General features: G+C 41.7%; 53 protein-coding genes, 1 pseudogene and 1 riboswitch (1 of these 55 running past the window's edge). Of the genes and pseudogenes, 37 read left to right on the top strand and 17 right to left on the bottom strand.

What is annotated here, in order from left to right:
- A protein-coding gene (locus tag AN394_RS11460; RefSeq protein ID WP_054551075.1) for a YjaG family protein crosses the window boundary here: on the top strand, nucleotides 1–480 show its 3' portion. It extends 111 nt beyond the left edge of the window; only the last 480 of its 591 coding nucleotides appear in the window; the start codon falls outside the window, past its left edge; the stop codon is at nucleotides 478–480.
- A 62-nt stretch (nucleotides 481–542) separates the two neighbouring features.
- On the top strand, nucleotides 543–1,556 hold the full coding sequence (gene tsaD / locus AN394_RS11455) for a tRNA (adenosine(37)-N6)-threonylcarbamoyltransferase complex transferase subunit TsaD (RefSeq protein ID WP_055021571.1): 1,014 nt from the start codon (nucleotides 543–545) through the stop codon (nucleotides 1,554–1,556).
- Between the two features lie 9 nt (nucleotides 1,557–1,565).
- Here tsaD and plsY read toward each other — a convergent pair whose 3' ends face one another.
- Nucleotides 1,566–2,168: a glycerol-3-phosphate 1-O-acyltransferase PlsY gene (gene plsY / locus AN394_RS11450; protein ID WP_082401545.1), complete on the bottom strand. Its 603-nt coding sequence runs from the start codon at nucleotides 2,166–2,168 to the stop codon at nucleotides 1,566–1,568.
- Nucleotides 2,169–2,396: 228 nt separating this feature from the next.
- Here plsY and folB point away from each other — a divergent pair, with 228 nt between their 5' ends.
- From folB to AN394_RS11410, 8 genes are all read left to right on the top strand, one after another.
- Nucleotides 2,397–2,753: a dihydroneopterin aldolase gene (gene folB, locus AN394_RS11445; protein WP_055021570.1), complete on the top strand. Its 357-nt coding sequence runs from the start codon at nucleotides 2,397–2,399 to the stop codon at nucleotides 2,751–2,753.
- Nucleotides 2,754–2,755: 2 nt separating this feature from the next.
- Entirely contained in the window at nucleotides 2,756–3,244 is a 489-nt protein-coding gene (gene folK / locus AN394_RS11440; RefSeq protein WP_054560952.1) for a 2-amino-4-hydroxy-6-hydroxymethyldihydropteridine diphosphokinase, read from the top strand.
- Complete coding sequence (locus tag AN394_RS11435) at nucleotides 3,241–4,044, top strand: undecaprenyl-diphosphate phosphatase (protein WP_054560951.1); 804 nt, start codon at nucleotides 3,241–3,243, stop codon at nucleotides 4,042–4,044. Before folK ends, AN394_RS11435 begins: the two co-directional genes overlap by 4 nt.
- A gap of 160 nt (nucleotides 4,045–4,204) precedes the next feature.
- Nucleotides 4,205–5,548 carry a UDP-N-acetylmuramate:L-alanyl-gamma-D-glutamyl-meso-diaminopimelate ligase gene (gene mpl, locus AN394_RS11430; protein ID WP_055021569.1) on the top strand — a complete coding sequence of 448 codons (1,344 nt, stop codon included), beginning with the start codon at nucleotides 4,205–4,207 and terminating at the stop codon, nucleotides 5,546–5,548.
- A 22-nt stretch (nucleotides 5,549–5,570) separates the two neighbouring features.
- Nucleotides 5,571–6,194, top strand: a complete 624-nt coding sequence (locus AN394_RS11425) for a flavin prenyltransferase UbiX (protein WP_054551081.1) — start codon at nucleotides 5,571–5,573, stop codon at nucleotides 6,192–6,194.
- Nucleotides 6,191–7,120, top strand: a complete 930-nt coding sequence (locus tag AN394_RS11420; protein ID WP_055021568.1) for an ABC transporter ATP-binding protein — start codon at nucleotides 6,191–6,193, stop codon at nucleotides 7,118–7,120. The genes AN394_RS11425 and AN394_RS11420 overlap by 4 nt, the downstream gene beginning before the upstream one ends.
- Nucleotides 7,120–7,887 (top strand): ABC transporter permease, encoded by a 768-nt coding sequence (locus AN394_RS11415; RefSeq protein WP_054560948.1) that lies wholly within the window; start codon nucleotides 7,120–7,122, stop codon nucleotides 7,885–7,887. The genes AN394_RS11420 and AN394_RS11415 overlap by 1 nt, the downstream gene beginning before the upstream one ends.
- Complete coding sequence (locus tag AN394_RS11410; protein ID WP_055021567.1) at nucleotides 7,887–8,552, top strand: tRNA (guanosine(46)-N(7))-methyltransferase TrmB; 666 nt, start codon at nucleotides 7,887–7,889, stop codon at nucleotides 8,550–8,552. The genes AN394_RS11415 and AN394_RS11410 overlap by 1 nt, the downstream gene beginning before the upstream one ends.
- On the opposite strand, the gene AN394_RS11405 is transcribed toward AN394_RS11410, so the two are convergent.
- Nucleotides 8,549–10,399, bottom strand: a complete 1,851-nt coding sequence (locus tag AN394_RS11405) for a GGDEF domain-containing protein (RefSeq protein ID WP_055021566.1) — start codon at nucleotides 10,397–10,399, stop codon at nucleotides 8,549–8,551. The two genes, AN394_RS11410 and AN394_RS11405, sit on opposite strands and share 4 nt — an antisense overlap.
- A gap of 248 nt (nucleotides 10,400–10,647) precedes the next feature.
- On the opposite strand from AN394_RS11405, the gene panP reads away from it, so the two are divergent.
- Complete coding sequence (gene panP / locus AN394_RS11400) at nucleotides 10,648–12,276, top strand: pyridoxal-dependent aspartate 1-decarboxylase PanP (RefSeq protein ID WP_055021565.1); 1,629 nt, start codon at nucleotides 10,648–10,650, stop codon at nucleotides 12,274–12,276.
- A gap of 249 nt (nucleotides 12,277–12,525) precedes the next feature.
- Here the strand turns inward: panP and argE are convergent, their stop codons facing one another.
- Nucleotides 12,526–13,716 (bottom strand): acetylornithine deacetylase, encoded by a 1,191-nt coding sequence (argE, locus tag AN394_RS11395; RefSeq protein WP_055021564.1) that lies wholly within the window; start codon nucleotides 13,714–13,716, stop codon nucleotides 12,526–12,528.
- A gap of 221 nt (nucleotides 13,717–13,937) precedes the next feature.
- Between argE and argC the strand changes: the two genes are divergently transcribed.
- The 8 genes and pseudogenes from argC to AN394_RS11345 all read left to right on the top strand — a co-directional run bounded on the left by argC (nucleotide 13,938) and on the right by AN394_RS11345 (nucleotide 21,883).
- On the top strand, nucleotides 13,938–14,948 hold the full coding sequence (argC, locus tag AN394_RS11390; protein WP_055021563.1) for an N-acetyl-gamma-glutamyl-phosphate reductase: 1,011 nt from the start codon (nucleotides 13,938–13,940) through the stop codon (nucleotides 14,946–14,948).
- Nucleotides 14,948–15,709 (top strand): acetylglutamate kinase, encoded by a 762-nt coding sequence (argB, locus tag AN394_RS11385; RefSeq protein WP_055021562.1) that lies wholly within the window; start codon nucleotides 14,948–14,950, stop codon nucleotides 15,707–15,709. The genes argC and argB overlap by 1 nt, the downstream gene beginning before the upstream one ends.
- Nucleotides 15,710–15,716: 7 nt before the next feature.
- Nucleotides 15,717–16,637 carry an ornithine carbamoyltransferase gene (locus AN394_RS11380; RefSeq protein ID WP_054560941.1) on the top strand — a complete coding sequence of 307 codons (921 nt, stop codon included), beginning with the start codon at nucleotides 15,717–15,719 and terminating at the stop codon, nucleotides 16,635–16,637.
- A 9-nt stretch (nucleotides 16,638–16,646) separates the two neighbouring features.
- The gene (locus AN394_RS11375) at nucleotides 16,647–17,849 is read left to right on the top strand and encodes an argininosuccinate synthase (RefSeq protein ID WP_054551091.1); all 1,203 of its coding nucleotides are present in this window, start codon (nucleotides 16,647–16,649) and stop codon (nucleotides 17,847–17,849) included.
- A 53-nt stretch (nucleotides 17,850–17,902) separates the two neighbouring features.
- Nucleotides 17,903–19,767 (top strand): annotated as a pseudogene (gene argH, locus AN394_RS11370) (argininosuccinate lyase).
- Between the two features lie 251 nt (nucleotides 19,768–20,018).
- Nucleotides 20,019–20,225 carry a hypothetical protein gene (locus tag AN394_RS11360; RefSeq protein WP_055021560.1) on the top strand — a complete coding sequence of 69 codons (207 nt, stop codon included), beginning with the start codon at nucleotides 20,019–20,021 and terminating at the stop codon, nucleotides 20,223–20,225.
- Nucleotides 20,226–20,232: 7 nt separating this feature from the next.
- Nucleotides 20,233–20,760, top strand: a complete 528-nt coding sequence (locus AN394_RS11355; protein ID WP_055021559.1) for a hypothetical protein — start codon at nucleotides 20,233–20,235, stop codon at nucleotides 20,758–20,760.
- 589 nt (nucleotides 20,761–21,349) lie between these two features.
- Nucleotides 21,350–21,883, top strand: a complete 534-nt coding sequence (locus tag AN394_RS11345) for a hypothetical protein (RefSeq protein ID WP_055021557.1) — start codon at nucleotides 21,350–21,352, stop codon at nucleotides 21,881–21,883.
- Nucleotides 21,884–21,893: 10 nt separating this feature from the next.
- Here the strand turns inward: AN394_RS11345 and AN394_RS11340 are convergent, their stop codons facing one another.
- On the bottom strand, nucleotides 21,894–23,270 hold the full coding sequence (locus AN394_RS11340; protein WP_055021556.1) for a capsule assembly Wzi family protein: 1,377 nt from the start codon (nucleotides 23,268–23,270) through the stop codon (nucleotides 21,894–21,896).
- Nucleotides 23,267–23,749: a pantetheine-phosphate adenylyltransferase gene (coaD, locus tag AN394_RS11335; RefSeq protein ID WP_054551099.1), complete on the bottom strand. Its 483-nt coding sequence runs from the start codon at nucleotides 23,747–23,749 to the stop codon at nucleotides 23,267–23,269. The genes AN394_RS11340 and coaD overlap by 4 nt, the downstream gene beginning before the upstream one ends.
- Before the next feature lie 218 nt (nucleotides 23,750–23,967).
- Here coaD and AN394_RS11330 point away from each other — a divergent pair, with 218 nt between their 5' ends.
- Together AN394_RS11330 and thiI are read left to right on the top strand one after the other, a co-directional pair.
- Entirely contained in the window at nucleotides 23,968–24,621 is a 654-nt protein-coding gene (locus AN394_RS11330) for a TetR/AcrR family transcriptional regulator (protein ID WP_054560933.1), read from the top strand.
- Nucleotides 24,622–24,729: 108 nt separating this feature from the next.
- Entirely contained in the window at nucleotides 24,730–26,187 is a 1,458-nt protein-coding gene (gene thiI, locus AN394_RS11325) for a tRNA uracil 4-sulfurtransferase ThiI (RefSeq protein ID WP_054560932.1), read from the top strand.
- A gap of 143 nt (nucleotides 26,188–26,330) precedes the next feature.
- Here the strand turns inward: thiI and AN394_RS11320 are convergent, their stop codons facing one another.
- Nucleotides 26,331–27,224: a ketopantoate reductase family protein gene (locus tag AN394_RS11320; protein ID WP_055021555.1), complete on the bottom strand. Its 894-nt coding sequence runs from the start codon at nucleotides 27,222–27,224 to the stop codon at nucleotides 26,331–26,333.
- A complete protein-coding gene (locus AN394_RS11315) occupies nucleotides 27,217–27,567 on the bottom strand; it encodes a VanZ family protein (protein WP_055021578.1) in 351 nt (116 codons plus the stop codon). Before AN394_RS11315 ends, AN394_RS11320 begins: the two co-directional genes overlap by 8 nt.
- A gap of 158 nt (nucleotides 27,568–27,725) precedes the next feature.
- On the opposite strand from AN394_RS11315, the gene AN394_RS11310 reads away from it, so the two are divergent.
- The 3 genes from AN394_RS11310 (at nucleotide 27,726) to AN394_RS11300 (ending at nucleotide 30,797) form a co-directional block, all read left to right on the top strand.
- Nucleotides 27,726–28,208, top strand: a complete 483-nt coding sequence (locus tag AN394_RS11310; protein ID WP_054551104.1) for a YajQ family cyclic di-GMP-binding protein — start codon at nucleotides 27,726–27,728, stop codon at nucleotides 28,206–28,208.
- A gap of 143 nt (nucleotides 28,209–28,351) precedes the next feature.
- On the top strand, nucleotides 28,352–28,591 hold the full coding sequence (locus tag AN394_RS11305; protein ID WP_054551105.1) for a hypothetical protein: 240 nt from the start codon (nucleotides 28,352–28,354) through the stop codon (nucleotides 28,589–28,591).
- 164 nt (nucleotides 28,592–28,755) lie between these two features.
- Nucleotides 28,756–28,910: riboswitch (cobalamin riboswitch) on the top strand.
- A 33-nt stretch (nucleotides 28,911–28,943) separates the two neighbouring features.
- Entirely contained in the window at nucleotides 28,944–30,797 is a 1,854-nt protein-coding gene (locus AN394_RS11300; protein ID WP_055021554.1) for a TonB-dependent receptor domain-containing protein, read from the top strand.
- Between the two features lie 148 nt (nucleotides 30,798–30,945).
- Here the strand turns inward: AN394_RS11300 and msrA are convergent, their stop codons facing one another.
- From msrA to AN394_RS11285, 3 genes are all read right to left on the bottom strand, one after another.
- Nucleotides 30,946–31,479 (bottom strand): peptide-methionine (S)-S-oxide reductase MsrA, encoded by a 534-nt coding sequence (gene msrA, locus AN394_RS11295; protein WP_054560929.1) that lies wholly within the window; start codon nucleotides 31,477–31,479, stop codon nucleotides 30,946–30,948.
- Nucleotides 31,480–31,563: 84 nt separating this feature from the next.
- On the bottom strand, nucleotides 31,564–34,662 hold the full coding sequence (locus AN394_RS11290; RefSeq protein ID WP_055021553.1) for an efflux RND transporter permease subunit: 3,099 nt from the start codon (nucleotides 34,660–34,662) through the stop codon (nucleotides 31,564–31,566).
- Between the two features lie 2 nt (nucleotides 34,663–34,664).
- The gene (locus AN394_RS11285; protein ID WP_054561193.1) at nucleotides 34,665–35,717 is read right to left on the bottom strand and encodes an efflux RND transporter periplasmic adaptor subunit; all 1,053 of its coding nucleotides are present in this window, start codon (nucleotides 35,715–35,717) and stop codon (nucleotides 34,665–34,667) included.
- A gap of 241 nt (nucleotides 35,718–35,958) precedes the next feature.
- Here AN394_RS11285 and AN394_RS11280 point away from each other — a divergent pair, with 241 nt between their 5' ends.
- From AN394_RS11280 to AN394_RS11265, 4 genes are all read left to right on the top strand, one after another.
- A complete protein-coding gene (locus AN394_RS11280; protein ID WP_055021552.1) occupies nucleotides 35,959–36,666 on the top strand; it encodes a DUF2982 domain-containing protein in 708 nt (235 codons plus the stop codon).
- A gap of 33 nt (nucleotides 36,667–36,699) precedes the next feature.
- Nucleotides 36,700–37,032 (top strand): hypothetical protein, encoded by a 333-nt coding sequence (locus AN394_RS11275; protein ID WP_054560926.1) that lies wholly within the window; start codon nucleotides 36,700–36,702, stop codon nucleotides 37,030–37,032.
- Between the two features lie 83 nt (nucleotides 37,033–37,115).
- A complete protein-coding gene (locus AN394_RS11270) occupies nucleotides 37,116–38,792 on the top strand; it encodes a DUF1566 domain-containing protein (RefSeq protein WP_054560925.1) in 1,677 nt (558 codons plus the stop codon).
- A 1-nt stretch (nucleotide 38,793) separates the two neighbouring features.
- On the top strand, nucleotides 38,794–39,315 hold the full coding sequence (locus tag AN394_RS11265) for a DUF1566 domain-containing protein (protein ID WP_054560924.1): 522 nt from the start codon (nucleotides 38,794–38,796) through the stop codon (nucleotides 39,313–39,315).
- Here AN394_RS11265 and AN394_RS11260 read toward each other — a convergent pair.
- Complete coding sequence (locus tag AN394_RS11260; RefSeq protein ID WP_054560923.1) at nucleotides 39,303–40,412, bottom strand: tRNA nucleotidyltransferase; 1,110 nt, start codon at nucleotides 40,410–40,412, stop codon at nucleotides 39,303–39,305. The genes AN394_RS11265 and AN394_RS11260 overlap by 13 nt on opposite strands.
- Before the next feature lie 125 nt (nucleotides 40,413–40,537).
- Here AN394_RS11260 and AN394_RS11255 point away from each other — a divergent pair, with 125 nt between their 5' ends.
- Nucleotides 40,538–41,455 (top strand): ExeA family protein, encoded by a 918-nt coding sequence (locus AN394_RS11255; RefSeq protein WP_054560922.1) that lies wholly within the window; start codon nucleotides 40,538–40,540, stop codon nucleotides 41,453–41,455.
- Nucleotides 41,456–41,468: 13 nt separating this feature from the next.
- Nucleotides 41,469–42,521 carry a general secretion pathway protein GspB gene (locus AN394_RS11250; RefSeq protein ID WP_054560921.1) on the top strand — a complete coding sequence of 351 codons (1,053 nt, stop codon included), beginning with the start codon at nucleotides 41,469–41,471 and terminating at the stop codon, nucleotides 42,519–42,521.
- Between the two features lie 19 nt (nucleotides 42,522–42,540).
- On the opposite strand, the gene AN394_RS11245 is transcribed toward AN394_RS11250, so the two are convergent.
- Together AN394_RS11245 and putA are read right to left on the bottom strand one after the other, a co-directional pair.
- Complete coding sequence (locus AN394_RS11245) at nucleotides 42,541–43,749, bottom strand: HD-GYP domain-containing protein (protein ID WP_055021551.1); 1,209 nt, start codon at nucleotides 43,747–43,749, stop codon at nucleotides 42,541–42,543.
- Nucleotides 43,750–43,910: 161 nt separating this feature from the next.
- Nucleotides 43,911–47,714 carry a bifunctional proline dehydrogenase/L-glutamate gamma-semialdehyde dehydrogenase PutA gene (putA, locus tag AN394_RS11240; RefSeq protein WP_055021550.1) on the bottom strand — a complete coding sequence of 1,268 codons (3,804 nt, stop codon included), beginning with the start codon at nucleotides 47,712–47,714 and terminating at the stop codon, nucleotides 43,911–43,913.
- A gap of 167 nt (nucleotides 47,715–47,881) precedes the next feature.
- Here putA and AN394_RS11235 point away from each other — a divergent pair, with 167 nt between their 5' ends.
- Nucleotides 47,882–48,364 carry a winged helix-turn-helix transcriptional regulator gene (locus AN394_RS11235; protein ID WP_054551119.1) on the top strand — a complete coding sequence of 161 codons (483 nt, stop codon included), beginning with the start codon at nucleotides 47,882–47,884 and terminating at the stop codon, nucleotides 48,362–48,364.
- Between the two features lie 48 nt (nucleotides 48,365–48,412).
- Here the strand turns inward: AN394_RS11235 and AN394_RS11230 are convergent, their stop codons facing one another.
- Nucleotides 48,413–49,012 (bottom strand): TIGR04211 family SH3 domain-containing protein, encoded by a 600-nt coding sequence (locus tag AN394_RS11230; RefSeq protein WP_054560918.1) that lies wholly within the window; start codon nucleotides 49,010–49,012, stop codon nucleotides 48,413–48,415.
- Between the two features lie 213 nt (nucleotides 49,013–49,225).
- Between AN394_RS11230 and AN394_RS11225 the strand changes: the two genes are divergently transcribed.
- The 3 genes from AN394_RS11225 to AN394_RS11215 all read left to right on the top strand — a co-directional run bounded on the left by AN394_RS11225 (nucleotide 49,226) and on the right by AN394_RS11215 (nucleotide 51,876).
- Complete coding sequence (locus AN394_RS11225) at nucleotides 49,226–50,746, top strand: CYTH and CHAD domain-containing protein (RefSeq protein WP_055021549.1); 1,521 nt, start codon at nucleotides 49,226–49,228, stop codon at nucleotides 50,744–50,746.
- 37 nt (nucleotides 50,747–50,783) lie between these two features.
- The gene (locus AN394_RS11220; RefSeq protein WP_055021548.1) at nucleotides 50,784–51,392 is read left to right on the top strand and encodes an START domain-containing protein; all 609 of its coding nucleotides are present in this window, start codon (nucleotides 50,784–50,786) and stop codon (nucleotides 51,390–51,392) included.
- 79 nt (nucleotides 51,393–51,471) lie between these two features.
- Nucleotides 51,472–51,876 (top strand): diacylglycerol kinase, encoded by a 405-nt coding sequence (locus tag AN394_RS11215; protein WP_054560915.1) that lies wholly within the window; start codon nucleotides 51,472–51,474, stop codon nucleotides 51,874–51,876.
- A 52-nt stretch (nucleotides 51,877–51,928) separates the two neighbouring features.
- Here AN394_RS11215 and metK read toward each other — a convergent pair whose 3' ends face one another.
- Complete coding sequence (metK, locus tag AN394_RS11210; RefSeq protein WP_055021547.1) at nucleotides 51,929–53,080, bottom strand: methionine adenosyltransferase; 1,152 nt, start codon at nucleotides 53,078–53,080, stop codon at nucleotides 51,929–51,931.
- 266 nt (nucleotides 53,081–53,346) lie between these two features.
- Between metK and tkt the strand changes: the two genes are divergently transcribed.
- Entirely contained in the window at nucleotides 53,347–55,338 is a 1,992-nt protein-coding gene (tkt, locus tag AN394_RS11205) for a transketolase (protein WP_054560913.1), read from the top strand.
- Between the two features lie 232 nt (nucleotides 55,339–55,570).
- On the opposite strand, the gene AN394_RS11200 is transcribed toward tkt, so the two are convergent.
- Nucleotides 55,571–55,870, bottom strand: a complete 300-nt coding sequence (locus tag AN394_RS11200; protein ID WP_054560912.1) for a type II toxin-antitoxin system RelE/ParE family toxin — start codon at nucleotides 55,868–55,870, stop codon at nucleotides 55,571–55,573.
- Nucleotides 55,867–56,109 (bottom strand): type II toxin-antitoxin system ParD family antitoxin, encoded by a 243-nt coding sequence (locus AN394_RS11195; protein ID WP_054560911.1) that lies wholly within the window; start codon nucleotides 56,107–56,109, stop codon nucleotides 55,867–55,869. The genes AN394_RS11200 and AN394_RS11195 overlap by 4 nt, the downstream gene beginning before the upstream one ends.
- Nucleotides 56,110–56,400: 291 nt before the next feature.
- Between AN394_RS11195 and AN394_RS11190 the strand changes: the two genes are divergently transcribed.
- Both AN394_RS11190 and hpf read left to right on the top strand, forming a co-directional pair.
- Entirely contained in the window at nucleotides 56,401–56,712 is a 312-nt protein-coding gene (locus tag AN394_RS11190) for a pyrimidine/purine nucleoside phosphorylase (protein WP_054551131.1), read from the top strand.
- 182 nt (nucleotides 56,713–56,894) lie between these two features.
- Nucleotides 56,895–57,251, top strand: coding sequence for a ribosome hibernation-promoting factor, HPF/YfiA family (gene hpf / locus AN394_RS11185; protein WP_054551132.1), 357 nt, complete (start codon nucleotides 56,895–56,897; stop codon nucleotides 57,249–57,251).
- Nucleotides 57,252–57,671 lie beyond the last annotated feature (420 nt).

Genomic DNA, 57,671 nt, shown 5'->3' with positions numbered 1-57,671 from the left:
GAAGCAACAGGGTTTGGTGACGCTGCGGTTTTTCGTAGCGCATTAAGTGTCTGCTGGGAAAAAATCTTACTACCAAAAAGTAAAATCAGCCTTGAAAAGCAAATTGAAAAAATAGAGCCGAATGTGCCTGAGTTAACTGACTTTGACATGTTCGGGACTTATCCCGCAATCGATACAGCAACTGCTTTGCTTGGCATGTTGCACGGTTTGATAGCTAAAGATGAACAAGAGTTTTTAAATATTAGTAAAATTTCACAAGCTTCAGTGGCTCGTTTCATTGAATATCAACTAACAGTGGATGGTGAAATTGCTGATAACAAAGCTGTTCGTGAACACCCTTTAATGCAGTATGAAATTGATGTGCTTGCAGAGCTTATTGATTTTGTAGAGCAAATGGGCCGAATTACCTCAGAGAACGTAAAAGAGCTTAAGCAACTTGCTGTATCTGACGGCCAAACCAACATCGGTATTGCAATTTAATATTCAGTAATGCGTATTTTCACTGTAAAATACGCATTTGTTTTTTCTTGGCGGAGTAATTGATGCGAATTTTAGGTATTGAATCATCATGTGATGAAACGGGTATTGCCATTTATGATGATGAACAAGGCTTATTAGCACATCAACTGTATAGCCAAGTAAAAGTGCATGCCGATTACGGCGGTGTGGTACCTGAGCTTGCGTCACGCGATCACGTACGTAAAACCTTACCTTTAATTGATGCCGCACTTGCACAAGCTGGCTGTGGCCCAGAAGACTTAGATGGTATTGCTTACACCGCAGGTCCTGGACTTGTTGGTGCACTCCTTGTGGGAACTTCTATTGGTCGCTCATTGGCTTATGGTTGGAATATTCCAGCCGTTGCTGTACATCATATGGAAGGTCACCTTCTTGCGCCAATGCTAGAAGAAGATAAACCGGAATTTCCGTTTATCGCACTATTGGTGTCTGGCGGTCATACTATGATGGTTAAAGTATCTGGCATTGGTGAATACGAAGTGCTGGGAGAGTCAGTTGATGACGCTGCCGGTGAAGCATTCGATAAAACCGCGAAGTTATTAGGTCTTGATTACCCTGGTGGTCCACGTTTAGCAAAACTTGCGGAGCAAGGTACGCCTGAGCGTTTTGTATTTCCACGTCCGATGACTGATAAACCAGGCTTAGATTTTAGCTTTAGTGGCTTAAAAACAGCGGCATCGCTTGCGATTCGTGATAGCGATGATGACGAGCAAACCAAAGCTGATATTGCTCATGCATTCCAAACAGCGGTAATAGATACCCTAATCATTAAATGTAAGCGTGCATTAAAGCAAACAGGTATCAAACGTTTAGTGATTGCCGGTGGTGTAAGTGCAAACGTGCAATTGCGTGCTCAACTTGAGCGAGTAATGCAAGGCATGAAAGGGCGCGTGTATTACCCGCGCACAGAGTTTTGTACAGATAACGGCGCTATGATTGCTTATGCTGGTATGCAGCGTTTGAAAGCAGGTCAGTTTGCTAGCCTCGATATGAAAACTAAGCCGCGCTGGCCTATTGATTCACTCGAAGCACTTTAATTTATAGCACTATTCCTGCTCTGGGGCTTTTTTCTTAGCCCCTACTTTAGGTTCTTCCCCCGCCATCAAACGAGTAATATTTGCTCTGTGACGGAAAATTATTAACACGGTCAAAAAGGTAACTGGCAAGGTATACAAAGGTTTTATCCACCATGTATAAAGAGGCGCTAAAGAAACCGTAACCAGTGCCGCAAGCGATGAATAACGTGTGATAGCAACAATTAAGATCCAAGTTGCAATCAACATCCCACCTAGCGATAAACCAATGGGTAATAACGTGCCAAAAGCGGTCGCGACGGCCTTACCACCTTTAAAGCTAAAAAACAGCGGATACATATGCCCTAAACAGGCTGCCACACCAATTAAACCTAGCATTAGTGGGTCTATTTTTAAAAAGTAGGCACCCCAAACAGGGATGGTTCCTTTTAAAATATCAAAGACAAGAACTAAAACAGCGGGGACTTTACCACCTAGGCGATAAACATTTGTAGCACCCGGGTTATTCGATCCATGACTGCGTGGGTCTGGTAGTTTAAACAGCCGTGATACAAGGATAGCGGAAGAGACCGATCCCAGTATGTAAGCTAAAACTAACATTAAAACTTCTAACACGCGCTTCCTTATTTTTTAATCTGCACTTTTGGGCTATCATTGGCGGCAAAACCATCTGCCGCTCTCATCGAGTAGAATGTAAGCACCTTATTGCAATGCATCTATCCGTTATTGTAGGGGTAATTTTTATATATTAAAACAGTATGACAGCTTATATAGCGCATTATTGTTATCAATAAGCGTTTAGTATGAGGAGTTGTTTTAATATTCATGTCACTTGGAGTATCAATGGACAAGGTATATATATCACAACTACATGTAGACACCATTATTGGCGTGTATGATTTTGAAAAAGAAAGTAAACAAAGCCTGTATTTTGATATCGAAATGTTATGTGATATTTCTGCCGCAGCGGCAACTGATGATATAAATTTAGCACTTGATTACGCCAAAGTGAGTGAGCGAGTGATTGAACACACAACGGCAAAACCAGTTGAGTTACTTGAAACTTTAGTTGAGCAATTAGCTGCCATTATTTTAGCTGAGTTTGCTACTAACCAAGTCACTATACGTGTTAGTAAACCAGCCGCAGTGCCACAAGCGCAAACTGTGGGAGTTGAGATCACCCGTCGTAAGGCAAACTAACCATGGCGCAAATTTTTATAAGCTTAGGCTCTAATGTCAATAAAGAGCATTATCTTCGACAAGCGCTTATTGCCTTAAAGCCTCACTTTCCAGACTTTATACATTCGTCTGTTTATGAAAGTGAAGCGGTGGGGTTTGCAGGTAGTAATTTTTATAATTCAGTGGTCGCAGCAAAAACAGATATGCCATTAGCTGAACTATGTAAACTACTGAAAAAAATTGAACTTGATAATGGCCGCACTCGTGAGGATAAAAAGTTTAGTCCTCGCACATTAGACCTTGATTTATTGTTTTATGATGACATTATCTGTGATTCGCCTGCGCAATTACCGCGGGATGAAATAACCAAAAATGCGTTTGTATTGCAGCCTCTAGCTGAAATTGCTCCTGATTTTTATCACCCCGTAGCTAAGCTAACCTTGGCTGAGTTATGGAATAATTATAACAACCCACAACAAAAACTATGGAAGGTGGAGTTTTCTAACCCATGAGTATTATTGAGATAATTGTTTTAGCCTTAATTCAAGGATTGACTGAGTTTTTACCTATTTCGAGCTCAGCACATTTAATTTTACCCTCACAAGTTTTAGGTTGGCACGACCAAGGCTTGGCATTTGATGTTGCGGTACACGTAGGTACGCTAGGTGCTGTGGTACTGTATTTTCGTAAAGAAGTGGTGGATATTCTCGGTGCGTGGTTTAAATCGTTTGGTTCACAAGGCGCAACCGATGATAGTCGTTTAGGCTGGTGGATTATTGTTGCGACCATTCCAGCATTATTAATTGGTTATTTATTTAAAGATTTTGTGGAAAGCTACTCGCGTAATGCCTGGGTTATTGCTACTTCAACCATCGTATTTGGTTTGTTACTTTGGTATGCCGATGTAAAAGCAAAGCAAGTTAAGAATATTTACCAAGTAAACTTTTTCAGTGCGCTTTTATTAGGCTTCTCGCAAGTACTCGCTATGGTATTTCCTGGCACATCCCGTTCAGGTATTACCATTACTGTGGGCTTAATGCTGGGTCTAAACAAGCAAAGCGCTGCACGTTTTTCGTTTTTAATGTCGATTCCGGTTATTGCCGCAGCTGGTTCATATTATGTATATCAATTGGCTACAGCGGGCGAGGCAATTGATTGGCATGCAATTCTATTAGGCGCAGGTTTATCATTTGTATCGGCTTATGCATGTATTTTCTTTTTCTTAAAAGTGATTGAGCGCATGGGCATGATGCCATTTGTTATCTATCGCTTACTATTAGGTGTCGGTTTGTTTGCATTCTTAATGCTGTAAAATAGGCTTTAAACTTAATTAAAAAACACCTCAAGTTGAGGTGTTTTTTTATGTTGGCAATTTGGCAATACTCTAATGCCGTGTAGTAATGGTAAGTAAAGCTTATATTTGGCATTATAACGCCTTACTTATCTCTTATTCATTTTGCTCAGGACAGTAGATGCATATTCACATTCTTGGAATTTGTGGCACCTTTATGGGTGGTATTGCCGCAATCGCTAAATCGTTAGGTCACACAGTGACAGGCTCTGATCAAAATGTGTACCCGCCGATGAGCACGCAATTAGAAGAGCTAGGAATTACACTCACCCAAGGTTATGACGTTGCCCAACTAGAACCCGCGCCAGATATGGTGGTGATTGGTAATGCTATGAGCCGAGGCAACCCTTGCGTTGAATACGTTCTTGATAAAGGCTTGCCTTATACTTCTGGTCCAGAATGGTTAAAGCATAATTTACTGCAAAACTCTTGGGTGTTGGCTGTGGCCGGAACACACGGCAAAACGACTACAGCCAGTATGCTGGCATGGTTACTAGAATACGCAGGAATGAAACCGGGCTTTTTAATTGGTGGTATCGTACAAAACTTTGGTGTGTCTGCCCGTGTAGGCGAAACGCCATTTTTTGTTATTGAAGCCGACGAATACGACACGGCGTTTTTCGATAAACGCAGTAAATTTGTTCATTACTTACCGCGCACCTTAATTCTAAATAATCTTGAATTTGATCATGCTGATATTTTTGAAGATTTAAACGCGATAAAGAAACAATTTCACCACTTGATGCGTACATTACCCTGTAGTGGCAAAGTGATTTGGCCAAGCCAAGACGAAGCACTACAAGATGTGATTGAGCGTGGCCTTTGGAGCGAAAGTGAAACACTGGAGGGTGATTGGGATTACCGTTTACTAAAAGCTGATGGTAGTGAATTTGAAGTACTACTAAATTCACAAGTGCAAGGTGTTGTCAGTTGGCAAGCTATGGGCGAGCACAATGTCAAAAATGCCATTATGGCCATTGCAGCAGCCAGACACGTAGGCATCGCGGTATCAGTCAGTATTGCAGGCTTAACTGAGTTTATCTCTCCTAAGCGCCGTATGGAGCTTAAAGCCGACGTTAACTCAATAAAAGTGTATGACGACTTTGCCCATCATCCAACGGCAATTAAAACGACCTTAGCAGGGTTACGTGCAAAAGTAGGCACTGAGAAGATAATTGCTATTTTAGAGCCTCGTTCAAACACCATGAAAATGGGCGTGCATCAACAAACCCTGATTGATTCACTCGATGCAGCAGATGATGTGTATTTATTTGAGCCAGAAAATTTAAGCTGGTCACTTAAAGGGTACGCAGACAAAGCAGGTATGCATTGCATGAAAAGCACTGAGGAAATCATTACTCAGGTTGTTGGCAACAGTGCGCCGTCACAGCATATTTTAATTATGAGTAATGGTGGTTTTGAAGGTATTCATCAGCGTTTAATCACAGCCCTTGAGCAAAACTAACCAGTATACGGAGCTTAACTGTATGCAATTTAAAGATAAAATAACGTTAGCTTTTAGCGGTGCCTCTGGGGCTCCCTATGGCTTACGGTTACTAGAGGTATTACTTGAACAGCAGTTTCAGGTGTATGTATTGATTTCAAGTGCGGCAAGAGTGGTCTTTGATACAGAATCGAATATCAAACTTTCAGGTAATGAAGACAAAGCGACAGAGCAGCTTAGTACACTTTTTAATGCCGCACCTGAACAACTTAAAGTATTTGGTAAAGACAACTGGTTTAGCCCTGTTGCATCTGGCTCAGCTGCGCCGAAAAAAATGGTGGTATGCCCGTGTAGTGCCGGTTCAGTATCTGCAATTGCGGTCGGGGCGTCAGATAACTTACTCGAACGCGCTGCTGACGTGGTCATTAAAGAGCGTGGGCAGCTGATTTTAGTCCCGCGTGAAACGCCATTTAGCGAAATCCACCTTGAAAACATGCTGAAGCTAGCACGACTAGGCGTAACTATTATGCCTGCGGCACCGGGGTTTTATCATCAACCAGAGCAGATTTCAGATTTGGTTGATTTTATGGTGGCGCGAATTTTAGATCATTTAAACATTGAACATACTTTGACGAAACGTTGGGGTTATGGAGAGGGCAAACAGTGAGCGAAAAAACGATCGCATTAAATATTGAAGGCCTAAAAAAGGTTTATAAAAATGGTGTTGAAGCCGTAAAAGGCATTGATTTACAAGTTCAGCAGGGCGATTTCTTTGCTTTACTTGGACCAAATGGTGCCGGTAAATCAACCACTATTGGTGTTATCTCATCGTTAGTGAATAAAAGTGCCGGCCGCGTACAGGTATTTGGTCACGACATTGATACAGACCTTGAAGCTGCTAAGTCTGAACTTGGCTTAGTACCGCAAGAGTTTAATTTCAGTCAGTTTGAAACACTAAATCAAATTTTGGTTAACCAAGCAGGCTATTACGGTGTACCAAGAAAGCTGGCGCATGAGCGTGCTGAAAAATACTTAAAGCAACTAGGTTTATTTGAGAAAAAAGATAAACAAGCGCGCACCCTTTCAGGCGGTATGAAACGCCGTTTAATGATTGCTCGTGCACTGATGCATGAACCTAAATTACTCATTTTAGATGAACCAACAGCGGGTGTTGATATTGAGCTACGCCGCTCTATGTGGGATTTTCTTCGCGAGATTAATAAGCAAGGTGTGACCATTATTTTGACCACCCATTATCTAGAAGAAGCTGAGCTGTTATGTAAAAACATCGCGATTATCGACAGTGGTGTGATTGTTGAAAACACCACCATTAAAGCGTTACTTGCCAAGCTTGATAAAGAAACTTTCGTACTTGATTTAAAGCAACCAGTGCAGCCAATTAGCATTGAAGGTTACCAATACACACTGACCGATGATCACACTTTAGAAGTTGAAGTGGCGAAGTCTCAGGGCTTAAACCAGGTGTTTAGTGCGCTGACTGAACAAGGTAATACTGTGCTGAGTATGCGAAATAAAGCAAACCGTTTAGAAGAGCTGTTTGTAGGGTTATTAGAACAAGGGCGAGGCGAATAATGTTTAGATATGGAGTAGCGCTAAAAAGTATTTGGATCAAAGAGTGTATTCGCTTTTTACGTATTTGGGTGCAAACCTTAGTTCCACCTGCAATCACGATGAGCCTGTACTTTGTGATTTTTGGTAATCTGATAGGTTCTCGTATCGGTGATATGGGTGGCTTTAGTTATATGGAGTTTATTGTCCCGGGTCTGATTATGATGTCGGTGATCACCAACTCTTACTCGAATGTTGCCTCGAGTTTTTATTCCACTAAATTTCAAAAAAGCATTGAAGAGCTCTTAGTTGCACCAGTGCCAAACTACATCATTGTACTTGGCTACATGGGCGGTGGTATGACACGAGGTATGCTGGTTGGTTTAATTGTTACCTGTGTCTCTTTGCTATTTGTTGATATTCAAATTCATAATATTTTTGTGATTATGGCTACGGTTATTTTAACGTCGGCTGTATTTGCGTTAGGCGGACTTATCAATGCAATTTATGCTAATAGCTTTGATGATATTAGTATTATCCCGACCTTTATTTTAACGCCGCTGACTTATCTCGGTGGGGTGTTTTACTCTATCACCTTGTTGCCAGAATTCTGGCAAGGCGTATCGCAAGTAAACCCAATTATTTATATGGTAAATGCATTTAGATATGGTTTCTTAGGTGTGTCTGATGTCGACTTATCGGTAGCATTTGGTGTACTTGGTTTATTTATTGTGGGTTTATTTACGTTAGCATTAACCCTTATTAAACGTGGTGTGGGGCTTAGACACTAATGACGGATGCAAATTCGAGAAGTATTGTATCGAATCAACATAGCTTACATGAAAAGCTAGACGAAATTGTTTTAAAGCACCTAAGTGCTGAATTTAAAAAGCCGATTGCAGAGCATACGCAAGCGGCTTTTGATCAGGTAAACGAAAAGGTGCAGGCATTTAACGGGCCTATTATTCTTGATTCGTGTTGTGGTGTGGGTGAAAGCACCGCTAACTTAGCTAAACGTCACCATGATGCATTGGTGATTGGTATTGATAAATCATCACATCGTTTAGATAAGCATGATATCGAGTACAAGCAAACAGATGCAGGGCAGTACATTTTAGTACAAGCTGATTTAAACGATTTTTGGCGCTTAGCAGTGGCTGCAAACTGGCAACCTAGTCATCATTACCTGTTGTATCCAAATCCTTGGCCAAAAGCAAAGCACTTGCAAAGACGCTGGCACGGTGCTGCAATTTTTCCGTATATCGTTAAATTAGGCGGCCGCTTAGAGCTGAGAAGCAACTGGGATATATACGTAAAAGAGTTTGCCCGCTCATTAGAGCTTGCAGGGCATAAGTGCGATGTTGAGCTGTATGAAAGCGATACTGCAATTACCCCATTCGAACGTAAATATTGGGCCAGTGGTCAACAAAGTCACCGTTTGGTGATCAACCTTTAATGAATATAGGGAGTCGGCGGTGCAAAATGACTCCCTTGCATTAAAGTAACACCTGCTCGAGCAAGCGCGTCAGCTATTTGTTCGTTCTCAACTTGCTCAGCAATTACATCTAATTTTAATTGCTGAGCATATTTCACCAAGTTTTCAATAAATAGATAGTTATCAGTATTGGTATGAATTTGGCTCACCAACCCTTTATCTAGCTTCAAGCCATCAATTTCTAGCTTCCTAATGTGGGGTAAGTTTGAAAAGCCCGCGCCGAATTCATTGATAATAACCTGAGCACCTTTATTTTTTAGGGTGTTAATAAAGGTTTTTACTTCACTAAAGTAAGCAATGGCATCACGCTCATAAAACTGAAAAATAATATTATGAGGCTGCGGATAGCGCCTAAGTTGTAACTCTAAAAACTCGCTTAAGCTTGGGTCGAGAATATCTTGTGCGGTAATGTTGATACTCCATCGCACATTGGTTTTTCTAAACTGCTCAATGCAGCGAGTAAACATGGTGCGCCTTAAAAGACCGTCCATACGTGAGCGCTTTAGCACCATCATAAAGTAATCTGGCGCATGAATACGACCCGTGGCACTGGCCATTCTGGCTAGGCATTGATAATGGTCAATGTGTTTGCTTTGGTTATTATAGACCGCTTGAAAGTAAGGTACGATACGGTTGTTATCGAAGGCTTCTTTTACTTCTTTGGCAAGCGTAACATTGCTTCTAAACTTCTCTTCAACCTGCTTAAACACATTTTCATAACGAACAATACGCTGATTATTTAGCTTTGCTTGTTGCAGCGCAACATGGGCATTTTCAATCAGCATTAATTTATTACCTGTAGCAATACCTGCATACAAGCTCACGTAGATATAAGGCTCTTTTAACGCAGGAATAGCATAGTTAAAAGCATTAATAACATCATCGATATTACGCTCATCACTATGCGTTCGTAATAGCGCAATTTTATTCGTTGCTAATCGATAGACAAATCCTTCGCTAGGCATCCTTGATTGAAAATAGCTAAGCAAGTTAGCCATTACTTTGTCGCTCACTTCAGTGCCATAAAAACTGCTAATATCTTCTAACTCATTAATGGCAATAACTGCTAGCTCCATACGGTGTTTGGTGGTTTTCTTTATGTAGTATTCCAGCGCGACATGGTTAGCAAAGCCGGTGCGGGCATCTGTTGAGAGGGAGCGTTTTAGTTGTAAAAAATACAGCCCAGCAATTAGAGCTGCAATAAAGAAAAAGAAGCAGCCTGTGATCATTGCACGGGTCACACTGTACTGCAGCTGCTGATTTAAGTCACTAATGGTTATGTCGGCACCAGTTATATAGGTGTGACCATTATCATCAACAAAAGTGACAAAGATGCTTTTAAAATAGCCCCATTGATCTTTTGATACCTCAAATACCGGCTCTGTTGAAAAAAAAGCTTCTTTGTTAAGTTCTGTCGCTTCGGGGTAGGCATCTAGAAACTGTGTTACGCGGCCATTGTTTTGATCTTTTTGCGTGTAACTCGACGCACTAAAGTAGACTTTGCCGTCGCGCAGTACCATTGCGTACACATAGGCAAGCTGCATTTGTTTTGCATATTCAGATAGGGCTCGGCTTTTGTCTTTATATATTGCCGAAGAGATTGGTAAGCCCGCATTAACTATATTGTGATAGTCATCACCTAGGATATGTTTGACACTGACCGCAGCATTAAGCAGTTTGGTATCGATATTCTCCATGATCTCACTACGCGTGGTTTCATAGGTGTAATAGATATAGCCAAATAAGCTAATAAAAAATGCGGCGAAGCCATATAGCAGCCAGCTGGTTTTTTGCATTCCTTTGGGCATAGAGGTTCCCTTTGCAGTTATCGTTTGATTATACTCAAAAAAAGCGTGTCTGATAGTATAAAATGACTGCAAATTTCATTAACTGATCACTTTTTTGTCATCGAAATTAGCGCTTTTTTGCTTTATGCGAGACATTTTCGTGATATTCCAGTAAAGTTAGCCAATTTCGTAGAAACAGTGCCGCAAAAGTGCTTACCTAGATGTCCCATCATCGGGTGCATTTTTAGCTGCTAATTATGGGTATTAGGATGGATCAAAAGCGTTGTGCCGTCGCCTCTAAAGAAAGCTTGATTCGTATTTTTACGGTGCCAGAAGCACCAGACTCGACATTAAGTAAAATCGAATCTGAAATTTCTAGCAACTTAGCAGGGTTCTTAAATGAGAACATAGCTGCTATCGAAAAGCCTTTGCACGAAATTGAAAAAGACTTTCAAACGGCTACTATTCCAGAAGAGCCGACCTTTGTATCTGACTATGCTCAAGACATTATGGAGCAGTTGGTTGCTCATTCTGTTCATACCGCTGCGCCGAGCTTTATTGGCCATATGACCTCAGCATTACCGCATTTTGTGTTACCGCTGTCTAAGTTAATGGTCGGTCTTAACCAAAACCTAGTAAAAATTGAAACTTCAAAGGCATTTACGCCTCTTGAAAGACAAGTTTTGGGCATGATGCATCACCTTGCATATGGTGAAGACGACAGCTTTTATAGTAAATGGATGCACAGTGCGAAAACGTCATTAGGCGCATTTTGTTCAGGTGGCACTGTTGCTAACATTACTGCACTATGGATTGCCCGCAACCGTTTATTAAAAGCGGATGGTGACTATAAAGGTATTGCTGCACAGGGTTTAATCGCTGGAATGCTGCATTATGGTTATAAAGGCTTAGCTGTGCTTGTTTCTGAGCGAGGCCATTACTCATTAGGCAAAACCGTTGATTTACTGGGTATTGGTCGCGATAACATTGTCGCAATTGCAACCGCCGAAAATAATAAAGTCGATGTTGATGCGATGCGTAAAAAGGCTCATGAGCTTGAAGCCTCTGGCATTAAGGTAATGGCACTCGTGGGTGTTGCTGGGACGACTGAAACAGGCAGCATAGATCCACTAAATGAAATGGCTGATTTGAGCGAAGAACTTGGCTGTCATTTTCATGTCGATGCTGCATGGGGTGGTTCAACCTTATTATCTTCAAATTACCGCCACCTATTGAGCGGTATCGAACGCGCTGATTCAATAACCATTGATGCACACAAACAAATGTATGTACCAATGGGGGCTGGTCTGGTGTTATTTAAAGACCCAGCTGCGACGGATGCTATTGAGCATCATGCGGAATATATTCTTCGTAAAGGCTCAAAAGATTTAGGCAGTCATACCCTTGAGGGCAGCCGCCCTGGTATGGCAATGTTAGTGCATGCTTGCTTACGTGTTATTGGCCGTAAAGGCTACGAGATGCTAATTGATCGCAGTATCGTGAAAGCACGCACTTTTGCCGACATGATCAAGCAGGATGAAGACTTTGAGTTAATCTCAGAGCCTGAGCTTTGCTTATTAACCTATCGTTATGTACCAAAAGAAATCCAAGCGAAGCTTAAAGATGCTGACGAAGAAACGAAATTAGATATTTACGCTTCATTGAATCGCTTTACTGCAAGCATGCAAAAACGTCAGCGTGAAGCGGGTCGTTCTTTTGTATCGCGTACACGTTTAACACCTGCAAAATATGACCATCAGCCCACCGTGGTATTTCGTGTTGTATTAGCCAACCCGTTAACCTCTAAAGCAATTCTAAAAGATATTTTAGCGGAGCAAAAAGAACTAGCGAAAACTGATCCGGTATTTAAAAAGTACTTGAGTAAGTACATGGATTAGAAAAGGGAGCGTGATGCTCCCTTTTATTATACCCAAGCCACCTCAAGATGCAGAATTCAGCGTTTCACAGGTGCTTAATATCAAGGCGTTACTTTGCAAGAATGGTAGTCCCTTTTAAGAAGTAACAACGATGAGAGTAAGTGCCTGTGAAGCGCCCGAAGGGTTGGTTTAAAAGCGATTTATACTGCGTTATTGATTTTAAAAATAGAACCACTATTACTTGCAATCAATGCCTTGTCTAAATCGCTTTTAATTCCAACTGAAACTCGCATCTTGAGGTGGTTTGGGTATATTACTAAAGCAACTTGCTTTAATCATGTCACTGATAATCGCTTGTGATGGTTTAATTTTTTCCATCGCCAAAAACTCATCTGGCTGGTGGGCTTGGTTAATTGAGCCGGGCCCCATGACGATGGTTTCACAGCCAAGCTGTTGAATGAAAGGAGCTTCTGTACAATAGTTTACAGCGACAGCTGGTTGACCTGAGACTTTTTCGGCCAGCTTTACAAGTGCTGTATCAGTGCTACCACTAAATGCTGGGATAGGTTCATGCATGTCGATAACGCTCACTGCATTTGGGTATTGGGCATTAATCTCTTCTGCGGCTGTTAGCAAAATCGCTTGTAGTTCTTGCACACTTAAACCAGGTAAAGGCCGCATATCAATGTGCATTTCACAACAACCACAAATGCGGTTGGCATTATCGCCACCATGGATATGGCCAAGGTTTAAAGTAGGGTACGGAATTTCAAAGTGCTCAACTGAATATTTATTCTTTAATTCTTCTTTGATGATTAACAACTTTGTAATCATTTTATGCATGACTTCGATGGCGTTTAAACCACGTTCAGGATCAGAGCTATGGCCTGAGCGACCAATTACTCGAATGGCTGTACTCATATGACCTTTATGAGTAAATACCGGTGTCATATCAGTTGGCTCACCAATGATGCAGCGCGCTGGTTTTAAGTCTGGGTGGCGGCAAATTTGTTGTGCACCCGCCATTGTGGTTTCTTCATCGGCTGTGGCTAAAATTAAAAGTGGCTCTGTTTGCTTTGTAGCATCGAGCTCACTAATTGCTTGCAATACAAAGGCAAAAAAGCCCTTCATATCAATACTACCTAAACCATAAAGTTTATTGTCATGCTCGCTGAGTTTAAACGGATCGTAGTTCCAGCGGCTATCATCAAATGGCACAGTATCAGTATGACCTGCAAGCATTAAACCGCCATCTCCTTCACCGCGTTTCGCTAATAAGTTGTAACGGCCTTTACCGTTTTCAAGCTCTGTGATTTCACATGTAAAACCAAGGCTTTCACACCAGTCTGCGAGCAAGGTAATAACCCCTTTATTGCTCATGCACAAAGAATCTTCAATCGCACTAATTGAAGGGGCAGCAATCAGCTGCTGATACATAGATATAAAAGAGGGTAGCGACATAAAAAAATCCAAAAATAATTATTCAATCTAATTGCATAACAATATAAAAGTATTTATGATGAATATCAATTCACTTTTTAAGCATAAATATTAGTAAAGCTGTACGATGAACACGAAACGACGATAACCTGATTTGATTACTTTAGACAGTGTTTTTATTCGCAATTGAGCGAGTAATTTTAGGCGTATCGATAAATAGATTTAATAGGTAAAAGTAAGCAATGAATGTAGTGATTATTGGCGCAAGTGGTTATAGCGGCGCAGAGCTAGCAAGTTTAGTTGCTAAGCACCCAAAACTGACCCTACAAGCATGTTATGTGTCTGAAGGGAGTTTAGATAAAGGTAAATTATTAAGCGATTTATACCCTGAGCACCTTGGATTGTTAGAGTACCCACTACAACCTCTAACTTCTGAAGCGTACAAAGATATCGAAAGCAATGCTGACTATGTATGCCTGTGTACAGATCACAAGGTCAGTGTTGATCTTGCGCCGCAATTTTTAGCCATGGGTAAAAAAGTATTCGACCTATCTGGTGGTTTCCGTTTAGCTGGGAATGAGGATTACCTGACTTATTACGGTTTCGTACATGAACACCCTGATCTTTTAGAGCAAGCAGCATATGGTTTAGCTGAATGGAATGGCGATGCGATTAGTAAAGCGAACCTTGTAGCTGTAGCGGGTTGTTACCCAACCGCAGCACTTAATTCTTTAAAACCACTTAAAGAAGCGGGTTTATTAGCTGATCAAGCCATTATTGTTAATGCGGTGTCAGGTGTTACAGGCGCTGGCAGAAAAGCCAGTGTTAACACGCACTTTTGCGAAGTGTCACTTGCTCCTTATGGCTTGTTTAACCACAGGCACACACCTGAGATTGAGCAGCACCTTGGTCACCCTGTGCTATTCACGCCACATTTGGGTAACTTCCCCCGTGGAATTTTAGAAACTATTTATGTGCAATTAAAACCAGGCGTAACTGCAGAGCAAGTGAATGCGGCTTATCAAGTATTAGCAAACGAGCCGTTAATTCGTTTACTTGGCAATAAAATTCCAAGCATTAAAGGCGTGGCTAAGCAACCATTTGTTGATATTGCATGGCAACAAAAAGGTGAGCAACTCATCGTTATATCAGCGATTGATAACCTTCTAAAAGGTGCAGCTGGGCAAGCATTACAGTGCATTAATTTAGCCATGGGTGAGCCTCACCATACTGGCTTAGTAGGAGCGCTGTAATGAAAACTTGGATCATTAAAGTCGGTGGTGCTGTGTTAAATAGCGCAGATGCCGCAAAAGCGCTTTTTGATGTTTTAGCCTCTGAGCAACAAGATAACTTTGTGATTGTTCATGGTGGTGGAGCCTTGGTTGATGCTTGGCTTAAAGACGCCGGCTTTGTAACTGCAAAACATCAAGGCTTACGTATTAGCCCAAATGAGCAAATGCCATATATTGTTGGTGCTCTTGCCGGTTGTGCCAATAAACAATTGATGAGCCAAGCAATCAGCGCTGGCCACAAACCTGTGGGTTTAAGCCTTTATGAAGCGGGTGTACTGGTATCTGAAAAACTTAAAGTATTGGCGCAAGTAGGTCAGTGCTCAGGTAGTTGTGACAGCGTGCTAGCTAGCATGCTTGAACAAGGTCGTTTACCCCTAGTGAGCTCTATTGGCTTTGGAGAAGATGGCCAATGGTACAACGTCAATGCAGATGAAGCTGCAGCGGCTATCGCTAAAGAGCTTAATGCAGAACTTATTTTTATGACAGACGTAGAAGCTGTGCTTGATGCCAATAAGCAGCCTCTACATCAACTTAATACGCAGCAAATCGAAACACTTATCCTTGAAGGAGTCATTCAGGGCGGGATGGAGGTCAAAGTAAAGACCAGCCTTCTTGCTGCCCAACATTTACGACGTGGTGTGTATATCTCAAGCTGGCTGAAGCCAGAGAACTTAGTCGCTTTATTAAAAGGCGAACATGTAGGAACGAAAATTACACCATAGGTATTTCATGTTAAAGAATTTCTTAAATGGTCTTGAATTAGACCAAAAGGGCGCACTTAAATTACTAAACTTAGCGCAAAAAATTAAAGCAAACCCAACAGACTTCAGCCAAGCATTAGCGGGCAAATCAGTGGTTACATTGTTTGAAAAGCCAAGTTTACGTACTCGTTTATCATTTGATATTGGTATTAATAAACTGGGTGGTCACGCAGTTTATTTAGATTCACAAAATGGTGCTATGGGCGCTCGTGAATCAGTTAAAGACTTTGCTCTTAATATCTCAACTTGGGCAGATGGCATTGTTGCTCGCGTGAATGCACACAAAACACTGACCACGCTTGCTGAATATTCATCGGTGCCTGTTGTTAATAGCTTATGTGACTTATATCACCCGTGCCAAGCGCTTGCTGACTTTTTAACGCTGCAAGAAGTCCATGGCGATGTTAGCAAACTAAAGCTTGCTTACTTAGGTGAAGGTAACAACGTCACACACTCTCTAATGCTATTAGCAGCCACTTTAGGTACTGATTTTGTTGCAGTTTGTCCTAAAGGTAGCTCGCCAGATTCGCAAATTCTTAAGCAAGCAGAGCAAATTGCAGCAATGAATGGTGCCTCTGTCATGGTGAGTGACAGAATTGAGGCGGCAGTTGGCGCAAATGCAGTCTATGCTGATACCTGGGTTTCAATGGGTGATAAAACACCGCTTGAGCAGGTTAAAGCTAAATATATGCCTTATCAGCTTAACCAAGCCCTACTAGAGAAAACCGGTGCGCAAACTGTACTGCATTGTCAGCCAGCGCATCGTGAGTTTGAAATTACCTCTGAGGTAATGGATGGCCCAGCATCAAAAATTATTCAACAAGCAGAGAATCGTATGCACGCGCAAAATGCTCTACTTGTCACATTATTAAATCCAAATTTTGTTTAAGGAACACCAATGAGTTCAATTAAAAAAGTCGTACTAGCCTATTCTGGTGGTCTTGATACATCGGCAATCGTGCCATGGTTAAAAGAAAACTACGGCTGTGAAGTAATCGCGTTTGTTGCTGATGTTGGCCAAGGTGCAGAAGAGCTTGAAGGCGTTGAAGAAAAAGCCATTGCTTCAGGTGCATCGGAATGTCATATCGTTGACTTAAAAGACGAAATGGTCAGTGACTATATTTACCCAACTTTAAAAACGGGTTCTATTTACGAAGGCACTTATTTACTAGGTACATCTATGGCGCGTCCAATCATTGCTAAAGCGCAGGTTGAAATTGCCCGTAAAGTAGGTGCTGATGCGCTTTCACATGGTTGTACTGGTAAAGGTAACGACCAAGTACGTTTTGAGTCATGTTTCGCAGCCCTTGCACCAGATCTAAAAGTGATTGCACCATGGCGTGAGTGGGACTTATCAAGCCGTGAGTCATTACTTGATTACTTAGCTGAGCGTAATATTCCGTGTTCTGCATCAGCAACAAAAATTTATAGCCGTGATGCGAATGCTTGGCATATTTCTCACGAAGGTGGTGAGCTTGAAGATCCATGGTGCCAACCAAGTGATCAAGTATGGACTTGGACTAACTCGCCAGAGCAAGCACCCAATGAAGCAGAATATGTAACATTAAACGTTGTTGAAGGTGAAGTGGTTGCTGTAAATGGTGAATCACTAAAACCATATGACTGCCTAGTTAAATTAAACGACATTGCTGCGCCGCATGGTGTGGGTCGTGTTGATATCGTAGAAAACCGTTTAGTGGGTATGAAGTCGCGTGGCTGTTATGAAACACCAGGGGGCACTGTGATTATGGCTGCTCTTCAAGCTATTGACGAGCTAGTGCTAGATAAATCAAGCCGTAAGTGGAAAGAAGTACTTGGTGGCGAGTTCTCTCACTTAGTCTATGACGGTCGTTGGTTTACGCCATTAAAAGACTCGATTCTTGCAGGTGCTGAATCACTGTCTAAGTTAGCAACGGGTGAAGTAGTGCTTAAGCTTTATAAAGGCCAAGTCACGGCGGTACAGAAAAAATCACCGAATAGCTTATACAGCGAAGATTTCGCAACCTTCGGCGAAGATGATGTATATGACCAATCACATGCAGAAGGCTTCATTCGTTTATTCTCGCTTTCTAGCAGAATCTCAGCACTAACGAAAAAGTAATTTAATTATTGCCCTGCAATAGCAGGGCAATAGCCGAATTTGGAGACAGTTCAATGGCACTATGGGGCGGACGTTTTTCTACGGGTCCAGATGAAGCGTTTAAACAATTCAACGATTCACTTCCTTTTGATTATCAACTTGCAGAGCAAGACATTATTGGTTCAGTTGCTTGGGCGGGGGCGTTAAAACAAGTAAACGTTTTAAACCAGCAAGAATACGATGACCTAGTTGCAGCACTTAATAAGCTGTTAGATGAAGTTAAAGCGAACCCACAAGCAGTAGCTGTAGCAGGGCATGAAGATATTCATTCTTATGTTGAATCAGCACTGATTGATAAAGTGGGTGACCTTGCTAAAAAGTTACACACTGGTCGTAGTCGTAATGACCAAGTTGCAACAGATTTCCGCTTGTGGTGTCGTGATACAGCTGAGCATATTCTTGAAGCAATCGCAGAGCTTAAAGGTGAATTTATTGCCTTAGCTGAGCGTGAGCTTGGCACTATTTTACCTGGTTACACACACTTACAGCGCGCACAACCTGTGCTATTTAGTCATTGGTGTATGGCCTATGTTGAAATGCTTGAGCGTGATGAAAGCCGCTTAACCGATGCCAAAAATCGTATGAATTATTGCCCACTTGGTAGCGGTGCATTGGCAGGAACTGCGTACCCGATTGATAGGCAAACTCTTGCCGAAGGGTTAGGTTTTACCGGTGCCACACGCAATAGCCTTGATGCTGTATCAGATCGTGATTTTGTAGTTGAGCTATTAAGCTGTGCATCGATTTCGATGATCCACTTATCACGCATGGCCGAAGATTTAATTTTCTATAACTCGGGTGAAGCAGGCTTTATTGAGCTTTCTGATGGGGTAACATCAGGCTCTTCACTAATGCCGCAAAAGAAAAACCCAGATGCACTTGAATTAATCCGTGGTAAAACAGGCCGTGTTTTTGGCGCATTCAGTGCCATGATGATGACACTTAAAGCGCTACCACTTGCTTACAATAAAGATATGCAAGAGGACAAAGAAGGCTTATTTGATGCTATGCCAACTTGGCTGGCATGTATTCATATGGCGCAAGCGTGTATCAAAGGTATTAAAGTTAATGCAGATAAAACATTAGCTGCTGCAAAAGGCGGCCACTCAAATGCGACTGAACTTGCTGACTATTTAGTGGCTAAAGGTATTCCATTTAGAGAAGGTCACCACATTGTTGGTACGCTTGTGCAAATAGCTATTGCACAAGGGAATAACTTAGAAGATTTAAGTTTAGAGCAATTTAAGTCTGTGCATAGCATTTTCGAATCAGATGTATATCCTGTATTAGAAATAGACGCCTGTATTAAAGCTAGGCAAGCACAGGGTGGCACCTCTCTTGAGCAAGTAACAAGTGCCATCAAATACGCAAAAAAAAACAGCAAATAGCGGTACGTGACGCAACCTTAAATGATGTTGAGTCCATCGCTAAGCTTATTCAGCATTGGGCTACGGTAGGTGAAAACCTACCACGCGCTAAGAGCGACATGATTCACTCAATTAATGAGTTTGCTGTCACAGAAGTTGAAAACCAAGTTGCTGGCTGTGCTTCGCTGTATATTTACGACACTGGCCTTGCTGAAATTCGCTCGCTCGGGGTGGACCCCGAATCACGAATTGCCGGGCAGGGGCGTCAACTTGTTGAACATTTGCTAAAAAAAGCCAAAAGCTTGGCGCTTAGTCGGGTAATTGTCCTGACAAGAGTGCCAGAATTTTTTGCAAGCCAAGGTTTCAGCTTTTGTAGCAAAGACAGTTTGCCAGAAAAAGTGATCAAAGATTGTGAGCTTTGCCTTCGTAAAGATAACTGCGATGAAGTGGCAATGGAATATATTTTAAAGCCAAGTAATAGCGCGGTGATCCCGTGTAAACACGTGGCTTAAATTCCCTGGATGAGAAAAACGCACGGTTACCCCTGTGCGTTTTTTTATGCCTGAAATTTAGATTTACTGACTTTTATGATCAAAAAGATCAAAACTTATAAAAGTTGGATCGTTAATTGCTTTTATTATCAGCGCGGTGGCAACGTCGCGATGAAGTATAAAAAAGCGTCAAAAAAATGAGAACGCTTAACTCAGCTTGCAAGCTATTGTAAGCTGTACTGAAAAAACAATTAACTTAAAGGAATTAACTTATGCAAGTTTCAAACAATAGCCAATTGCAAATGCAAGCTTACAGCCAAATGCAACAAACAAAGCCTGCTTTGGAACAAACTACTAGTAATAAAACCCTGCAATCTGATACAGTAACTTTATCGAGTGAAGCCTTGGCTTTATCCGGCGGGGCTGAAATCCAACGTGGTGGTGGTGCAATGCTCCCGCCTAGTAAGAAAGAGCAATAGGTACTGAATGTCTTTTATTGAGCAACTAGGTTTTTTTTCCCTATCTGCAATGAGTGCATGGGGATTTTTAATGGCATTTTTTTTTAATATTTTTGTTTATTGTATAGATGAAAATAAAAGAAAAACCACGTTGCTCATAAGCTCATTCATAATGATGTTCTCCTACTTAGCTGGAGATTACTTTTTTAATTGGATAACTTACACCGCTACCACTTTTCTAGATTGGGCACTGTATGATCTAGCAACACTTACATTTTTGGCTATTTCTTTCTATTTTGTAAGACGCACTACACCTTCATTTATTTATCTCATTGCTGGCTTGATAATCAATACAATCTTGTTCCTTTCTGTTTATGTAGACGTTGAAGTCTACCAGAACACAACTCATTGGATTTTATGGGATGTATATTCGATTGGGGTTAATATTGTTGATTTTACAATGATCATTGCTCTAATTGTTGATCGTGACTTCCTACTATTGAACAAACTAAAAAGCCTTGTATTGTCTTCTGCAAATAACCATAAGTTAGCTTAATATTAAAAGCCATGTATATAAGTGATGTTGTTGGAAGTTTGATAGGATCCTTCATTGAATGGGGGTTCTTGATGGTTTTTCTTTTTAGTTTAGTGACCCACATTAATAAACCTGATAAACGCTTGGTTATCTTGGCGTTTATAATGATGATTTCATACTTTCTAAGTGGTATTTTTAACTTATCTATCTATAGCTATCTAAACTGGTTTTATTTCGACCTGCTAACCATAACAACAATTTTAGCGTGGACTTACTATGCAAAAATAGGCGCTTTTAATGCGATCTACTACATAGTCTTGGGATTGTTTTTAAACGCAATTTTGATGATTTGCATATTTATAGATATTGTAGTTACCGAAAACAGAACACCTTGGGCACTCTGGAGTATCTATTCGTTTGGAGTAAATACCATTGATATAATGATGCTCATTGCATTGATTACAAATCGCGACTTTTTACTATTTCATAAATTTTGCAGTTATATGAAATATAAAATTAGACCGTCATTTTTAGATAAATCAGAGCACCTTACTAACGCTTAATGAAACTCGCCGTATTTTAAGAGTATCTGAATTTTAAGACTTACTTCATGCTTAAACTAATCCAAGACAATTTTGGAGTATACCTCGCAGCATTTATCATGTGGGGTTTCTTGATGTCGTTTCTTTATAACATGGTAAAGAAATCATCAGCGCCAAATGGTGACAAAACAGTAATGTGGATCTCACTTGCACTGTTTATCTCCTACATGATGAGCGCTCCATTACTTAATGTGGCGCTTGGCTACGATATCTTAGATTCAAGCTTTGCTTATGTTATTTGGGCGCTATCTGATTTAACAATACTACTCATTGTGTGGTTAATTGCTCGAAAGCGAAGTCTTACTCAGGCTCCTGCTAAACTTTATATATACACAGGGCTTTTAGTTAACTCATCACTGTTTTTAGGCATGTATTTCGATATTAACTACGCCTATACAGGAAGCTGGTGGTTTTGGGATGTCTACAGTATCACAGTGAACCTGATGGATATCATGATGCTCATCGCACTTTTCAGTAATAAAGACTTTTTAGGGCTTGTGAAGCTATACAGGAAAGTTCGAGGCCAAGCTGAACCAGCTTGACCTCAATTAGTTAGAAACGGTATTCCCAGCTGGTTCTAAGGGCTGTTTTTGTTTCTGACTCATCACCAATTTCATCCTTTGAAATAAGCCCTGTCACTTTCCACAGGCCGTTAAACACAGATTGCTGATAACCGAGTTCTAACTGCAGCTGACTCATCTCTGATGCGAGCTCAGCATGTGTGGTTTCGCTTTCAATCCAACGAAGCTTAGCATGGCCACCATAACCATTTAGAGTGTGGTAATAGGCGCCAAGGATAGCCGATTTACTTTGTAGTGGTGTTGAGCTGCCAATTAAGCGCGAGCGTTGTGTATAGCTGCCAGAGCCATATACGCAATCGCTAATTTGATCACAGCTTTGCTCTGTATTTGAGTATTCAAAGTAGCTTTTTAATAGGCTCTCTTTCGAGCCAAAATAGCTTTCTACGCCTAGCGTATAAAATGGCTCACTTGGAGCTAAGCCACTTTCATTTCGACCCATTACTTCAGCATAAAATGCCACAGGTTGCGCCGCTAAAGTGGTTGAGTACTTAACATCTAAGCTCGTTAAACGGTGTGTTGATTCACTGCTTTCGAGTGTAACAGGATCAATTTCGAGGCTAGTTAAATAATCAGAGCCAGCACTATTAATTGCAATTTCAAGGCCTGTTAATGGGGTACTTGCAAATCGGAGCGCCCAAAAGTCACCGTCATCTGAGCTATTTAGATATGGCTTTTGTTTGGCGTAAATACCCGTTAACTGCCAGTTACCGATAAATGATAACCAACTTGGGCCGACATATTGGGTATTTGCTCTGGTAAAGCGCACGCCTTTCATTGGCGCCGCATTATTTGATAGTAGTAGGGCGTTATCGTTACTTGGCCCCCACCAATGACTAACTTGCTCCGCACTAAGTGACCAATTACCCAGGAGTACGGCTAAATAGCTATCTTGGTAAGTAACATGCTGCTTATCAAGGGCGTCATCGGCATAATTTACACTCACTTTAGCGCTAACACGCTTTCCTGTGATTGAACCATAACTATTTATACCGCTTTCTTGCTGGTGGCGTTTACCAAACCCTTGCTGAGCGAGAGGTTCGCTGTTGTAGTTTAGGCGAATACCTGAGCTGCTTTTTTGTTTAGCATTATCAAGGGCATGCTTAACATGCTGGTAGGCAAATAAGCTTTGCTCATCTAGTTGGCTTGTATTGGCAACGTCTAGGTCGCGTGCGATACCTTGCCACATTAATGGGTAGCTATTAATAGGCTGTTTAATAATGCCTTGGTTAAATAGCATTTCGATTGAAGCGCGAAGTAACGGGTCGTCACTTTCTATCCATGGCCCAGCAACACTTGGTGCAGAGATCATTAGTAATGCAGTTAAGCTAATGAACTTTTTTAATTTCATCCGTGAATTTTATCCTGTAAGGCTTTAGCTACAATAGGGTCAACAAACTCGCTCACATCGCCATTGTGGCGTGCGACTTCTTTGACGAGAGTCGATGAAATAAATGAATTTTTTTCTGCCGGTGTTAAAAATACACTTTCTAGATCTGGATTCAGGCGACGATTCATATTCGCTAACTGAAATTCATAGTCGAAGTCAGACACCGCACGAATACCACGAATAAGCACTTCGGCTTTATGGTCCCGAGCTAAATCAGCTAATAAGCCTGAAAAACCAATTACACTCACATTATCAAGATGCGCCAAAATTTTATTAGCAAGCTCAACGCGCTCATCAAGAGTAAAGCAGGGTTGCTTACTTGGGTTATGCGCAATGGCAACAATTACTTTATCGAACATTTTTGCCGCGCGATGAATTAAGTCTGTATGGCCATTTGTAAGTGGGTCGAAAGTGCCCGGATAGATTGCAGTAACGTTCATAACTATCAGCGATTTATAAATTTGCCTGCTATATTAACAGTGTTTTCTCGACTATGCAGCTTAGAAAATACGCGTATCGGATTAGGAACCTTCACCTATATAAGGTACTAAGCCGATTGAGGTTAATATTTTTCAAGGTAGTATTTAATTGTCGCGCATTTGTTTATACTGCTCGGCTGGGGACCGTAATAATCATAAAAAAACAGAGTAAATAGGCTATGAGCACAAAGGACAAAATCATACACACCAGCATCGAATTATTTAATCGCCACGGTGAGCGTGCCATAACAACCAACCATATCGCTTCGCATATGGGGATAAGCCCAGGTAACTTGTATTATCACTTTAAAAATAAAGAAGATATTATTCGTCACATTTTTGCTTTGTATAGCGACCATCTACACACTCACTTTAAGCCACTGACTCCAGACGATGATGCGCTAGAAAACCTGGCGGGCTACCTAGATTCACTGTTTGAACTCATGTGGCGCTTTCAGTTTTTCTACGACAACTTAGGCGATATTTTATCTCGTGATGAAGAGCTGAAAAAAGGCTACATTGCGTTTCAAGCTGAGCTTTTAGAGCAAGTTAAAGATGTACTGTTTGCATTACGTGAAGGCGGTGTTATTTGCATTGAAGACGAAGATGTTACAGAGCTTGCGCATATGCTTAAAATGACCGTAAGCTTTTGGACGCCTTACATCAAAGCTCGCCGCTTAAGTGGTGAACTTGCCAGAGCTGATATTTATAACGGTATTTTAAAAGTATTACTGCTATTAAAAGCTCATTGCACCGAGCAACATCTAGAGCAAGTTAACCAATTAAGAGCCAAGTATTTGGCCCTTGCTGAAACAGAGCAAAGCGAACAATAATCCCGCAAAGCAGTTTATTTCCTAGACGCTATAATTTTTGTTATAATCGCGCGCCCTTGAGGTTGCTATACCTTAGGGCGTGTGAAATCCACAGTCTAAGAGTGAACTATGCTTAAATTTATCGTCAAATTACACCCTGAAATCGCGATCAAGAGTAAATCTGTTCGTAAGCGTTTTACCAAGTTATTAGAAAATAACATTAAGATCGTTTTGCGTCGTGTTGACGAAAAAGTTCAGGTAAGAAACAACTGGGACAATATCTCTGTTGTTAGCTTGCTAGAATCTGAGCAAGTTCGCTTAGATATTATCGATGGCTTAAAACGCATTCCAGGTATCGTACAGTTTATTGAAGTAACAGAAACAGACTTCGACTCAATCGACGATATTTACCAAAAAGCACTTGAACTAATCGGCCATACGATTGCGGGCAAAACCTTCTGTGTGCGTTGTAAACGTTCTGGTAAGCATGATTTCACATCGAGCGATGTAGAGCGCTACGTAGGTGGTGGTTTAAACCAGCATGTTGAAGGTGCGCGCGTTAAGTTATCTCACCCTGAAGTGACTGTTCGCTTAGAAGTACGTGATGATAAAGCATACATTGTTACTCAAACTCACTTAGGTATGGCGGGCTTCCCGCTGCCAACACAAGAAGATGTATTGTCGCTTATGTCGGGTGGTTTTGACTCTGGTGTTGCCAGCTATCAAATGATCCGTAAAGGTGCACGTACTCACTTCTTGTTCTTTAACTTAGGTGGTGCTGCGCACGAAATCGGTGTTAAGCAGGCGAGTTATTATATCTGGAAACAGTTCAGCTCTACTCATAAAGTGAAGTTTGTTACTGTTGATTTTGAACCTGTTGTAGCAGAAATCTTAGAGAACGTTGAAAACAGCCAAATGGGTGTTGTGCTTAAGCGAATGATGATGCGTGCCGGTAGCCAAGTTGCAGAAAAACTAGGTGTACAAGCACTAGTAACTGGCGAAAGTATTGGTCAGGTATCAAGCCAAACATTGGCTAATTTGAGTGTGATTGACCGTGTGACAGAAACTTTAATCATTCGCCCGTTAATCCAACACGACAAGCAAGATATAATCAATATTGCGCGTCAAATCGGCACGGCTGAGATGGCAGAAAGCATGCCTGAATACTGTGGCGTAATTTCTAAAAAGCCAACAGTTAAAGCTAAAATCAAAACTATTCTTGCTGAAGAAGCTAAGTTTGACTTCGACGTGCTAAATACAGTTGTTGAAAATGCGCGTGTGATGGATATTCGTGATATCGACACCGAAGCAAAAGAAGAAGTGAAAGAAGCTGAGTCTGTATCTGATTTACCTGAAGGGGCGGTTGTTGTTGATATTCGCTCACCTGATGAAGAAGATGCAAACCCACTAGAGCTTGAAGGTATTGAAGTTGTGCATTTACCTTTCTTCCGCTTAGCGACTAAATTTGGTGACTTACCAAAAGATAAAGAATATTACTTATACTGCGCTAAAGGTGTGATGAGTCAGCTTCAAGCGCTGATCTTGCACGAAGAAGGCTTTAGCAACGTAAAAGTGTATCGCCCGTAAGGGATGCTAATAAAAGCGCGACATGTTCGCGCTTTTTTAATGTCTGAAATAATTACGAGAAACGAGAAGCTAGTAACTTTACTCTTTCTCCTTTCCCCTTGTAGCTTAACTTTTTACTCTTTCCCCTAGTAACTAGCAGCTAATTAACTTTTTATTTTTATCATGCTCAGCATGGCCTGATTATAGGGAGTTTTTACCCCTAACTTAGCGCCTTGCTCGCACACATAACCACAAATTGCATCAATTTCAGATTCTCGATTATGGCTGATGTCTTGCTGCATAGAAGAAAAGTTTTCAGCGGTGGCTGTCATCACAGAATAGGCTTGATCCAGCGCCTCGCTGAGTTTTACTTTAACCCCTTGTTTATTGGCGACTAGGCACGCTTCATTAAGTAAATTAATAATGCGCGTGCTAAATTGCGGTGCACGTAGCTGGCCATTTTTTACGTTATGAATCGCTGTTAACGGGTTAATAGCAATATTCACTAACAGTTTTTGCCATCGCAATGAGTGAATATCATCGCTCACAGAAAAGTGTGGTAAGTAACTAAACTGCTGCTTAAGTTCACCGAGGTTTTCGCTTGCAGCTGCATTACATGCACCTAACACGCTTTCACCATTACCTGTATGGCTCACACTATAAGGCGTTGTTTTAAAAGCAGCTAAACGCGTTGTTAAAAAAGCTAAACCTTGCGTTTTTAAAAGCTGAGCATTCAGTTCATCAACATTCCCCATGCCATTGTGAGAAAGAACGATTTGGCATGTTTTACTGAGGTAAGGTTTTACTTGTTCAAAGGCAGTTTGCACCTGAAATGCTTTTACTGTTATTAACACCAAGTCAAAGGGGTCCGATTGACTTAGCTCTTTGTGGTGAATAAGGCGAGCTTTAATTGGGTGTGATTTACCATTACTCGTTTGATAAAAACGCGTGGTCAGGGTTGGCTTACGGGTCAGCAATGTAATGTCATGTTGTGCTGATAAAAAATGACTAAACAATAGGCCAATTGCACCGTCGCCAACAATTAAAATGTTAGCCATTACGTTGCTTACTACCTAAATGAAAACCAAGTTTAATGATAAAGTAGCTAACTGCACCGATAAAATCAGCGACAAAATCCCCAACCGAAGCTTGACGATAAGGCAGCATATCTTGCATAAACTCTATGGCTGCACCATATCCGGCTAACAGTAAAATTTGCACCATAAGTGGCAATTTAAAGGCTTTATCCATCACCATGGCCAGTACAAAGAAAATACCAAAATGCGCTACCTTATCAACGTGTGGAAAGAGGTTGCTCACCCCTTTAATTTCTTTGGCAAATAAAATTGTAAAGCCAATAATACTGGCTAAAAAGATAACTTGGTAAACACGCCTTGTCACAATAAACCCTAAAAAATGCCGAAATTGAATGGCCAGTATATCAAACAATTTTTGCATCGCACCTGAACAAGTCGGATAAAAATAGAAAGAATCGACAAATAAGCGTTATAATTGCCAACCATAAATGAATTTAAAAAAGACTATGTTAGGAGAACCCCATGCCTTCATTTGATATTGTTTCTGAAGTAGAAATGAACGAAGCGCAGAATGCAGTAGATAATGCAAAGCGTGAACTGGAGACGCGTTTTGATTTTCGTGGTGTTGATGCATCAATCGAACTAAGTGACAAAGTAATCAAGTTAAAAGCAGAAGCACCACAACAAGTTATGCAACTTTTTGACATTCTTGCTGCGAAAATTTCAAAGCGTGGCTTAGATGTATCTAGCCTTGAGCTTAAAGATGAGTCGCGTAGCGGTAAATACGTAATGCGTGACGTTGCTCTTAAGCAAGGTATCGAAAAAGACGTAGCGAAGAAAATCGTTAAGCTAATCAAAGATTCAAAGATCAAAGTACAAGCTGCCATTCAAGGTGAAGAATTACGTGTAACTGGTAAAAAGCGTGATGATTTACAAGAAGCAATGCAAGTTGTTCGTACTGCTGATTTAGGTCAACCATTCCAGTTCAAAAACTTCCGCGATTAATACTCTATGTTTTTAGCTTTAAGCTGTAAGTTTTAAGCTATAAGCCTACAAGTTTCTGAACTTTACAAGGAGCGTATTTTGAGACAAATATTAGGTTACAGAGAAAAAGATATCTTCTAGCTATTTTCAGCTAGAGGATATTTATGTCAGTAAAAAACAAAGCAATAGATCGTAATAAACACGGTAAAATAAACAGAAAATACACAGGCCCACACAGTACTTATTTTTACCAACAAACACCAAGTTGGTGGGTGAAAATGACGATGACCAAGCCAAGAAGACGTTTAAATAAAGCTCTTTGTAAGCTTGTGCTGAATGGTGCTGACCCAGAAGGAATTGTTTTTCCGTTAGGAAACTCGAAACCTCATGAGTATTTCTGGTAATCATTGTTTTAAAAAGCCAATCAGCCATGCTGATTGGCTTTTTTACTTTCGGCTTACAGCTTAAAGCTTAAAATTTCATTTTGGCAGTATAGCCGTCCATTGACTTTCTTCCCCAAAATCATCACAATAACGGCCTATTTTCGAGGTGCTTGCTGTATCTTCAGATACGTTTTATTTCAAAGGGTGAAATAGTCGCAAGATAATCGGGAAGTCGGTGCGTTTTCAGGGAGAAAACAATGCCAACACTGCCCCCGCAACGGTAATGTATATGCCATGCATTTACAGAGTCCGGAGACCGGCCTTGAAGTAACTTACTATTCGCGTGTGCGGTGGGCACAGGCTAGGGGATATCATGCTAAATAAATCTGCGTTAGGCGTAGCGGTTGCTGCTGCGTTGTCTTTTTCTGTATCTGCTGACGAGCAATCGATCGAGCACATCACAGTTACTGCCAATAAATTCGAACAATCAATTAATGATGTATTAGCCAGCGTTACTGTTATAGACCGTGCTGATATTGAAGCAAGCTATGTTCGTGACTTACCAAGCTTACTGGCCACTCAGGCAGGCTTTCAAATTAATGCCAATGGTGGTTTTGGGCAAAGCTCAGGTGTGTCATTACGTGGTGCAAGTTCTCGTCATACGCTAATTTTAATTGATGGTGTACGCACCGGCTCTGCAACACTTGGCTACAAAAGTATTAGCAATATTCCTTTAAACAGTATTGAGCGTGTTGAAGTAATTAAAGGCTCACGTGCTGCTGTATATGGTTCTGATGCGCTAGCTGGTGTGATTAATATCATTACGCGTAAAGCACAAAATACGACCTTAGATGTTACTTTTGGCTCAGACTCTTACCAAGAGTACCAAGTAGCGACAGGTGGTCAGTTTGCGGGTGTTGATATTGCCGTTAATGCCGGTTATGAAAAAACAGATGGGTTTGATGTCCTACAAGGCTTAGCGCCAGATGAAGACGGCTACGAGAACAAAAACCTTGGCTTTAATCTAGGTTATCAAAATGAGCAGTTAGGTGAGTTTTTAGCACAAGCACAATACTCAGAAGGCGAAGCAAAATACGACAGCGCTTATAGCCCTGCAGAGAGCACTGTAGAAAAAGGCGAGTTCGAAAATTACCAAGCTTCATTAGGTTGGAAAAAGGCTTTCGAAAAACACAGCCATGCCATTGATATTGCTATATCAAGTGACAGTTCAGATGACTCACGCATTGATTACACGGGCGCAACGGTGGTTGATAAGTTTGAAACTGAGCGTGAACAAATCGATTACAATGGCCAATACTTTTTCAATCAAGCGCTGACTCTTAGTGGCGGTTTGAATTGGTATAAAGATGAAGTGAACACTAACTCAGGTACTTACTTAAAAGATAGCCGTGAAGTATTCGCTGCGTTTGTTGGCGCTTATTATGACGACGAACACGTGCTGGCAAACCTAACCGTTCGCCAAGATGATGATCAGCAGTTTGGTGATGAAACAACTTACACCGCAGCTGTTGGTTATCACTTAAATGACATCGCGACATTCCGCGTAAGTCAAAGTACGGGTTTTAAATCTCCAACATTTAATGACCTATATTACCCTGGCTCAGGTAACCCAGAGTTAAATCCTGAAACATCAGATAACCAAGAGCTTGGTTTATCACTCAATGTGAATGATATCAGCTTAGATATTGCGATTTTCCGCAGCGAAATCGACAACAAAATCGCTTGGGCACCAAATGCATCAGGGCAGTGGATCCCAACCAATATAAACGAAGCTCGCCACGAAGGTGTTGAGTTTAGCTTTAAAAACCAAGTGTTTGGCTTTGATCACAGCTTTAACTTTACCTATCTTTCAGCGGAAGATACTGAGACAGGTCAGTCACTAACCTATGTGTCAAATCACAGTGTGAATTGGTCATTAAACAAAGCATGGGGGGATTTTGATGCCGGTATCGATATGCAATACCGTGGTGACCGTGATGGCAAGTTAACGCACTTACCTTCGTATACGTTATGGAATTTAGTAGGTCACTACGAAGCAACTGACAACTTAACTGTGTCACTACGTGTAGAAAACCTATTCGATAAAGAGTACAACGCCGTTGACGCCTATGGTACAGACCTAGATGGTGATTACATCAACGACGAATTTTATTACTACAACACGGCCGAGCGTCGCCTGTTTGTAGGTGCCCGCTATCAGTTCTAATAACTCTTAAAGTCAGCTGAGTTGTTTACTTATAGCTAGTAATTGACATTAATTTGCCCGTTGATGTCATTAGTCTTAAGTTAAAACAAGCTCAGCGTTATTATTAGTTCTGCGTCTAAAAGCTCGCTACCTACTTAGCGGGCTTTTTTCATTTTAGTTTATCTGCGTAATACTGTTCGAACTTAGCAAGCTTAGGGGCAATCAGAATACTGCAATAACCTTGATTTGGGTTTTCATTGTAATAGTCTTGATGGTACTGCTCTGCAGGGTAAAAGTTTGTAAGCGGGCTAAGCTCGGTGACAATCGGCTCACGAATTTGCTTTTGTAAGGCATCAATCATGGCTTGAGATTCTGCTTTTTGCTTTTCATCATGATAGTAAATAACACTTCGATACTGGGTGCCGACATCATTACCTTGGCGGTTTAACTGTGTGGCATCGTGTAAAGTGAAGAACATTTCAAGTAGGGTGTTATAGCTTACAATACTGCTGTCAAAATCGAGCTGAACCACTTCAGCGTGACCCGTTAAGCCAGTACAAATTTGCTGATAACTTGGGTTTTCAATCTCACCGCCGGCATAGCCAGAGCTGACATTAAGCACGCCTTTTACACGTCTAAATGCAGCATCAATACACCAAAAGCAGCCGCCGCCAAAAGTAGCGATTTGTATGTTGTTATCCATATTTCACTCCCTTACCGTTTTGCTGACTATAGCCGAAAAAACAAAACGCCGTAAAGACGGCGTTTTGTTAAAGCTTAAGCTCGTTTAAATTTCTTCTAACGGCTTGTCTTTTGCTTGTTGTTCTAACTTGCTCTGCAAGTACTCAGGCGACTGGGTATTTCGAGCAAGTGCGCTGTATGCTGCAGGTACTACGAATAAGGTCAGTAAGGTTGCAACAATAACACCTGTAAATACCACCACACCAATTACCATGCGACTTTCTGCACCTGGGCCACTTGCAAGAACTAGCGGTACCGAGCTCATCACTGTGGTTAGTGAGGTCATAATAATTGGGCGTAAACGTTGTGTCGCAGCTTGGCTAATCGCTTCGTTAAACTCAACGCCTTTATCGCGCAGCTGGTTTGCAAACTCAACAATCAAGATACCGTTTTTCGCACTTAAACCTATCAGCATTACGATACCAATTTGGCTGTAAATATTTAGAGTAAGTCCGGTGTACCACAAGCCAAATAACGCACCCACTAAACCAAGTGGCACAGTAAGCATGATCACAAATGGGTGAATAAAGCTTTCAAACTGGGCTGCAAGTACTAAGAAGGTGACTGTCAGTGCTAGTATGAATACATAGGTCATTGCAGATGCGCCTTCATAGAACAGCTGCGATTCACCCTTGTAGTCAATTGCACCGTCGATGTCGTTTTCTTCTGCTGCCACTTGATTTAAGAAGTTAAGCGCTTCTTCTAGGGTATAACCATCTGCTAAGTTCGCACTTAACGTAATTGCGCGCATACGGTTATAACGGTTTAAACGCGATGCAGTGGCTTCTTCTTTTAAGCTAATTAAGCTATCTAGCGGCACTAATTCACCACTGCGTGATTTTAAATAGATATTTGAGATATCAGTCGGATTAGCAAAGTCTTCTTTGGTGCCTTTTAAAATCACATCGTATTCTTCACCACGATCGATAAATGTTGTTACGCGGCGTTGGCCTAACATGGTTTCGAGTGTGCGGCCCACATCCGATACAGAAACCCCTAAATCAGCGGCTTTGTTTTTATCAATGTTGATTAAAAACTGCGGGAATGTTTCTTTGTAATCATGATCGATTCTTACCAAGCCTGGGTTTTTCTCAGCACGCTTAATAATACGGTCTCGCCAATCGGCTAGCTGGTCGTAATCGTTACCTTGCAGTACAAATTCAATCGGGCGAGATGAACCACCGCCACCAATACCACGGCGCATAATGGCAAACGCACGAACATCGGTCACTTCAGTCATTTTACCGCTGATTTCATCCATTACTTCCCATGTAGAGCGCTTACGCTTATCCCAGTCGGCCATACCAATGATAGCAACACCACCTTGGCCGCCCCATCCAGGTACACGAACAAGCACTCGGCTCAATTCACCAGACTCAGAGTAAGGCATTAAACGTTCTTCAATTTTTGCCATGTTTGCAGCGTTATTTTCATAACTCGCGCCCTCAGGGCCACTCATCATGATAAAGAAAGTACCGCGGTCTTCTTTTGGCGTAAGCTCTGAAGGCACTTTCTGAAACAGCATAAAGCTGGCAACACCAGCCAAAATCATAGTCAGTAGTAAGCTCCACTTACGGCCCATATTTGAAGCCAGAGAGTTACGATAGGCATTTTCGATTTTGTTAAAGGTTCTATCCATCCACTGGCTAAACTTGCTTTCTTTTTCTGAAGCTTTTAATACTTTAGAACAAAGCGCCGGAGAAAGGGTTAATGCCGTAATACTAGAAAAGAACACCGCGGCACTTACTGCCATCGCAAATTCTGTGAATAGGGCACCAATACGGCCATCCATAAACACCAGCGGTACGAACACCGCAATCAATACGAGGGTAGTGGCAATAATTGCAAAGCCAACTTCACGGGCACCACGAAACGCAGCAAGCAGTGGTGGTTCACCCAGTTCTATACGGCGGTGAATATTCTCAAGCATTACAATCGCATCATCTACCACTAAACCGATAGCAAGCACGAGTGCCAGAAGAGTTAACAAGTTGATTGAGTAACCCATAGCGAGCAAGAACATAAAGCTGCCTACTAACGCCACTGGTACGGTTACAGCAGGTACTAGGGTTGCGCGGATATTGCCTAAAAATAGGTAAATAACCAAGACAACTAGCGCCATTGAAATCCCAAGGGTTCTATACACTTCATCAATAGACTCTTTGATGAAAATTGATGAGTCATAGCTGTCTTGAATGGTGGTGCCTTCTGGCAGGTTACGCTTAATTTTTTCAAGCTCTGCGCGGGCATTATCAACCACCGTTAGGGTATTGGCTTTGGCTTGTTTTACAATACCCAAACCAATCATATTACGGCCATTGCCACGGAATAAGCTTTCGTCGTCAGCAGCTTCTAAGTGAACATCAGCCACTTCACCTAAACGTACTAAATAGCCATCATCGCCACGTTTGATTACTAGGTTTCGAAAGTCTCGCTGATCTTTATAACTACGCGCGGTACGTACTGTAAAATCACGGTCGATAGATTCGATTTCACCGGCAGGTAATTCAACGTTTTCAGTGCGTAAGGTGTTTTCAATATCGCTACTGGTAATACCGCGTGCTGCCATCGCTTTACGGTTTAACCAGATTTTCATTGCGTATTTACGCTCGCCACCAACGCGTACGTTAGAGACACCATCAACAACGGCTAATCGGTCAACAATAAAGCGCTGTGCATAATCAGATAACTGCAATGAATCCATAGTGGTACTGTTTAGTACAAACCAGGCAATTGGGCTTTCATCACTATTTGACTTAGAGACCTCTGGTGGGCGAACTTGCTCAGGTAAGCTATCAAGGGCACGGGCTACACGTTCGCGTACATCGTTTGATGCGGCATCGATATCGCGGCTGATATTAAACTCAATGGTGATATTTGAGCGACCATTTCGGCTTGATGAGTTAATACTTTTAATGCCTTCGATACCCGAAATGCGGTTTTCGAGTACTTGGGTGATTTTCGTTTCAATAATCTCTGCGCTGGCACCTGTGTAATCAGTGCTAACGCTGACAATCGGTGTTTCAATATCTGGGTATTCGCGAAGTGGTAGCATAGAAAATGCCACCAAACCAAAGGTAAGTAACAACAGGTTTATTACGATCGCAAAGACCGGGCGTTTAACGCTAGTATCAGTAATTTTCATGTTTAGCCCTTGATACTTACTTTGCTGCCAGTACGGATCTTAATGATGCCTTCAGTCACTACTTGCTGACCATTTTCAAGGCCTTTATCAATAGCTACCCAGCCATTGTGACGACCCGCCACATGTACTTCGACTTTGTTAGCAACGCCATCTTCAATTTGGAACACGTAGTGTTTGTCTTGCTGAGGAATGACGGCTTTTTCTGGCACCATTAGCGCTTGGTTTGAGCTTAACTCTAGTGCGGTGTTTAACAGCATACCTGGGCGTAAAAGGCCTTTTTCATTGATAAAGCTTGCAGTCACTTCAACGCTACGAGTGACTGAATCGATACGCGAGCTAATATGCGTCACTTTACCGTTAAAGGTTTTATCTGGGTAAGCATCGTTTTGTGTCATCACTTTCATTCCTAGCTGTAACTGCGCTAGGTATTTTTCAGGTACTTTAAAGTCGACTTTAATGATGCTGATATCATCAAGGGTGGTGATGTTTGTAGTATTGCTAACATAAGTACCAATTGAAATTTCACGCTTACCAAGTAAGCCAGAAAAGGGTGCTTTAATCGTCATTTCGGCAAGTTTTGTTTTAGCGCTTTCAAGTTGTGCTTCGGTTGCGTCTACGCGTGATAGCTGCTCTTCTAGTAACGATTTAGCCGTAGCCTGTGAGCGAGATAGCTCAGTAAGGCGTTCAAGTTGACGGCGTTCTTCACGTAAATTAATGCTTAGCTCTTTCACTGCTAACTCTTCTTCTTGAGATTGCAATTGAACCAGTTTTTGACCTTTACTTACTAAGTCGCCATCATTGAAAAAGATATCGGTAACATAATCGCTTTGTGCACTGCGAATATAAATAGCTTGGTTAGCACGAGCACTACCAATTGCTTCTATTAGCACAGCATTTTCTTCGGCTGTAACAGTGTGCGCTGTCACTTGAGTTGCACGGTCGCCAAAGTTGCTTTGCTCACCTTGGCTTGAAGGTAAATACAAATAAATACATAACCCTAGTAAAAGGGTAATAATAAAAGGAAAAAGTGCTTTACCAGATTGTGTAGAATACATCATCGTGTTACCAGAAAATTAGTTGAGTGTAGTGTACAAAATTAGTACGTGCCCCGTATGTCAGGTATCTCATAAATTTGTGCATTTGGCGTAAAAGTTAAAAGTTCGGCTAGTTTGTTCCTTTATTGTGACTAAAAGAGAGGTTTTAGTATGGGTAAAGAGCCAAAATGTAATTATTGTTTAACGCTTAGAAAGATAGTTTTGGTCACAATTGTGATGTTTATTTTTTACTTTTCTGTTTATGGATAAGAAACCTCCTGCACTTAGAGTGCGCGCACAAGCATCCCGCCATGGCAGTGAGTTTTTAATTGTTGGTGGTATTGGGTTAATCATTATTATGCTAGTTAACCTATTGAGGCCCGGTGAAATTAGCATTGTTGAGATTTTTATAGCCACAACCTGCATAGCGGCAATTTTTGTTGGCTTTTTAAAAACTCAAGAACCATACTTTAGCCTAACATTTACTCAGAATTTACTTATTTATCATCACAAAGTTGGGAATTGGCAGCTAAATCATGCTAATTTTCATCATAGTGGTATACCAAAAGTGGAACAGGGCTTAGAATACCTTGAGTTAAATGCAGTTGGTATTAAACTCAATAACATAGATGAATTTTTAACACAGATTCACCCAAGAATTGCCGGACGATTACTAATAGAGCAGCGTCATCTATTTATGCAAGTTATTCAAAAACATTGCAAAAATGGTGATTGCCCATCAAAATGGTTAATAGAAGAGACGGACTACACTGCCCCAAGTGGTCAGCTTTACAAAGGATTGATTGCCATGTTTGCCAATCGTACGCAGCATTTAAGGCAGTTGACAGGATACGATTTATTATTGCCTGCCAATGTACTTGATGTTGATATTTGGCAATTTAGTGCTGATTTGAATCGTTGGAAACTGAATCCTAGTGAGTTTATAGAGACTCGCTTACTGAAAAAGTAAGCTATAGGTGGCAGTAAGTAGTAGGAAAAGGCTATGAGTCAAGAACGTTCTTTTATTAAAAGCGGTCGAAACACAATTATACATAAAGATAAAAAACTCGACTTAGTGGTTGTGAATGGTGAGAACCATCCACGAATTAAAGTTACTCAAAACGGTTTAGAGCCGTTTAAAGAAGATCTGCCAAAAAACCGTCGTGAAGCCAAAGAACGCTACTTAGAGATGGTGTATGTATCAAGCCCAGATGTATTTGCAGAAGAAAAACGTTTGTTGTTTATTCAAGCCCTTGATGGCAGAGAGTACAAAGTTGATTACAGTAAAATAGGCACTAAGCTCTTCGTACGTATTCACCAAGATAGTTATTTATAATTCCTAGTCTGGCACTTTAATTGCTTGTTATTAGCTTATTTGGCAGTCGGCCATGACCGACTTTGCATTTTAAGGTGGTAAACATGAGATTAGTGCCTCTTACCCTAGTTGCATTAACGACATTAACAGCCTGTGGCGGCGGTGGTGGTTCGAGTGATTCGAACCCAGTCGCAGCAACAGTTAATGCAGGCTCAGATCAGCAAATTATTGAAAAAAGTGAATTTACTGTCTCTGCCCAAGGCTCCCCAGCTGATGGCACCTTTACTTGGGAGCGAGTCAGTGGCCCCGCACTAGAAGGTTTTCCTGCAGAGGGCGCAGAACAAACCATTACCGCGCCTGATATTAAACTCGACTCTGAACTTGTTTTAAAAGTGAATTATCAAACCGATGGGCAACTTGTTTCCGATCAGGTCAGTATTTTTATTACATCAAATAATCAACTGCCTGTTGCAGTGATCACGCAAACAGCTCCAGAAGAATTGCCATCACAATATAATGATGTGATCACATTAAGTGGCGAGGAGTCTGCTGATATTGATGAAAATGGCTCAGTTGACAGTTACTTGTGGACTCAACTTGATGGCCCAGATTTAACGGCTGACAGTTACAACAATCAAACCATTAGCTTTACTCACCCACTACTTGAATCAAATACAGCGATGACATGGCGTTTAACTGTAACGGATGATGAAGGTGGCTCAGCAAGCACTGAAGCATCGTTTACCTTAAACAAAACCGTTGAGGTAATTATTGCGGATGCAGGTGAAGATCAGCAGGTTATTGAGTTTGATACCGTAACCCTTGATGCCAGCAATAGTGAAATTGTGACGGCAACAAAGTCATGTTTTTGGGAGCAATTAACAGGCGAAACTGTGACCTTGGCAAACCAGAACCAGTGTATCACGACGTTTGTAGCCCCAGATGTTGATACCGATTCAGAGCTGAGTTTTGAAGTTACCGTGACTGACAGTAAATCGCGAAGCGACACAGATACTGTGATAATTGATATTAGCCCAAAACCACTTGGTTTAATTAACGATACAGGCATGAGTGATTGCTATAACAACTCACAAAAAATTAATTGTGACAGCGAAGACTTCCCAAGCCAAGACGCCGATGTAGGTCGTGATAGTGTCGCAAACCAACTAGATAAAGTAGGTCAGGGCGACTTAGCGTTTGATTTTACTAAAATGAATGAATTTGCCGACGAACTCCCTGATGATGCTACCAGCTTTAGTTGTGTTCGAGATAATGTGACGGGCCTTATTTGGGAAGTAAAAGAAGCCAGTTCAACATTACCACCGTCGACAGCTGATCGTGCAGCAACAAACCATTATAGCTGGTATTTAAATGGTTCAAGTGGTGTGCAAACGGGTAGTGTGCAAGGGGCTGCCGGCTCTACTTGCCCAAGCACCAGTGACTGTGGCCTGCAAACTTACATTAATGATGTGAACAGCAGCGATTTTTGCGGTGGTACAAATTGGCGTGTGCCAACTTACACCGAATTATTAGGGTTATTAGATTATGCCAAGCAAGGTGAGCCTACATTGCTTAATAGTGATTTCTTCCCTAATCAACCAAGTGATACTCAGCTAAGCAGTGATAGTAGCTCATTCATGCCTTATTGGACTTCACAAACAGCGGCAGATGGTACGAGTTTATCGCAAGCTTATATTATCGATATGAGTAGTGCTAATGACTTAGCATATCCAAAAAGTAATACCGCCTTTGTGCGCTTAGTTAGAACGCCGGGAGAGTAATATGCGAAAGTTACCTTTAATCACAGTAATTACCGGTATTGCTCTGCAATCGGGTTTTGCTGCTGCGCAAGTATGTTACAGTGCCGTCAATGAGACGACCCCTGACAGCCGTTTTGTAATTAACGAAGATGGCACTGTGAGTGATAGCGAAACGGGTCTTATGTGGCAACGTTGTACGTTTGGTCAAAGTTATGATAGTGACACGGATACTTGCGAGGGCACGAGCCAGCAGCTTACATGGGGCGAAGCTTTACGCGGGGCTGAAAATGCAACCTTTGCTGATTACAGTGATTGGCATGTGCCAAATGTTAAAGAATTAGCAAGTATTTTAGAGCATAGTTGTGTGCAGCCTAGTATTAACGAAAACGCATTTTTATCGACTAAGCTGCAAAACTACTGGAGTAGCACTTCAGGGATCAGTCGCACTGATCTAGCTTGGGTGTATCAATTTGATAAAGGCATCAACAGCCTTCACGCAAAAACGTCCGATGTTTATTTGCGTTTAGTGCGCTACGAAAAGTAGCCTTTAATAATCTCTAACCGCGCTTGCTCAAGCGCGGTTTTTATTTCTGCGCCTTTAATACCTTGTGCAATAAACTGTTGCGGGTTGACAGCTCGTGCTTGCGTGGCTGCATTTACTAAAGAGTCATAGCTGGCTACTGGCTGTTGCTGGCTTATCTCTAACACCTTTAATACTTGCTCAAAACGTTCAGGACGACGCCATAAATCAAGTTGGTTAAAGCAAGCAAAAACGGCCTCGCTAGATGGTTTTTCTGCACTTAACGTTGTTTGATGTGTTTGGCTAAATAGCGCTAAATCGCGCACTTCATTAGGTATGCGTATCTTGCTAGCCATCGCTTTTATCTCGTCGCTTGAAAGCGCTAAGGTAACTTGGCTAAATAATAACGCAGTGTCACTAACTTGCAGTTTATTCGCATAGGCAAAGCGAGATTGTAAAGTATGGTAAAGCTCATCACACCATTTACTTTTAAGCTCAGAGCTAATTACATGCAGGCCGCCAATGCTGGCAAGTACATTTAAAAACTCGCAAAATGCGCCATCACTTAGAGATTTTTCGCATTCTAACCAAACGCGTTCAGCTGTTAGTGTGTTTAGCTCTTTGGCTTTGACCATATCAATTAAAAGCGCCTTGGTTTCTGGCGCAATAGTAAAGCCGAGGTAATGGTAACGAGCAGCAAAACGGGCTACGCGTAATATGCGTAGAGGGTCTTCACTAAAGGCATCGGAGACATGACGTAACACACGATTCTCAAGGTCTTGTTGGCCAGAAAAAGGGTCAACTAAGCTGCCATCTTGAGCTTGAGCAATGGCATTTACGGTGAGATCTCGACGAATTAAGTCTTGCTCTAATGTGACATCTGGCGTGAAATCACAAATGAAGCCGGTGTAACCTTGGCCCTGTTTTCGCTCGGTGCGCGCTAGCGCATATTCTTCTTTACTTTGTGGGTGTAAAAATACCGGAAAATCTTTACCAACTTGTTGATAGCCTTGGCTGATCAGTTGCTCAGGCGTTGCACCAACCACCACATAGTCGCGCTCTTTAACGTCACGACCAAGTAGGGCGTCTCTGACTGCGCCACCGACTAAATAAACCTGCATAAAACACCTATAATTTTGCCTTTTCGCTATTTTACGTTATTTAGCCAATAAAATGTAAACAAGGTTTTAAGTAGCGATGTTTTTTGCCATTATAGACCGTGATTTTAAACGCAAGGAATAACACGGTGTATTTAAGCTATTTTGGCTTGTCAGAAAAACCCTTTTCGATTGCCCCAAATCCTGAGTATTTATTTCTTAGTGAGCGCCATAAAGAGGCGTTAGCGCACCTTACCTATGGATTAGGTGAAGCGGGTGGCTTCGTTTTGTTAACAGGCGAAGTGGGTACAGGTAAAACAACACTAACAAGAAGTCTGCAAGAGCAGTTACCTGAAAACACCCAAGTGGCACAAATTCATAATCCGGCTTTGTCACAGCTTGAACTGCTTGCCAGTATTTGTGATGAATTAAAGATTGAGTACGACGGTACTAATGCGACTTTGAAGACCCTAACTGATGTGATTAAAAAGCACCTTGAGGCAAACAATCAAGCGGGCGGTCACACCATCTTAATTATTGATGAAGCACAATTACTCGCACCTGATGTGCTAGAGCAGCTGCGCTTGTTAACCAATATCGAAACAGATCATAAAAAGCTGCTGCAAATTGTATTAGTAGGGCAACCTGAGCTTCAAGAACTACTAAAACGCACTGAATTAAGACAACTTGCCCAGCGTATTACTGCGCGTTATCACTTATTACCACTCACTGAAGGACAAGTGTTTGCCTATGTTAAGCACCGTTTATTTAAAGCGGGCACAGAGCAAGCATTGTTCTCAGGGGATGCGTTAAAAGCGATTTATCAGGTTACTCAAGGCGTACCAAGATTGATCAATTTATTATGTGAGCGCTGTTTAGTGGGAGCTTTTTCACAGCAAAAATTGAGTATCGACAGCGAGCTTGTGATGCGCTCAGCCGCAGAAGCACTGCCGCCAACCAGCACTCCTGTTGCTGTAGCAAATAAAGAGCCGAGTTATGTTTGGCTTTACCCAGTTTCATTTTTAGCCGTATTAGGAATGGGTATTGGTTTATCCTACCTAATATAACGAGTGTTCATTTATGTCATTATTACTAGATGCAATTAAACAATCTGATCAGCACGCACAAACTGCCGTTGATCATGACCAAGCCGCACTTGCGCTCAAACAACAGCAAGAATTAACACGGTATCGACGCTTAGCTTTTTCATTTGGGCTATTACTGGCGGCAATATTGACGCTTATGGCAGGATTTTCGATTGGTAAATGGTTACAACAAACTAAACCTGCTGCTGAGCAGCCAAAGCTTGTTAATAACAGCAATGAAACCACAGAAAGCGTTGCCACTGAGGCTCAGGCAAGTCCTGAAACACAGCAACCCGCTAAGCAACAGCAAGTAGCGCAAAGCCAAAACCCGCAAGCGACCAATAACCCAGCCCAAGTAACAACGATGCAACAAGGGCAAGTGCAACAATCTGTACCGCAACAAATGATGCAGCAGGTGCCAGTGCAAGGTCAGCAATATCAGTGGGTACAAGTTCCGGTAAATTCAGCCCCTATGTATGCAAATCAAGGTTATCAAGTACAACCTCAGTACCAGCAACAAGCTGTGTATCAAAATCAGCCAGTGTATCAATCACAGCCACAGTTTTCGCAGCCAATGCAACAAATCAACCCGCAGCAAATGAGCAGTAATGGCATTGATTTAAGTAAATACAAGGTGCTAGGCAAGCCACTTAATGGTCAGCCAACTCAACCAGCTTCTCAATCATCAACAAATGATGAGCTCAAAGATGTACCAGATACATTGAAAGATGCTTTTGCTAAAGCGGTTGAAGATGTTGATAACAAACATAGTGTTGATATTACCCGTAGCACTAAAAATACGTCTTATGCAGAGCCAATTGAGCTCTTGCCTGATGCATTACAAAGTCTCATTCCTACCATTAAATACCAAGCGCATATTTATGCTTCAGAAACATCGAAGCGTTGGATAAAGTTAAATGGTCGTGAGTTATACGAAGGCGATAACATAGGTGTGTTATCAGTCATTGAAATCACTCCAGAGCAGAGCTTATTAAGCTACGATGGGTATGAGTTTACTTTAAAAGCATTACAAGACTGGCCTGAGTAGCCAGTCTTTAGTTTAAGGGCTAAGGTAGAATAGCACTTTTAAAAAAGCGGATCAGGTCGATGTTAAAGTCTCTCGGCCTGACTGCTGATTCTAAGCTATCGTGACAACGGCTGTTAGCCAAATCAATATCTTGCACTTCGGTATAGCGTGCATGTTTAGCGTTATAAAACACTTTCACTTGAGGTTTTAAAGGACTTGTAGGGTTACTGTGTGTGACCAAACCTAATTTTTGGCTTTCAAGTTTAACTAAGGTGCCGACTGGGTGAACACCGATGCACTGAATAAACTTAGTGACCAGGTCTCCATCAAAGCTATCTGGGCAGCCATCTTTAAGTATCTTAAACGCTTTAATTGGTTCCATGCCTGCTTTATAGACCCGCTCTGCGGTTAATGCATCATACACATCAACAATTGAAGCCATACGTACGTACAAGCTGATTTCTTCACCACTTTTACCAAATGGGTAGCCACTGCCGTCTAAGCGCTCGTGATGGAAGCCTGCTATATCAACTGCAATCCCACTCAAGCCTGCTTGCTCTAAAATTTCTTTACTAAAACGAGCATGATCTTGAATAGCTTGGTACTCTTCGTCGGTTAACTTACCAGGCTTATTGAGTATTTCATCGGGAATATTTATTTTTCCAATATCGTGGAGTAAAGCACCAGTTGCAAGCTCTTCAATAACGGCTTTTTCAATACCTAAGTGTTTAGCAAAAATACTCATCAAAATTGATACATTGATAGAATGCTCAAGTAGGTAAGCATCTTTTTCACGCATTCGAGTGATACAGGCAAGCGCATCTTGATTACGAAAAACTGAATCAATAAAGCCACTTGCGAGTTCTTTAAAAGGGGCAATATCAATTTTGTTGCCATCGCGGATATCGTCAAAGGCTTTGCTTTGCAATGATCTTGCTTCGTTATATAAGCTGTTTGCTTTGCCCATTTCTGCAGACACACTGTGAGTAGTGTGCCAAGGGTCAAAAGCGCTAGTCTCGCCAACAGGTTGCGGATTATGTTGCTGCTCAACCACTTTATTCTCACTGTCTAAGGTCAGTGTTTTGTCTGGGTCTATCGCTATTTCTAATATGCCAGCCTTGATCAGCTTGTCTATGCTTCCCTGTGTTTTTACCCAACCTTGGTTTTTTATACGGATCTTGCCTTTTTGTTTTGTCACACTTTGGACAAACATGCCGGGCTTAAGTTGATTGATAGGGAGTGTTTTCAAAGCCTTTACTTCTAGTCGAATACATTACTATAAAACTAGCAGAAAATTTGTAGCTCGGTAAACAAGAATAGTAAAAAGGTATCTGTAAAAATCAAAAGCCCCCGCAAATGCGAGGGCTTTTAAGTAGCTCAGAAAAGTTTAATTTCCTTTAACTTATACGATTACTCGTCGTCTTCAACTAAGGTCATTAGTGATGTGTTACCACCTGAAGCGGTTGTATCAACACTGATTGTTTTCTCAGTGAGTAAGCGCTTGATTAGCGTGTCATAGTACTCAGAGCTGATCACTGGCAGGATTGCACCTTTACGTTGTGCTAGCTGCTGGCTAAAGTAGCCTAAGCGTGATGAACGAGCTGCAACAACCGCACCTGCAAGGTGAGGGTGCGCCAAGATAGCTTGTAACTGATTAGGTTTAGCTACTTGGAATACACCTTCAGCGATACCTGTTGAGATAAACTTGTCTCTGAATGCAACTGCTTCGTCAAAGAATAACTCAGAAGCAACCGTGATTACTGTGTTACCAGCAGCAAGTGCTGTGATAATCGAAATTGCCCAGAAGTTAAATGACGTACTCTTATCTGCATAACAAACTACACAACCACGAGGCTCTAGGTGTAGTGTATTTGACTCACCCGTTGGTCCAGGCAACACAGTGTGCTTACGCATGTGTTTTTCAAGACGGTTAAGTTGCGCACGAGCATCAGCTAGCGTTAATGCTAAATCATCGGCAAGTTCGTCGATAATTTCTACAGTCGCTACTTTTGCAAGTAATTGACGCACAGCAGAAACTCGGTCGTTCAGTGGTGTCGCACGCCAGATTTTCTCGTCGCGTAATGAGTTATCCATTAGCGTAGCAACCTGCTCAGCTGCACCTGAATAGTGGTGAGTATCTAGCTCATCAGGTGTTAGGTTAGTCATTTGTACGTTATCTGGTGATGCTTTTTCTTTCACTAGACGTTGTAGGTAGTTAGGGCCACCCGCTTTAGGACCAGTACCAGATAAACCACGGCCACCGAAAGGTTGTACGCCAACAATCGCACCGATCATATTACGGTTGATGTAAACGTTACCTGCACGTGACATTTTCGCTAGGTATTCACAGCGCTCTTCGATACGCGAATGCACACCCATTGTTAAGCCAAAGCCTGTGCCATTGATTTGGTCAATCACGTTATCAAGCTCTGTGCCTTTAAAGCGGATGATATGTACACATGGGCCAAATACTTCGCGCTTAAGTACAGATAAATCTTTGATTTCGTATAAACGAGGCGCAAAGAAGTAAGCACCATTTTCATTGTTATCAGGAATAGCACACTCATAGTGAAGTGTTGCATTACCTTTTAAGTATTCAACATGGTCATTTAAATTTTTCAGTGCTTTTTCGTCGATAACAGGACCGATATCCGTTGAAAGCAATGACGGGTCGCCAACGTGAAGCTCTTTTAAAGCACCTTTGATCATCTCAATGATGCCATCAGCAACGTCTTCTTGTAAGAATAATACACGCAGTGCAGAACAGCGTTGACCAGCACTTTGGAAACCTGAACTGATCACATCGTCAACAACTTGCTCTGGTAGAGCGGTTGAGTCAACGATCATACAGTTTTGACCGCCTGTTTCAGCGATAAGCGGTACTTGAATATCATTACGCGCAGCAAGTGTTTGCGAAATAACAGTACCTGTTTCTGTAGAACCTGTGAACATAACAGCTTGAATGCGCTCATCAGGAACGATAGTTTTACCTACTTCGCTACCACGAGCAATAACAGGTTGTACAACGTGCTCTGGTAAACCTACAGATAGCATCAGTTCAATGGTACGAAGTGCGATTAAGCTTGTTTGCTCAGCAGGTTTAGCAATAACTGTGTTACCAGTCACGATTGCTGCAGCTACTTGACCTAAGAAGATTGCAAGTGGGAAGTTCCATGGGCTGATACATAAGATCACCCCACGTGCTTCAAAGCGCTCATCTTCAGAAAGTTCTTCAGCGCGTGCCGCGTAGTAGCGGCAGAAATCCACTGCTTCACGAACTTCATCGATACCATCTTGGGTAATTTTACCAGCTTCTTTAATACAGATAGCAACAAGCTCATCATGGTGACGTTCTAAGATGTCAGCAACACGACGTAATAAGTTTGCGCGCTCTTTTACAGGCGTTTGTGACCATGACTCAAATGCTTTTTCTGCATTTTCTAAAAGAGCTGTCATTTCGTCAGAAGATTGCAGCTTCACATGACCAATAATCTCTTTGTGATTTGCAGGGTTCTTCACAGGAAGAGAGCCTTCTGGCACATCGCTTAATTCAATGCGGTGCTCATCAAACCAGGTATCAAGGTTTTCTTTAAATGGTGTGATGACGTTGATATCAGTTAAGTCCATACCTTTTGAGTTAGCACGTTCTTCACCGTATAAATCAATTGGCATCTTGATTTGCGTGTTGTACTTGTTACGTAAACCTTGCAGTGTTTCTACAGGGTCAGGTAATAGTGATTCAACAGGCTTAGTGGTATCAACAATCGCATTAACGAATGACGAGTTAGCACCGTTTTCTAATAAACGACGTACTAAGTATGCAAGTAAGTCTTCGTGTTGACCCACTGGTGCGTAAACACGACATTGAATTTTCTCTTGGGTTACGATTTGGTCGAATAACGACTCACCCATACCGTGCAGGCGTTGGAATTCAAAACCTTCGTTGTCGCCTTTTGCAACTTCTAAGATTGTTGCTGCAGTGTATGCGTTGTGTGTAGCAAATTGCGGATACAATACATCGCGTGCTTCTAGAAGCTTAATAGCACAAGCTTTGTAAGAAACGTCAGTGGTCGCCTTACGTGTAAATACCGGATAGTGATCTAAACCATCTTGTTGAGTGGTTTTGATTTCTGTATCCCAGTATGCACCTTTTACAAGGCGAACCATTAGTTTACGACCAACGCGACGAGCAAGTTCTGCAACCCACTCAACGACAAAAATAGCGCGCTTTTGGTATGCTTGAACTGCTAAACCAAAGCCGTTCCAGTTACCTAAATCGTCATCACTGAATACCGCTTCAATAACATCTAAAGAGATATCTAAACGGTCAGCTTCTTCAGCATCAACAGTAAAGCCGATATCGTAGCTTTTCGCTGCAAGCGCAAGTTCTTTTAACTTAGGTACGATTTCATCAATAACACGTTCACGATGTGTGAACTCATAGCGTGGGTGAATCGCAGAAATTTTAACTGAGATACCAGGGCTCTTGATTGGACCACGGCCATTTGCTGCTTTACCAATCGCGTGGATAGCTGTCATGTAGCTGTTGAAGTAACGCTCTGCATCTTTCATTGTGCGTGCGCCTTCACCTAGCATATCGTATGAGTAAACGTAGCCTTTTTGCTCTTTTTCTGCTGCACGTTCAATCGCTTCGTCGATAGTACGACCCATAACGAATTGCTTACCCATGATCTTCATCGCGAAGTTCACAGATTTACGAATAACAGGCTCACCTAAACGACCAATTGTTTTCTTAAGTACACCGAATTGCTGCTCTTTTGACTTGTCGCTGTAGTTAACCATTTTACCGGTTACTAACAGACCCCAAGAAGAGGCGTTTACAAATAAAGAATCGCTGCTACCTAAATGCGAGCTCCAGTCACCTTTAGCAAGTTTGTCACGAATTAGTGACTCTTGCGTTGCTTTATCTGGAACACGTAATAGTGCTTCTGCAAGACACATTAATACAACGCCTTCTTCACTTGAAAGTGAGAATTCATTTAATAGTGCATCTACACCGCTTTGACCATCCTGATCGCGACGGATATTTAAAACCATTTGACGAGCACGTTCCCACGCTCGGCTACGCGCTTTCACGCCTACTTCAGCCAAAGGCAAAATATGATCAATAACCGCATTTTCGTCAATACGGTAGAAATCACGGATCTTTTGTCTAATTGGACATTCAGTTGTCAAATCGCCATTAAATAGCATATGTAACCCTCTGGTATGTGGAGTCTAAAAAATGAACTAATTGCATTTCTTACCATTGATATAATTCGTGCATTCTAATTAAAATCCAGCAGAATATGCTGGTTAAATTTTTCGATTTACGATAATTTACAGGGCATACCGTTAACTTAGCCGCATAAAATTCTGTTATGACCAGTCCGAATAGATTACGCATGTTAGATCGCATCGATTTAGCAATTTTAGACGCTCTGCAAAAAAATGGCAGAATATCGAACGTAAACCTCGCAAAACAGGTAAATCTGAGCCCAAGCCCGTGTCTAGATCGTGTAAAACGTTTAGAGCAAGAAGGCTACATCGAAGGCTATTACGCAAAGCTTAGCGAAGCAAAGCTTAACCAGAGCTTGTTAGCACATGTACAGGTCTCGTTGGTGACCTCGAATACATCGGTATTTAAAGTCTTTCGTGAATATATTTTAAATATTCCACAAGTAGTTGAATGCGACATGGTTGCTGGTGGCTATGACTACTTATTAAAAGTACGTGTGTCTGATATGGACGAATACCGTCAGGTGCTGGGAGATTTAGTTGATATACCAGGGGTGGGTACGCATCACACCTATATGGTGATCGAAAAAATTAAACAAGATACCGGACTAAGGTTCGATATATAGATACAAAAAAAGCACCATCAGGTGCTTTTTTATTGACTATTTAGTGGCTTATGCCCAGCCGTCGTAACGTTTACGGCGAGATAACACCACGGTTAAGATAATACCTAACAGTAAGCCGATAAATGCAATTGCGCCGCCATATGTAAGTAGCTGACGCTTCTCTTTAGCACTGGCTGTTTGCTTTGCATTGCGCTCAGACTCAATAGTGTTCTTAAGTGTTTCGATTTGCTTGCTAAGAGCTAGGTTTTGCTCTGTTAGTGATTTGTTCTGCTCTTGTAGTTGTGGCAACTCAATTTCAGCTTGGCGAAGCTGCTCTTGCATTACCGTCATGTCATTATTCAGCGCTTGAAACTGTTGTTGAATACCCGCGTTTTCAGTAACAAATTTTGACTCAACCCAACCTTCACGATCTTTATCATCACGAATTTTAAAGTAGCCATTATCTTCACCTGACAACAACACAACTTGCGTACCTGCATCAACTGAACCCAAAATGCGGTAGTTTTTGCTTGGGCCTGAGTGCATAAAGGTATACAGGTTATCGACTATGTAGGCGGTGTTTTGGCTGTCGCTGCTTGGTGCTTCTTCTGCGTAGCTAATAAAAGAGGTGGCCGCAAGGAGCAACCCAAAAATACACTGTTTTAACATCAATCTACCTTGTTAATGTGATCTTGCCTAGAAGTGGCTAAATTTATAATTTCTTTATGTATAGAGATAGTAGGGATTTCAACTATTAATAGCAAGGCTGATATTGTAATCCGTGCGTGGGCTTAACCGTAAAAAACAGGAAAAAATTTGCATTAACAGTCTGCTTTGTTTATTTTGATCACTTATTTATTTTAAATGTACTCCGCAAAGCGAATGGATACTGAGATAGAACTGAAGTTTTTGGTGTCAGATGCCGTTGTTCCACTGATCCCCGCATTAATTACCCAATTTGCAAAAACCGTTACTAACAAACCGTCACGCAATTTACAAAATGCTTATTACGATACGCCAAGCCGAGAATTACGCGCTTTAGATATTGGCCTTCGTACTCGCTGTTGTGATGGTGAGTGTGAACAAACTATCAAGCTTGCTGGCGAAGTGGTTGGCGGCTTACATCAGCGCCCAGAATACAACTTACCACTGTCAGGTAACCGCCCTGATTTACTCGCATTTGATGCTGCTATTTGGCCGCATGGCATGCAAGTGTCTGGTATTGCTGAAAACCTATACCCAATTTTTAGCACTAACTTTATACGCCGTACTTGGTTACTCGAAACCGAAAATGGCGCAAAAATTGAAGTGGTATTAGATAAAGGTGAAGTTGCTGCCTCGGGTCAGGTTGAGCCAATCTCTGAACTTGAAATCGAACTGATTGAAGGTAGTCGTAATGAGTTGTTTGCTTTGGCAGATAAACTGGTTAGTGAAAGCCATGTTCGCTTAGGGCTTTATTCTAAAGCTGCTCGAGGTTATCGTCTTGCAGATGACAAACCATTAAAAGCAAGCAAATCAATTGGCTTTGTGCCACTAAATCGTGGTGCAACCCAAGAACAAGCTTTATTAGAAAGCATTAACTACGCGATTCGCTTTGTACAAAAACATGAAGCCTGCTATTTCATAAAACCAAGCTTAAAAACCCTTAAGCGTGTCACAGACGGTATTCGTTTAATTCGCCATACATTTTGGCTGTTTGACGATATTGTTAGTAAAGACGATACCGACTCATTGCGTACAGAGTTAAAGTGGTTATTGAGCGAATTAGCGTGGGTTGAAAATGCTATTCAGCTAAAAACCTACACATCTAAGCGCCACGCATACTACAAAAAAATCAACAGTGCGCCTGAGCTCACACAAGTTATTAATGACCTAAAAGAGTTACAGCCAAGCATTGATGATATTGAAACTCTTTTTCATAGCACCCGATACAACCGCTTATTATTACAATTAACAACCTGGTTAATTGAAAAACAGTGGCGCAAATCATGGGGGCAGGCTGAGTTTCAGGCAGCAGAAAAACCAGTTGCCGATATTGCTAAGCGTTTATTTGCTAAAGATTGGCACGACATGCACGAGCTTATTCCTGAGCAGCAAGTGTTTACAGATAAAGACTATTTGGCACTGCGCACCCGCCTTGAAAACTCATTACTCAGCGGCAACTGCTTAGGTGCCTTGTTCGATAAAGAAGATCGAAACGAGTTTCGTATGCCGTGGCTTGATATCTCTCATGGTATTTATGAGTTAAGCACCCTTGAGTACTTAAAGCAGTTATGTGCAGGGCAAGACGACTTAGAGCTGACCAAAATTCAATCATGGCTTGATCAAAAGTCAGAGTTTTTGGTTAGTGCGATGGAGCAAAGTCGCCACGCGTCATTTAATACAGACCCTTATTGGTTTTAAATAAATGCGCTTGTGCCTATGGATAGGGTTAGCATGTTTGAGTCTCTCGGCAGTAGCTAACCCTATTGAATGGCAAACCTACAAACAGCAAGACGGCATAAAGGTTAGCTATAAAAAGCATAAAACCGGTATTATTGAAATTAATGCTTCTGTGCTAGTAAAAAATGCCAAAGCCAGTGACTTTATGGCATTACTCAGTGATACCGACAATGCTGCTAACTGGCTTGAAAATGTCAAAAGCGTGACCTTAATGGAGCGCTTAAGCCCCTCAGAAACCCTTGTTTATACTCATTTTAATTCACCTTGGCCGGTGTCAGATAGAGATTTAGTTAGTTACTCTTGTTATCACGCTTTAGATGAGCACAAAACCGAGTTACAAATCAAAAGCCAACCTTATGCAAAAGCCGAAGTCTCTGGCGTTGTGCGTATTAAAGACCTCACCGCCTATTGGCGTTTAGAGCAGCAACAAAGTAATTTGTTGGTCAGCCATCAAGCCTATGCTGATCCAAGTGGTTCAATTCCGCATTGGTTAAGTAACAAGGTATCGCTAAAAAGCGTTTATAAAACGCTACAAGCACTGAGAGAACAATTAACTAATAATCAGTTTTCCCGCGCAAACACCAGCAGTATTCCAGGTGATTGCTAGCGTTTAATCAAGCGTATTTGGGTGACAGAGTAAGAATTTATTATTATGATCAGGCTAATTCTGAGCGGGTAGGTAAAAAATGAAAGAACCAAAAATTCCCCTAGTTAATAAGCCAAATGGTATTGGCTTTGGGCGTATTTTAAAAGCAACCAAGTGTTCTATTAAAGGCTTTAAAGCGGCATTTAAAGAAGAGTCGGCATTTCGTTCTGAAATCTATTTAGGGGTGTGTTTATTACCCTTGTCAGTGGTTCTTGCGCAGTCATTAAATCATTGGTTAGTGTTGTTTATTCCTTACTTGTTATTATTAATTGTTGAGTTACTGAACTCGTCGATAGAAGCGCTCACTGACCGAGTAGGGATTGAGTATCATGTATTATCGGGACGAGCTAAAGATATGGCTTCTGCGGCAGTGACATTGAGCTTGCTAATTCTAGCCTTAGTTTGGGGTGTCGCAGTTTACGAAAAGATAGTTACCTACCTTTAAAACAGACATAAAAAAAGCGCCAAAAGGCGCTTTTTTCATTTTATCAAACCTATTACAGGCCAGCAGCTGCGCGAAGTGCGTCTGCTTTGTCTGTACGCTCCCAAGGGAACTCATCACGACCGAAGTGGCCGTATGCCGCAGTTGGTTGATAGATAGGACGCTCAAGATCAAGCATTTGGATTAAGCCGTAAGGGCGTAGGTCGAAGTGCTCACGTACTAATTCGATTAGGCGCGCTTCTTCTAATTTACCTGTACCGAATGTCTCGATGCTGATAGATGTTGGCTCTGCAACACCGATAGCGTAAGAAACTTGTAGCTCACATTTGTCAGCAAGGCCAGAAGCAACCACGTTTTTAGCAACGTAACGAGCAGCATATGCAGCTGAACGGTCAACTTTTGATGGATCTTTACCAGAGAAAGCACCACCACCGTGACGAGCCATACCACCGTATGTATCAACGATTATTTTACGACCTGTAAGACCACAGTCACCCATTGGGCCACCGATTACGAAACGGCCTGTTGGGTTGATGAAGAACTTAGTTGCACTTGAGATTAGCTCAGCAGGAAGAACCGGCTTAATGATAGTTTCCATTACCGCTTCAACTAAGTCGTTTTGTGAGATTGAATCACAGTGTTGAGTTGAAAGAACAACTGCATCAATACCAACAGGCTTGCCATTTTCGTATGCAAACGTTACTTGAGATTTTGCATCTGGGCGTAACCAGTTAAGCTCACCGCTTTTACGAACTTCAGCTTGGCGCTGAACTAGACGGTGCGAATAAGTGATAGGTGCAGGCATTAAAACGTCAGTTTCATTACATGCGTAACCAAACATTAGACCTTGGTCACCAGCGCCTTGCTCTTCAGGGCGAGCACGATCAACACCTTGGTTGATGTCTGGAGATTGTTTACCGATAGTGTTTAGGATTGCACAAGAGTCAGCATCGAAACCCATGTCTGAGTGCGTGTAACCGATTTCACGTACTGTTTTACGTGTGATTTCTTCGATATCAACCCAAGCGCTAGTTGTGATTTCACCACCAACCATCACCATACCGGTTTTAACGTAAGTCTCACATGCAACACGGGCATGAGAATCTTGCTCAAGGATAGCATCTAGAACCGCGTCAGAGATTTGGTCCGCGATTTTATCCGGATGACCTTCAGAAACAGATTCAGAAGTAAATAAATGTTTTGCCATTGTATTTCTGCTCACAAATATTGCGCTTCACAAACGTCGGTAATAGCGCTAAAAAATTAAGGGGCGTATTTTATCTAAAACAAATATGTTTGCATAGTAATTTTACGCCTAGACGTCTATTTAAAATTACTAATAACGTATTGTTCTTAACAAACGCCCATAATTGGTGCATTTAATGCGGATTTTTAATTGCACTGTACCCTTACAATAAGTAAGAATGGGGCTTCATAAACAACCAGCGCAAATACATAAAGGTAGGAGAATTCATGCCATCACGCAAAGAACTTGCAAATGCTATTCGCGTCTTATCAATGGACGCAGTACAACAGGCCAAATCTGGTCACCCTGGCGCCCCTATGGGCATGGCAGATATCGCAGAAGTACTATGGCGCGATTATCTAAAGCACAATCCAACGAATCCAGAGTGGGCAGACCGAGATCGATTTATTCTTTCGAATGGCCACGGTTCAATGCTGATCTATTCTCTACTGCACTTAAGTGGCTATGACTTACCACTAGAGGAAATTAAAAACTTCCGTCAAATGCACTCAAAAACACCAGGTCACCCAGAGTATGGGTATGCACCAGGTATTGAGACTACTACGGGTCCATTAGGTCAAGGGATCACAAATGCAGTGGGTATGGCAATTGCCGAAAAAGCGCTAGCTGCACAGTTTAACCGTGAAGGTCACGATATTGTTGATCACTTCACGTATGCATTCATGGGCGATGGCTGTTTAATGGAAGGTATTTCACACGAAGCCTGTTCATTAGCCGGTACATTAGGCCTAGGTAAACTAGTTGCGTTTTGGGATGACAACGGCATCTCAATTGATGGTGAAGTAGAAGGTTGGTTCAGCGATGACACACCAGCGCGCTTCAAAGCATACGGCTGGCACGTAGTAAGCGATGTTGATGGTCATAACCCTGATGCAATTCGCGCCGCTATCGAAGAAGCGCGTAGCATCACTGATAAGCCATCATTAATCTGTTGTAAAACAGTGATTGGCTACGGTTCACCTAACAAATCAGGTAGCCATGATTGTCACGGTGCACCACTAGGTGAAGACGAAATTAAAGCATCTCGTGAATTCCTAGGTTGGACTGGCGATGCATTTGAAATCCCAGCTGATATCTACAGCGAGTGGGATGGCAAAGAAAAAGGTAAGCAACTAGAAGCCAGCTGGGACGAAAAGTTTGCAGCATACGCAAGTGCACACCCTGAACTTGCTGCTGAGTTTAAACGCCGTACAAATGGTGAGTTACCAGCTGATTGGGCTGAAAAGTCACAAGCTTACATTGAAGAGCTACAAGCAAACCCAGCAAACCCAGCAACACGTAAAGCATCACAAAATGCATTAAATGCGTTTGGCCCGTTACTACCAGAATTCATGGGTGGCTCTGCTGACCTTGCAGGTTCTAACTTAACACTTTGGGATGGCTCAAAAGGCCTAGAAGCAAACGATGCTAGCGGTAACTACATTTTCTACGGTGTACGTGAATTTGGTATGTCAGCGATTATGAATGGTATTGCATTGCACAAAGGCTTTATTCCATACGGTGCAACATTCCTAATGTTCATGGAATACGCACGTAACGCAGTACGTATGGCGGCATTAATGAAGCAGCCAAGCATCTTCGTTTACACACACGATTCAATTGGTTTAGGTGAGGATGGCCCAACGCACCAACCGGTAGAGCAAATTGCAAGCATGCGTTTAACGCCTAATCTAGTGAACTGGCGCCCATGTGACCAAGTTGAGTCAGCGATTGCATGGCAACAAGCAATTGAGCGTAAAGATGGCCCAACATCACTGATTTTCACTCGCCAAGGCCTTGAGCAACAAACGCGTACTGCACAGCAGTTAGCTGATGTGAAAAAAGGTGGTTACGTACTTAGCTGTGACGGTGAGCCAGAGCTTATCCTTATTGCAACAGGTTCTGAAGTACAGCTTGCACAAGATGCCGCAGCAGAACTGCGTTCACAAGGTAAAAAAGTACGTGTGGTATCTATGCCTTCAACTGATTTATTTGATGAGCAAGACGCTGCGTATAAAGAAAGCGTATTACCAGCAAGCGTAACACGCCGCGTAGCAATCGAAGCGGGCATCGCAGACTACTGGTACAAATATGTAGGCCTAAACGGCGCAGTAGTTGGTATGACGACATTCGGTGAGTCAGCACCTGCAGGCGAGCTATTCAAGCACTTTGGTTTCACTGTTGAAAACATCGTAAACAAAGCAAACGCCTTGTTCTAAGCTTTAGCCGCTAAAACTTAAAAGCCCGCCCTGTATAACCACAGCGCGGGCTTTTTTATTCCCCCGTAGGTTGAGTAGAACGGAGTGAAACCCAACGCACTCAGAGCTGGTAGCTTTCAGCCATCAGCTGTCAGTTTTAAATACCTCACTGTAAGCGTGAAATTTATTTCGCGTGAAAGTTATGCTTTTTGATTGAATACCAGAAGCCAAATTTAAGTTTTTAAGATGAGGGTTATGCGCCAAAAATTGGATTCACATCCATACTTTTGTGGAGGATACGAATGATCTCGATATTTTGACTGCCGATTTGACGATAAAAGATTACGTGGCTTCCTTGTGGGAATTTCCTATAGCCATCGTGAATCTCGTCACAGGCTTTACCAATGTCAGGGTTTTCGGCTAACAGCCAGAATGAGTCATCAAATTGTTTTAGATAAATGTTTCGCTGTTCACGACCCCAGCGTCGAGAGGTAAACAAGGCTACATCTTTTAAATCAGATTTTGCCTTGTTAGTTAATTGAAAGGGCTTCATTTTCTTTCTTCGTTGTCTAACTCATTGATAAACGAATCAAGGTCATAATCCGCAACTCCACTATTTTCACCTTCAACAAGTAATTGGCGTAAAGTGTTCATTTTCGTCTCCTGGCTTTCAAGTAAACGTAAAGCGGAGCGTATGACTTCACTCGCCGAGCCATAGCGACCACTTTGAATTTGATTTGCTATAAAACTGTCAAAATGGTCACCCAAAGTAATACTAGTGTTTTTAGCCATGATTTAGCCCTTAATACCAATAGATACCTAATTATGGTATCAGTTGAGCTTGGATGCAAGGTATGTAACAAAGCGTTCAAGCCATATTTTTGAACTCAAACTAAAGTAAGAAGGATGTGCTTATCATGCTGATACTCGTGCTAAAGCACGACCTACCACAATTGCACCTTCGGCTTAAAACTGACAGCTTACAGCTAGCCCGACTTGATTATTTCTCACCCAGCTCCCCTTGAATGCTAAACCGACAACTGGCACTGTCTGTAACTTAATAATAAAACAACAGGAGTGAGGATGTCTCAGTTTGATAATGTAAGTGTGCTGAAAAAAGCCAATGTGTATTTTGACGGTAAAGTGTCTAGCCGAACAGTGGTATTTGCTGATGGCAGCACCAAGACGTTAGGCTTTATGCAACCGGGTGAGTTTGAGTTTGCTACGAGCAAAAAAGAGTTGATGGAGCTTAACGGTGGCAGTTGGCAAGTGCTTTTGCCCGGTGAGAGCGAATGGCAAACAATGCAAGCTGGAGAGTCATTTACCGTTGATGCAAATGTTACCTTCTTAGTAAAGGTCAGCGAATTTGCTGATTACTGTTGTTCGTATAGTTAATGAGCAGTTGTTAACCTCTCTGAAAAGCCCGTGTGATGCGGGCTTTTGCATATTTTATCCGCAACGCATGATCTAAATCATCTGTGGTTACAATCAATTACTAATTATCTGCAATTTTCGCTTGTGTTAATTCAATTCGCCCCCAATACTAACTGTGAGGTAACAAGAAAAAAGGATACCCTATGAAGATTAATATTTCTGGTCATCATGTTGACGTTACTGAGGCTGTTAGAGCTCATATCAACGAGAAGTTCTCGAAAATTGCTAGCCATTTTCCATCATTAATATCACTCGATATTATTCTTTCAAAAGAACACAATAAGTATCAGGCTGAAATTAGTACAACCTATGAAGGCGCACGTTTATCAGTAAAAGCTGAAGATGATGTGATGTACCCAGCTATCGCAGGTGCTGCAAAAAAACTTGATGCATCACTAAAACATCGTAAAGGGCAAATGAAAGCCAAACTACACGAAAAGCCGGTCAGTACTACACCGGAAATTGCCCACGAAATCATCCAGGAAATGAACCTGAGCTAATTACAGAGCACTAGCCTAAGCGGCTAGCCTTAAAACTAAATCTGAAAAAGCCAACCGTTGCGAAACGCTTGGCTTTTTTGGTTTTAATATTTAGCCGTCAGCCGTCAGCCGTCAGCCGTCAGCCGTCAGCCGTCAGCCGTCAGATTGAAGTTCTAAAAGTTAGCGAGTTACTAGGGGAAAGAGTAAAGTTAGTGAGTTAGAAAGAGTAAAGGGGAAAGTTTGCGATATACGAGGCGTTTTAACGCCGAATAAAAATGGAGATATTAGATATCAGTCGTTAGAAGTCAGATTAAATAAACAACGGCTTGACAAAAGTGGTAGGCAGTCTAGTGTTGCTAACTTGCTAACTTGCTAACTTGCTAACTTGCTAACTTGCTAACTTGCTAACTTGCTAACTTGCTAACTTGCTAACTTGCTAAC

It is taken from the genome of Pseudoalteromonas sp. P1-26, from assembly GCF_001401795.1.
Lineage (GTDB): Bacteria > Pseudomonadota > Gammaproteobacteria > Enterobacterales > Alteromonadaceae > Pseudoalteromonas.
Note: the sequence above shows the minus strand (reverse complement) of the source record. Positions and strands in the feature narration are given on the sequence as shown.

What these genes read in the sequence shown, in the direction of transcription:
- AN394_RS11225 (WP_055021549.1), top strand. Translation starts at nt 49,226, where the DNA reads ATGGATACTGAGATAGAACTGAAGTTTTTGGTGTCAGATGCCGTTGTT.
- argE (WP_055021564.1), bottom strand. Translation starts at nt 13,716, where the DNA reads ATGTCGCTACCCTCTTTTATATCTATGTATCAGCAGCTGATTGCTGCC.
- panP (WP_055021565.1), top strand. Translation starts at nt 10,648, where the DNA reads ATGGATCAAAAGCGTTGTGCCGTCGCCTCTAAAGAAAGCTTGATTCGT.
- AN394_RS11285 (WP_054561193.1), bottom strand. Translation starts at nt 35,717, where the DNA reads ATGTATTCTACACAATCTGGTAAAGCACTTTTTCCTTTTATTATTACC.
- AN394_RS11250 (WP_054560921.1), top strand. Translation starts at nt 41,469, where the DNA reads ATGTCATTATTACTAGATGCAATTAAACAATCTGATCAGCACGCACAA.
- AN394_RS11410 (WP_055021567.1), top strand. Translation starts at nt 7,887, where the DNA reads ATGACGGATGCAAATTCGAGAAGTATTGTATCGAATCAACATAGCTTA.
- msrA (WP_054560929.1), bottom strand. Translation starts at nt 31,479, where the DNA reads ATGGATAACAACATACAAATCGCTACTTTTGGCGGCGGCTGCTTTTGG.
- AN394_RS11200 (WP_054560912.1), bottom strand. Translation starts at nt 55,870, where the DNA reads ATGAAGCCCTTTCAATTAACTAACAAGGCAAAATCTGATTTAAAAGAT.
- AN394_RS11265 (WP_054560924.1), top strand. Translation starts at nt 38,794, where the DNA reads ATGCGAAAGTTACCTTTAATCACAGTAATTACCGGTATTGCTCTGCAA.
- AN394_RS11290 (WP_055021553.1), bottom strand. Translation starts at nt 34,662, where the DNA reads ATGAAAATTACTGATACTAGCGTTAAACGCCCGGTCTTTGCGATCGTA.
- AN394_RS11340 (WP_055021556.1), bottom strand. Translation starts at nt 23,270, where the DNA reads ATGAAATTAAAAAAGTTCATTAGCTTAACTGCATTACTAATGATCTCT.
- coaD (WP_054551099.1), bottom strand. Translation starts at nt 23,749, where the DNA reads ATGAACGTTACTGCAATCTATCCGGGCACTTTCGACCCACTTACAAAT.
- putA (WP_055021550.1), bottom strand. Translation starts at nt 47,714, where the DNA reads ATGCTATTTAATGGCGATTTGACAACTGAATGTCCAATTAGACAAAAG.
- folB (WP_055021570.1), top strand. Translation starts at nt 2,397, where the DNA reads ATGGACAAGGTATATATATCACAACTACATGTAGACACCATTATTGGC.
- tsaD (WP_055021571.1), top strand. Translation starts at nt 543, where the DNA reads ATGCGAATTTTAGGTATTGAATCATCATGTGATGAAACGGGTATTGCC.
- mpl (WP_055021569.1), top strand. Translation starts at nt 4,205, where the DNA reads ATGCATATTCACATTCTTGGAATTTGTGGCACCTTTATGGGTGGTATT.
- AN394_RS11305 (WP_054551105.1), top strand. Translation starts at nt 28,352, where the DNA reads ATGTCAGTAAAAAACAAAGCAATAGATCGTAATAAACACGGTAAAATA.
- AN394_RS11415 (WP_054560948.1), top strand. Translation starts at nt 7,120, where the DNA reads ATGTTTAGATATGGAGTAGCGCTAAAAAGTATTTGGATCAAAGAGTGT.
- thiI (WP_054560932.1), top strand. Translation starts at nt 24,730, where the DNA reads ATGCTTAAATTTATCGTCAAATTACACCCTGAAATCGCGATCAAGAGT.
- folK (WP_054560952.1), top strand. Translation starts at nt 2,756, where the DNA reads ATGGCGCAAATTTTTATAAGCTTAGGCTCTAATGTCAATAAAGAGCAT.
- AN394_RS11230 (WP_054560918.1), bottom strand. Translation starts at nt 49,012, where the DNA reads ATGTTAAAACAGTGTATTTTTGGGTTGCTCCTTGCGGCCACCTCTTTT.
- AN394_RS11280 (WP_055021552.1), top strand. Translation starts at nt 35,959, where the DNA reads ATGGATAAGAAACCTCCTGCACTTAGAGTGCGCGCACAAGCATCCCGC.
- AN394_RS11310 (WP_054551104.1), top strand. Translation starts at nt 27,726, where the DNA reads ATGCCTTCATTTGATATTGTTTCTGAAGTAGAAATGAACGAAGCGCAG.
- AN394_RS11355 (WP_055021559.1), top strand. Translation starts at nt 20,233, where the DNA reads ATGTCTTTTATTGAGCAACTAGGTTTTTTTTCCCTATCTGCAATGAGT.
- hpf (WP_054551132.1), top strand. Translation starts at nt 56,895, where the DNA reads ATGAAGATTAATATTTCTGGTCATCATGTTGACGTTACTGAGGCTGTT.
- AN394_RS11300 (WP_055021554.1), top strand. Translation starts at nt 28,944, where the DNA reads ATGCTAAATAAATCTGCGTTAGGCGTAGCGGTTGCTGCTGCGTTGTCT.
- AN394_RS11330 (WP_054560933.1), top strand. Translation starts at nt 23,968, where the DNA reads ATGAGCACAAAGGACAAAATCATACACACCAGCATCGAATTATTTAAT.
- AN394_RS11360 (WP_055021560.1), top strand. Translation starts at nt 20,019, where the DNA reads ATGCAAGTTTCAAACAATAGCCAATTGCAAATGCAAGCTTACAGCCAA.
- AN394_RS11235 (WP_054551119.1), top strand. Translation starts at nt 47,882, where the DNA reads ATGACCAGTCCGAATAGATTACGCATGTTAGATCGCATCGATTTAGCA.
- AN394_RS11375 (WP_054551091.1), top strand. Translation starts at nt 16,647, where the DNA reads ATGAGTTCAATTAAAAAAGTCGTACTAGCCTATTCTGGTGGTCTTGAT.
- AN394_RS11380 (WP_054560941.1), top strand. Translation starts at nt 15,717, where the DNA reads ATGTTAAAGAATTTCTTAAATGGTCTTGAATTAGACCAAAAGGGCGCA.
- AN394_RS11435 (WP_054560951.1), top strand. Translation starts at nt 3,241, where the DNA reads ATGAGTATTATTGAGATAATTGTTTTAGCCTTAATTCAAGGATTGACT.
- metK (WP_055021547.1), bottom strand. Translation starts at nt 53,080, where the DNA reads ATGGCAAAACATTTATTTACTTCTGAATCTGTTTCTGAAGGTCATCCG.
- argC (WP_055021563.1), top strand. Translation starts at nt 13,938, where the DNA reads ATGAATGTAGTGATTATTGGCGCAAGTGGTTATAGCGGCGCAGAGCTA.
- argB (WP_055021562.1), top strand. Translation starts at nt 14,948, where the DNA reads ATGAAAACTTGGATCATTAAAGTCGGTGGTGCTGTGTTAAATAGCGCA.
- AN394_RS11275 (WP_054560926.1), top strand. Translation starts at nt 36,700, where the DNA reads ATGAGTCAAGAACGTTCTTTTATTAAAAGCGGTCGAAACACAATTATA.
- AN394_RS11405 (WP_055021566.1), bottom strand. Translation starts at nt 10,399, where the DNA reads ATGCCCAAAGGAATGCAAAAAACCAGCTGGCTGCTATATGGCTTCGCC.
- AN394_RS11345 (WP_055021557.1), top strand. Translation starts at nt 21,350, where the DNA reads ATGCTTAAACTAATCCAAGACAATTTTGGAGTATACCTCGCAGCATTT.
- AN394_RS11260 (WP_054560923.1), bottom strand. Translation starts at nt 40,412, where the DNA reads ATGCAGGTTTATTTAGTCGGTGGCGCAGTCAGAGACGCCCTACTTGGT.
- AN394_RS11320 (WP_055021555.1), bottom strand. Translation starts at nt 27,224, where the DNA reads ATGGCTAACATTTTAATTGTTGGCGACGGTGCAATTGGCCTATTGTTT.
- AN394_RS11425 (WP_054551081.1), top strand. Translation starts at nt 5,571, where the DNA reads ATGCAATTTAAAGATAAAATAACGTTAGCTTTTAGCGGTGCCTCTGGG.
- AN394_RS11195 (WP_054560911.1), bottom strand. Translation starts at nt 56,109, where the DNA reads ATGGCTAAAAACACTAGTATTACTTTGGGTGACCATTTTGACAGTTTT.
- AN394_RS11190 (WP_054551131.1), top strand. Translation starts at nt 56,401, where the DNA reads ATGTCTCAGTTTGATAATGTAAGTGTGCTGAAAAAAGCCAATGTGTAT.
- tkt (WP_054560913.1), top strand. Translation starts at nt 53,347, where the DNA reads ATGCCATCACGCAAAGAACTTGCAAATGCTATTCGCGTCTTATCAATG.
- AN394_RS11270 (WP_054560925.1), top strand. Translation starts at nt 37,116, where the DNA reads ATGAGATTAGTGCCTCTTACCCTAGTTGCATTAACGACATTAACAGCC.
- AN394_RS11215 (WP_054560915.1), top strand. Translation starts at nt 51,472, where the DNA reads ATGAAAGAACCAAAAATTCCCCTAGTTAATAAGCCAAATGGTATTGGC.